Origin of the sequence: Brevundimonas sp., from assembly GCF_041648115.1 — a bacterium.
Lineage (GTDB): Bacteria > Pseudomonadota > Alphaproteobacteria > Caulobacterales > Caulobacteraceae > Brevundimonas.
Genome location: NZ_JBAZPR010000014.1, coordinates 56,203 through 111,101 on the forward strand (window position 1 = coordinate 56,203; position 54,899 = coordinate 111,101).

Annotated in this window: 54 protein-coding genes and 1 pseudogene (1 of these 55 running past the window's edge); 29 read left to right on the forward strand and 26 right to left on the reverse strand. The window is 66.6% G+C overall.

Features of this window, described 5'->3' with window-relative positions; translation table 11 throughout:
• The 3 genes in view from WC597_RS13525 to WC597_RS13535 are tightly spaced (at most 9 nt apart) and all read left to right on the forward strand, a layout consistent with a single transcriptional unit that may run on beyond the window.
• Positions 1 to 323, forward strand: the final stretch of a protein-coding gene (locus tag WC597_RS13525) for a DUF4198 domain-containing protein (RefSeq protein WP_372694005.1). Its footprint begins 478 nt before the window's first position; only the last 323 of its 801 coding nucleotides appear in the window; its start codon lies beyond the left edge, outside the window; its stop codon occupies positions 321 to 323.
• Positions 324 to 332: 9 nt separating this feature from the next.
• Positions 333 to 1,442, forward strand: coding sequence for an FAD:protein FMN transferase (locus WC597_RS13530; RefSeq protein ID WP_372694007.1), 1,110 nt, complete (start codon positions 333 to 335; stop codon positions 1,440 to 1,442).
• Complete coding sequence (locus WC597_RS13535) at positions 1,439 to 2,803, forward strand: sulfite reductase subunit alpha (RefSeq protein WP_372694009.1); 1,365 nt, start codon at positions 1,439 to 1,441, stop codon at positions 2,801 to 2,803. The genes WC597_RS13530 and WC597_RS13535 overlap by 4 nt, the downstream gene beginning before the upstream one ends.
• Here the strand turns inward: WC597_RS13535 and WC597_RS13540 are convergent.
• Both WC597_RS13540 and murC read right to left on the reverse strand, forming a co-directional pair.
• A complete protein-coding gene (locus WC597_RS13540) occupies positions 2,800 to 3,255 on the reverse strand; it encodes a hypothetical protein (RefSeq protein WP_372694011.1) in 456 nt (151 codons plus the stop codon). The genes WC597_RS13535 and WC597_RS13540 overlap by 4 nt on opposite strands.
• Positions 3,256 to 3,264: 9 nt before the next feature.
• Positions 3,265 to 4,659 (reverse strand): UDP-N-acetylmuramate--L-alanine ligase, encoded by a 1,395-nt coding sequence (murC, locus tag WC597_RS13545; RefSeq protein WP_372694013.1) that lies wholly within the window; start codon positions 4,657 to 4,659, stop codon positions 3,265 to 3,267.
• 68 nt (positions 4,660 to 4,727) lie between these two features.
• On the opposite strand from murC, the gene WC597_RS13550 reads away from it, so the two are divergent.
• The 8 genes from WC597_RS13550 (at position 4,728) to WC597_RS13585 (ending at position 12,545) form a co-directional block, all read left to right on the forward strand.
• Positions 4,728 to 5,564, forward strand: a complete 837-nt coding sequence (locus WC597_RS13550; RefSeq protein ID WP_372694015.1) for an LD-carboxypeptidase — start codon at positions 4,728 to 4,730, stop codon at positions 5,562 to 5,564.
• A 265-nt stretch (positions 5,565 to 5,829) separates the two neighbouring features.
• Positions 5,830 to 7,689, forward strand: coding sequence for a DNA primase (gene dnaG / locus WC597_RS13555; RefSeq protein WP_372694017.1), 1,860 nt, complete (start codon positions 5,830 to 5,832; stop codon positions 7,687 to 7,689).
• A gap of 75 nt (positions 7,690 to 7,764) precedes the next feature.
• Positions 7,765 to 9,714 carry an RNA polymerase sigma factor RpoD gene (rpoD, locus tag WC597_RS13560; RefSeq protein ID WP_372694019.1) on the forward strand — a complete coding sequence of 650 codons (1,950 nt, stop codon included), beginning with the start codon at positions 7,765 to 7,767 and terminating at the stop codon, positions 9,712 to 9,714.
• Between the two features lie 66 nt (positions 9,715 to 9,780).
• Positions 9,781 to 10,467, forward strand: coding sequence for a hypothetical protein (locus WC597_RS13565; protein ID WP_372694021.1), 687 nt, complete (start codon positions 9,781 to 9,783; stop codon positions 10,465 to 10,467).
• Between the two features lie 11 nt (positions 10,468 to 10,478).
• The gene (locus WC597_RS13570; RefSeq protein WP_372694023.1) at positions 10,479 to 11,105 is read left to right on the forward strand and encodes a DUF488 family protein; all 627 of its coding nucleotides are present in this window, start codon (positions 10,479 to 10,481) and stop codon (positions 11,103 to 11,105) included.
• Positions 11,106 to 11,107: 2 nt separating this feature from the next.
• Positions 11,108 to 11,554, forward strand: coding sequence for a DUF488 family protein (locus WC597_RS13575; RefSeq protein ID WP_372694025.1), 447 nt, complete (start codon positions 11,108 to 11,110; stop codon positions 11,552 to 11,554).
• A gap of 11 nt (positions 11,555 to 11,565) precedes the next feature.
• On the forward strand, positions 11,566 to 11,745 hold the full coding sequence (locus tag WC597_RS13580; RefSeq protein WP_372694027.1) for a DUF2256 domain-containing protein: 180 nt from the start codon (positions 11,566 to 11,568) through the stop codon (positions 11,743 to 11,745).
• 56 nt (positions 11,746 to 11,801) lie between these two features.
• Positions 11,802 to 12,545, forward strand: coding sequence for an extensin family protein (locus WC597_RS13585; protein WP_372694029.1), 744 nt, complete (start codon positions 11,802 to 11,804; stop codon positions 12,543 to 12,545).
• Positions 12,546 to 12,549: 4 nt separating this feature from the next.
• Here WC597_RS13585 and WC597_RS13590 read toward each other — a convergent pair whose 3' ends face one another.
• The 7 genes from WC597_RS13590 to WC597_RS13620 all read right to left on the reverse strand — a co-directional run bounded on the left by WC597_RS13590 (position 12,550) and on the right by WC597_RS13620 (position 15,584).
• Entirely contained in the window at positions 12,550 to 12,927 is a 378-nt protein-coding gene (locus tag WC597_RS13590) for a hypothetical protein (RefSeq protein WP_372694031.1), read from the reverse strand.
• A gap of 62 nt (positions 12,928 to 12,989) precedes the next feature.
• Positions 12,990 to 13,220: a type II toxin-antitoxin system RelE/ParE family toxin gene (locus WC597_RS13595; RefSeq protein ID WP_372694108.1), complete on the reverse strand. Its 231-nt coding sequence runs from the start codon at positions 13,218 to 13,220 to the stop codon at positions 12,990 to 12,992.
• 152 nt (positions 13,221 to 13,372) lie between these two features.
• Positions 13,373 to 13,726: a DUF1428 domain-containing protein gene (locus WC597_RS13600; protein ID WP_372694033.1), complete on the reverse strand. Its 354-nt coding sequence runs from the start codon at positions 13,724 to 13,726 to the stop codon at positions 13,373 to 13,375.
• A 22-nt stretch (positions 13,727 to 13,748) separates the two neighbouring features.
• On the reverse strand, positions 13,749 to 14,231 hold the full coding sequence (locus WC597_RS13605; RefSeq protein WP_372694035.1) for a VOC family protein: 483 nt from the start codon (positions 14,229 to 14,231) through the stop codon (positions 13,749 to 13,751).
• On the reverse strand, positions 14,231 to 14,683 hold the full coding sequence (locus WC597_RS13610) for a VOC family protein (protein WP_372694037.1): 453 nt from the start codon (positions 14,681 to 14,683) through the stop codon (positions 14,231 to 14,233). Before WC597_RS13610 ends, WC597_RS13605 begins: the two co-directional genes overlap by 1 nt.
• The gene (locus tag WC597_RS13615; protein ID WP_372694039.1) at positions 14,680 to 15,141 is read right to left on the reverse strand and encodes an SRPBCC family protein; all 462 of its coding nucleotides are present in this window, start codon (positions 15,139 to 15,141) and stop codon (positions 14,680 to 14,682) included. Before WC597_RS13615 ends, WC597_RS13610 begins: the two co-directional genes overlap by 4 nt.
• Positions 15,141 to 15,584 carry a VOC family protein gene (locus WC597_RS13620; RefSeq protein ID WP_372694041.1) on the reverse strand — a complete coding sequence of 148 codons (444 nt, stop codon included), beginning with the start codon at positions 15,582 to 15,584 and terminating at the stop codon, positions 15,141 to 15,143. The genes WC597_RS13615 and WC597_RS13620 overlap by 1 nt, the downstream gene beginning before the upstream one ends.
• A gap of 168 nt (positions 15,585 to 15,752) precedes the next feature.
• Between WC597_RS13620 and WC597_RS13625 the strand changes: the two genes are divergently transcribed.
• Positions 15,753 to 16,133, forward strand: coding sequence for an alkyl sulfatase C-terminal domain-containing protein (locus WC597_RS13625; protein WP_372694043.1), 381 nt, complete (start codon positions 15,753 to 15,755; stop codon positions 16,131 to 16,133).
• 11 nt (positions 16,134 to 16,144) lie between these two features.
• Here the strand turns inward: WC597_RS13625 and WC597_RS13630 are convergent, their stop codons facing one another.
• Positions 16,145 to 16,354, reverse strand: a complete 210-nt coding sequence (locus tag WC597_RS13630; RefSeq protein WP_372694045.1) for a flagellar basal body rod C-terminal domain-containing protein — start codon at positions 16,352 to 16,354, stop codon at positions 16,145 to 16,147.
• A gap of 221 nt (positions 16,355 to 16,575) precedes the next feature.
• Here WC597_RS13630 and WC597_RS13635 point away from each other — a divergent pair, with 221 nt between their 5' ends.
• From WC597_RS13635 to WC597_RS13650, 4 genes are all read left to right on the forward strand, one after another.
• Positions 16,576 to 18,474, forward strand: coding sequence for a DEAD/DEAH box helicase (locus WC597_RS13635; protein WP_372694047.1), 1,899 nt, complete (start codon positions 16,576 to 16,578; stop codon positions 18,472 to 18,474).
• A gap of 187 nt (positions 18,475 to 18,661) precedes the next feature.
• The gene (locus tag WC597_RS13640) at positions 18,662 to 18,973 is read left to right on the forward strand and encodes an Mpo1-like protein (protein WP_372694049.1); all 312 of its coding nucleotides are present in this window, start codon (positions 18,662 to 18,664) and stop codon (positions 18,971 to 18,973) included.
• A gap of 43 nt (positions 18,974 to 19,016) precedes the next feature.
• Entirely contained in the window at positions 19,017 to 19,340 is a 324-nt protein-coding gene (locus WC597_RS13645) for an Mpo1-like protein (protein ID WP_372694051.1), read from the forward strand.
• Between the two features lie 80 nt (positions 19,341 to 19,420).
• Positions 19,421 to 20,314 (forward strand): hypothetical protein, encoded by an 894-nt coding sequence (locus WC597_RS13650; protein ID WP_372694053.1) that lies wholly within the window; start codon positions 19,421 to 19,423, stop codon positions 20,312 to 20,314.
• A gap of 73 nt (positions 20,315 to 20,387) precedes the next feature.
• Here the strand turns inward: WC597_RS13650 and WC597_RS13655 are convergent, their stop codons facing one another.
• Both WC597_RS13655 and dusA read right to left on the reverse strand, forming a co-directional pair.
• Positions 20,388 to 20,945: a 3D domain-containing protein gene (locus tag WC597_RS13655; RefSeq protein WP_372694055.1), complete on the reverse strand. Its 558-nt coding sequence runs from the start codon at positions 20,943 to 20,945 to the stop codon at positions 20,388 to 20,390.
• A gap of 230 nt (positions 20,946 to 21,175) precedes the next feature.
• On the reverse strand, positions 21,176 to 22,192 hold the full coding sequence (gene dusA / locus WC597_RS13660; protein WP_372694057.1) for a tRNA dihydrouridine(20/20a) synthase DusA: 1,017 nt from the start codon (positions 22,190 to 22,192) through the stop codon (positions 21,176 to 21,178).
• A gap of 739 nt (positions 22,193 to 22,931) precedes the next feature.
• Here dusA and WC597_RS13665 point away from each other — a divergent pair.
• Positions 22,932 to 23,180 (forward strand): hypothetical protein, encoded by a 249-nt coding sequence (locus WC597_RS13665; protein WP_372694059.1) that lies wholly within the window; start codon positions 22,932 to 22,934, stop codon positions 23,178 to 23,180.
• 193 nt (positions 23,181 to 23,373) lie between these two features.
• Here WC597_RS13665 and WC597_RS13670 read toward each other — a convergent pair whose 3' ends face one another.
• From WC597_RS13670 to WC597_RS13680, 3 genes and pseudogenes are all read right to left on the reverse strand, one after another.
• Positions 23,374 to 23,793 carry a hypothetical protein gene (locus WC597_RS13670; RefSeq protein WP_372694110.1) on the reverse strand — a complete coding sequence of 140 codons (420 nt, stop codon included), beginning with the start codon at positions 23,791 to 23,793 and terminating at the stop codon, positions 23,374 to 23,376.
• Positions 23,790 to 24,095: an iron chelate uptake ABC transporter family permease subunit gene (locus WC597_RS13675; RefSeq protein ID WP_372694061.1), complete on the reverse strand. Its 306-nt coding sequence runs from the start codon at positions 24,093 to 24,095 to the stop codon at positions 23,790 to 23,792. The genes WC597_RS13670 and WC597_RS13675 overlap by 4 nt, the downstream gene beginning before the upstream one ends.
• Before the next feature lie 25 nt (positions 24,096 to 24,120).
• Positions 24,121 to 24,312, reverse strand: a pseudogene (locus WC597_RS13680) (hypothetical protein); the annotation flags it as partial.
• 269 nt (positions 24,313 to 24,581) lie between these two features.
• Between WC597_RS13680 and WC597_RS13685 the strand changes: the two are divergent.
• The 7 genes from WC597_RS13685 (at position 24,582) to WC597_RS13715 (ending at position 32,325) form a co-directional block, all read left to right on the forward strand.
• Positions 24,582 to 25,559 carry a LacI family DNA-binding transcriptional regulator gene (locus tag WC597_RS13685; RefSeq protein ID WP_372694063.1) on the forward strand — a complete coding sequence of 326 codons (978 nt, stop codon included), beginning with the start codon at positions 24,582 to 24,584 and terminating at the stop codon, positions 25,557 to 25,559.
• Positions 25,560 to 25,622: 63 nt separating this feature from the next.
• Positions 25,623 to 26,765 (forward strand): fumarylacetoacetate hydrolase family protein, encoded by a 1,143-nt coding sequence (locus WC597_RS13690; protein WP_372694065.1) that lies wholly within the window; start codon positions 25,623 to 25,625, stop codon positions 26,763 to 26,765.
• Entirely contained in the window at positions 26,762 to 27,520 is a 759-nt protein-coding gene (locus WC597_RS13695) for an SDR family NAD(P)-dependent oxidoreductase (protein ID WP_372694067.1), read from the forward strand. Before WC597_RS13690 ends, WC597_RS13695 begins: the two co-directional genes overlap by 4 nt.
• Before the next feature lie 125 nt (positions 27,521 to 27,645).
• Positions 27,646 to 29,079, forward strand: a complete 1,434-nt coding sequence (locus tag WC597_RS13700; RefSeq protein WP_372694069.1) for a sugar porter family MFS transporter — start codon at positions 27,646 to 27,648, stop codon at positions 29,077 to 29,079.
• 82 nt (positions 29,080 to 29,161) lie between these two features.
• Positions 29,162 to 30,604 carry an aldehyde dehydrogenase family protein gene (locus WC597_RS13705; RefSeq protein ID WP_372694071.1) on the forward strand — a complete coding sequence of 481 codons (1,443 nt, stop codon included), beginning with the start codon at positions 29,162 to 29,164 and terminating at the stop codon, positions 30,602 to 30,604.
• 3 nt (positions 30,605 to 30,607) lie between these two features.
• Positions 30,608 to 31,462, forward strand: coding sequence for an SMP-30/gluconolactonase/LRE family protein (locus tag WC597_RS13710; RefSeq protein ID WP_372694073.1), 855 nt, complete (start codon positions 30,608 to 30,610; stop codon positions 31,460 to 31,462).
• A complete protein-coding gene (locus WC597_RS13715; RefSeq protein WP_372694075.1) occupies positions 31,459 to 32,325 on the forward strand; it encodes an aldose 1-epimerase in 867 nt (288 codons plus the stop codon). Before WC597_RS13710 ends, WC597_RS13715 begins: the two co-directional genes overlap by 4 nt.
• 4 nt (positions 32,326 to 32,329) lie before the next feature.
• Here the strand turns inward: WC597_RS13715 and pelA are convergent, their stop codons facing one another.
• Positions 32,330 to 33,400, reverse strand: a complete 1,071-nt coding sequence (pelA, locus tag WC597_RS13720; RefSeq protein ID WP_372694077.1) for a pectate lyase — start codon at positions 33,398 to 33,400, stop codon at positions 32,330 to 32,332.
• Between the two features lie 100 nt (positions 33,401 to 33,500).
• A complete protein-coding gene (locus WC597_RS13725; protein ID WP_372694079.1) occupies positions 33,501 to 36,908 on the reverse strand; it encodes a TonB-dependent receptor in 3,408 nt (1,135 codons plus the stop codon).
• A gap of 191 nt (positions 36,909 to 37,099) precedes the next feature.
• On the opposite strand from WC597_RS13725, the gene WC597_RS13730 reads away from it, so the two are divergent.
• Positions 37,100 to 38,344 (forward strand): family 43 glycosylhydrolase, encoded by a 1,245-nt coding sequence (locus tag WC597_RS13730; protein WP_372694081.1) that lies wholly within the window; start codon positions 37,100 to 37,102, stop codon positions 38,342 to 38,344.
• Positions 38,344 to 39,648, forward strand: coding sequence for a polysaccharide lyase family 1 protein (locus WC597_RS13735; RefSeq protein ID WP_372694083.1), 1,305 nt, complete (start codon positions 38,344 to 38,346; stop codon positions 39,646 to 39,648). Before WC597_RS13730 ends, WC597_RS13735 begins: the two co-directional genes overlap by 1 nt.
• Here the strand turns inward: WC597_RS13735 and rhaM are convergent.
• The 6 genes from rhaM to WC597_RS13765 all read right to left on the reverse strand — a co-directional run bounded on the left by rhaM (position 39,645) and on the right by WC597_RS13765 (position 47,130).
• Positions 39,645 to 39,971, reverse strand: a complete 327-nt coding sequence (gene rhaM / locus WC597_RS13740) for an L-rhamnose mutarotase (RefSeq protein WP_372694085.1) — start codon at positions 39,969 to 39,971, stop codon at positions 39,645 to 39,647. The genes WC597_RS13735 and rhaM overlap by 4 nt on opposite strands.
• Entirely contained in the window at positions 39,968 to 41,548 is a 1,581-nt protein-coding gene (locus WC597_RS13745; protein WP_372694087.1) for an MFS transporter, read from the reverse strand. The genes rhaM and WC597_RS13745 overlap by 4 nt, the downstream gene beginning before the upstream one ends.
• A gap of 66 nt (positions 41,549 to 41,614) precedes the next feature.
• Positions 41,615 to 42,721, reverse strand: coding sequence for a glycoside hydrolase family 105 protein (locus tag WC597_RS13750; RefSeq protein WP_372694089.1), 1,107 nt, complete (start codon positions 42,719 to 42,721; stop codon positions 41,615 to 41,617).
• Between the two features lie 60 nt (positions 42,722 to 42,781).
• Positions 42,782 to 44,410 (reverse strand): family 43 glycosylhydrolase, encoded by a 1,629-nt coding sequence (locus tag WC597_RS13755; RefSeq protein ID WP_372694091.1) that lies wholly within the window; start codon positions 44,408 to 44,410, stop codon positions 42,782 to 42,784.
• Positions 44,411 to 44,449: 39 nt separating this feature from the next.
• Positions 44,450 to 45,550, reverse strand: a complete 1,101-nt coding sequence (locus tag WC597_RS13760; protein ID WP_372694092.1) for a glycoside hydrolase family 43 protein — start codon at positions 45,548 to 45,550, stop codon at positions 44,450 to 44,452.
• Positions 45,547 to 47,130, reverse strand: coding sequence for a pectate lyase (locus tag WC597_RS13765; protein ID WP_372694094.1), 1,584 nt, complete (start codon positions 47,128 to 47,130; stop codon positions 45,547 to 45,549). The genes WC597_RS13760 and WC597_RS13765 overlap by 4 nt, the downstream gene beginning before the upstream one ends.
• Before the next feature lie 119 nt (positions 47,131 to 47,249).
• Here WC597_RS13765 and WC597_RS13770 point away from each other — a divergent pair, with 119 nt between their 5' ends.
• The 3 genes from WC597_RS13770 to WC597_RS13780 all read left to right on the forward strand — a co-directional run bounded on the left by WC597_RS13770 (position 47,250) and on the right by WC597_RS13780 (position 51,931).
• Complete coding sequence (locus WC597_RS13770; protein WP_372694096.1) at positions 47,250 to 50,234, forward strand: DUF6298 domain-containing protein; 2,985 nt, start codon at positions 47,250 to 47,252, stop codon at positions 50,232 to 50,234.
• Between the two features lie 15 nt (positions 50,235 to 50,249).
• Complete coding sequence (locus WC597_RS13775; RefSeq protein ID WP_372694098.1) at positions 50,250 to 51,119, forward strand: rhamnogalacturonan acetylesterase; 870 nt, start codon at positions 50,250 to 50,252, stop codon at positions 51,117 to 51,119.
• Between the two features lie 68 nt (positions 51,120 to 51,187).
• The gene (locus WC597_RS13780; protein ID WP_372694100.1) at positions 51,188 to 51,931 is read left to right on the forward strand and encodes a FadR/GntR family transcriptional regulator; all 744 of its coding nucleotides are present in this window, start codon (positions 51,188 to 51,190) and stop codon (positions 51,929 to 51,931) included.
• A gap of 10 nt (positions 51,932 to 51,941) precedes the next feature.
• On the opposite strand, the gene WC597_RS13785 is transcribed toward WC597_RS13780, so the two are convergent.
• From WC597_RS13785 to WC597_RS13795, 3 genes are all read right to left on the reverse strand, one after another.
• The gene (locus WC597_RS13785; RefSeq protein ID WP_372694102.1) at positions 51,942 to 52,823 is read right to left on the reverse strand and encodes a hypothetical protein; all 882 of its coding nucleotides are present in this window, start codon (positions 52,821 to 52,823) and stop codon (positions 51,942 to 51,944) included.
• Between the two features lie 87 nt (positions 52,824 to 52,910).
• Complete coding sequence (locus WC597_RS13790; RefSeq protein WP_372694104.1) at positions 52,911 to 54,077, reverse strand: glutathionylspermidine synthase family protein; 1,167 nt, start codon at positions 54,075 to 54,077, stop codon at positions 52,911 to 52,913.
• A 3-nt stretch (positions 54,078 to 54,080) separates the two neighbouring features.
• Positions 54,081 to 54,821, reverse strand: coding sequence for a PspA/IM30 family protein (locus WC597_RS13795; protein WP_372694106.1), 741 nt, complete (start codon positions 54,819 to 54,821; stop codon positions 54,081 to 54,083).
• Between the last annotated feature and the right edge of the window lie 78 nt (positions 54,822 to 54,899).

Genomic DNA, 54,899 nt, shown 5'->3' on the forward strand with positions numbered 1-54,899 from the left:
TCTTCAAGACGACCGGCGAAGGGCTTGAACTGGTTCCCGTGACCCACCCCAACGACCTGGTCGTCGGCGAGCCCGCCACCTTCAAGCTGCTGAACAACGGACAGCCGGCGTCGGGCCTGGAGGTCACCGTGGCGCGCGGCGCGATCCGCTATCGCGACAATCCCGAGGAATCGACCGTCACGACCGGCGCCGACGGCGCCTTCACCGTGACCTGGCCGGAAGCGGGCATGTACTGGCTGAACGCCTCGGTCCGCACCGAAGGTCATGGCGAAACGCTCGGTTCCAACGCCAGCTATGTGGCGGCGATGGAAGTCCTGCCCTAAGCGAAGGGCATGTCAGACACGCCTCCCTCGCGCGGTTCCCGCGCCGCCCCGCCCACGGTCAATCTCGGCGACGCCAGCCCGCTGGCCGACCGCGCCGACAACCGCGTGCTGGTGCCCGTTATCGAGGGGGCTCCCCCCCGTCCGCCCAGCGACCTGATCCGTTCGCTGGGCGGCCAGACCATGGGCACGACCTGGAGCGCGCGGGTCATCGCGCCGCCGGGCGTGGGCGAAGAGGCAGTCCGCACCGCCATCGAACAGGAGCTGGCGGCCGTCGTCGGTCTGTTCAGTCCGTGGGAGCCGTCCAGCGAGATCAGCCGGTTCAATAATGCGCCGGCCGGGTTCTGGGCGGTGTCGCCGCCGTTCTGGGATCTGCTGGATGCGGCGATGACCCTGGGCGACGAGACGAACGGGGCGGTCGATCCGACCTTGGGCGCCCTGGTCGATCTGTGGGGGTTCGGCCCGCCGGGACCACGCTCGGCCCTGCTGCCGGTGCCGTCGGACGACGAGATCGCGACGGCCATGACCGTCTCCGGCTGGCAGAAGCTGCGGCTGAATCCCGACGCGCGCGGCGTGATGCAGATGGGCGGGATGAAGCTGGACTTCTCGGGCATCGCCAAAGGCCACGCGGTGGACCGGGTGTCCGACCGGCTGATGGGGATGGGCGCGACCTCGCACCTGATCGAGGTCGGCGGCGAGCTGAAGGGGCGCGGCGTCAAGCCGGACGCACAGCCCTGGTGGGTCGAGATCGAACGGGTCGAGGGTTCACCTGCGCCCCACACCGTGGCGGCACTGTTCGACTTGGCCGTCGCCACCAGCGGCGATTATCGCCGGGCGTTCCGGCATGACGGCCGCCTGTATCCCCACACTATCGACGGTTCGACGGGCCGTCCTGTCAGCAACAATCTGAGTTCGGTCACCGTGCTGCACGCCTCGGCCATGATGGCGGACGCCTACGCCACGGCGCTGACGGTCATGGGGCCGTTCGAGGGGCCGGAGTATGCCGAGGCGCTGGGGCTGATCGCCCACTTCGTCGAACGCACCGAGCGCGGGCCGGTCGAGCGGATGACGCCGGCCTTCGCCGCCATGATGGACGACCCTGACGCGGATCAGCCGGGGTGACAGCCGATCCGCAGCGCTGGTTGTGGGCGGTCGGGGCGTTGGTGCTTTGGCTGGCCCTGATCGCCGTCGTCGTCTGGCGCGAACGCCGGGCTAGGGCGGCGGCGCGTGCGCGGTCCGATGCCTTGGCGGACGCAGGCGAGGGCCAGGCGGTGCTGATCGCCTTCGCCAGCCAGACGGGGTTCGCCGAGGAACTGGCCTGGATGACGGCGCGCGCCTTGAGCGACGGCGGCGTGGGCGCACGGGTGCTGTCCTTCGCCGATCTGGACGTCCAAACCCTGGAGGCCACGGAGCGGGCGCTGCTGATTGTCTCCACGACGGGCGAAGGCGATCCGCCCGACAGCGCCGCCCGGCTCGTGCGCAAGGCCATGGGCGAAGCAGTGGACCTTGCCGGTCTTCGCTTCGGCCTGCTGGCGCTGGGCGACCGCAGCTATGATCAGTTCTGCGGCTTCGGCCATGCGGTGGATGGCTGGCTGAGGCGTTCGGGCGCCGAACCCCTGTTCGACACGGTCGAGGTCGATAATGGCGAGGCCGGCGCCATCCGCCACTGGCAGCACCAGCTGAACCAGATTACCGGCAGCGTGACCGCCCCCGACTGGACCCCGCCGGCCTACGACCCCTGGCGGCTGGTCGAACGGACCCTGGTCAACCCCGGCAGCCCGGGCGGCGAAGCGTATCATCTGGCGTTCGAGGCCGTGGGCGCGTCGCTCGACTGGTCGGCCGGCGACATCGCCGAGGTTGGCCTGCCCGAGCGGGATGGCGTCACGCCGGGCTCGCGAGAATATTCCATCGCTTCCCTGCCGTCGGACGGTCGGGTCGAGTTCCTGATCCGCCTGATGCGCCATCCCGACGGTACACCGGGGCTGGCCTCGGGCTGGCTGACGCAGGACCTGGCGCCCGGCGGCGAGATCGGGATGCGGCTGCGCACGAACCGCAGCTTCCACGGCCCGGCGGACGAGACGCCGATGATCCTGATCGGCAACGGCACGGGCATCGCCGGGCTGAGGGCGCACCTGAAGGCGCGGACGGCGGCGGGCGGCGCCTGGTTGCTGTTCGGCGAACGGACGCAGGCGCACGACGCCTTCTTCGATACGGAGCTTCAGGCTTGGTTGGCTTCGGGCGTGCTGCGACGGCTGGACCGATGCTTCTCCCGCGATGCAAGCGACGGGCGCTATGTGCAGGATCTGGTCGCGTCGGCGTCTGACGAACTGCGCGATTGGGTCGATCGCGGAGCGGCGATCTATATCTGCGGCAGCCTGGAAGGGATGTCGCAGGGCGTGCATGCGGCGCTGGAAAATGCGCTGGGTGCGGACACTGTGCTGACGATGCTGGAAGACGGCCGCTATCGGCGCGACGTTTATTAGGCTTCGGCCGATTGGTTTCGATGGCTAGGTCGTGCTGCCGTCAGTGCAGCGATGCTGGCGAAGCTGAGGAAGAACGTGATCGCATATTCTGCATAGGTCGGTGCGATGTAGATGCGCCAGGCTTCGCTGCCGAACGCAGGCCATTGGTCTACGGATGCATGAATGAGGCTGTTATCGACAATGAGCCAGACGGCTGGAACGACGAACAGCATCGTCGCCAGGAGAACGGTGGCAGTCGCCGAAAGGCGTCGTCCAAACAGCCATGCCCCGACGACGACCAGCGTTCCGATGATCCAAGCCATAAGCATTTCCGGACGACCATAGATTGGCAACAGCCAAAATGATCGGATGAGCGGCAGGCTCGGCCATACTGCAAGCAGCGCTACATAAAGGATGGCTGCGCAGGCCATTCCGCAAACGCCGGTCAAGAATGTGGCGCGCTTTAACTTCAAGCGATCAACCTAACCCAACCGCCCCAGCAGCTCCACCGCGAATGTGGACAGGGTGTCGTCCCGCGCCCCCATGACGATGATCCGGTCGCCGGGTTTTGCGATCTCCACGATCCGGTCGCCGCAGTCGGCGCGCGTCGCAAGCGCCTCGGCCTGACGCCCAGCGGCGCGGACGCCGGAGGCGATGTCCTCAGACCCCACGCTGCGGTCCGTCGTGCCGCCGTAATAGACCGGCTCGGGCATCAGCAGGACGTCGTCCGGCCGCATCAGACCGGCGAAACCTTCGATGAACTCCGACTTCATCAGCTTCAGCGGGCCGAAACCGTGCGGCTGGAACAGGATCAGCAGGCGCCCGTCGAAGGCGTGCAGGGTCTTCAGCGTGGCGGCGATCTTGTCCGGGTTGTGGGCGAAGTCGTCGATGACGGTGATGTCGTTCACGGTCCCGACCACCTCCATGCGGCGACGGATGCCGGCGAAGGTCTCCAGCGCCTTGACCGCCTCGGCCGTCGGCACGCCCAGGGCCCTGGTCGCACCCAGCGCCGCCAGCGCATTGGCGACGTTATGGGCGCCGGGACCGTTCAGCACCACGTCGTGCTCGCTCCAGCCCTCGATCAGGCGGAACTTCATGCCCGTGGGCAGGGGTGTCAGGTCGTGGCCGGACAGGTCGGCCTTTTCCTCGCCCAGGCCGAAGGTGATCGCCTTGCCGGCCGGCAGCGTCTGGGCCAAAGCCGCCGTCTCGGGATTGTCGAGGTTCAGCACGGCCGTCGTCGCCCGCGCCGTGAAGCCGCCGAACAGGTCGCGCAGCTCCTCCATCGATTTGTGGTCCAGCGAGATGTTGGACACCACGGCGACGGTCGGATCGTAGCCGGCGATGGAGCCGTCGCTCTCGTCGACCTCTGACACGAACAGGTTGGGTCCGCCGATCAGGGCGCTGGCGAACGGATGGTCGGCGTCGGCGAAGTTCTTCATCACCGCCCCGTTCATTACGGTGGGGGCGCGGCCCGTTTGATGCAGGATCCAGGCGATCATGCCGGTGATGGTGGACTTGCCGCTGGTGCCCGCCACGCCGACGGAGGTCGGGGCGGCGTTGAAGATTTCACTGAGCAGTTGGGGTCGGGTCTTGATCGCTGCTCCGACGCGTTTGGCGGCGCCGATGTCGGGCACGGTGTCCTCAATGGCGCCGGTGGCGATCACGGTCTGGTCGGCGCGAGTGACGCCCGAACCGTCCTGGGGGTGCAGGGTGACGCCGTGGGCGCGCAGCCAGTCGAACTTCTCGGGCGTGCGGCCCTGGTCCAGCGCGCGGTCCGAGCCTTCGATCGCGGCGCCGCGCGCCTGGACGATCATGGCCAGGGGCAGCATGCCCGACCCGCCGATGCCGCAGAAGAAATAGGAGGCGTCTTGGTTCATGCCCCCTTAGAACAGGGGATCGGGCCGGTCCGCCAGTGGGGATCGCAAAAACGACGAAGAAGGCGGGCGTGACCACCAATAGCTTCAAGATCGGCGTCGTCTGCGCCAGTTCGCGGTTTTCGAAAGAGCGCGCCGAGGCCGTCGACGCCTGGATGGCGCAGAACCATCCCGACCGTGACGTGGCGGTGGTGTTTCACCCCGCCTGCTTCTTGAAGCACGGCCATTTCGCCGGCGACGACCGGGCGCGCGCCGACGCCTTCGTCGAGTTCGCCAACGACCCGCGCATCGACGCCATCTGGTTCGCGCGCGGCGGCTATGGCTCATGCCGCATCGCCGATGCCGTGATCCCGCGCCTGGACGCCGTGGCGCGCAAGAAGCGCTACATGGGCTATTCCGATGCGGGCAGCCTGCTGGCCGGGATGTACAAGGCGGGGTTCGAACATCTGGCGCACGGGCCGATGGCCTCGGATTCGGTGCGCGATGATGCGACGGCGCGCGGGGCCTTATCCTGGCTGACCACCGGGCGGACCGACTGGATCGAGCCGTCGCTGGCGAGCGATCCGCGACCGGCCGTGGCCTTCAATCTCACCATCCTGAACGAGCTGACCGGCACGGCGCTGGAGCCGGATCTGTCCGGTCACGTCCTGATGCTGGAGGAGGTTTCCGAGGCCGCCTACCGGATCGACCGGATGATGTTTCATTTGACGAACCAGGCGAGCATTCGCCGTGTGGCCGGGATTCGCCTGGGGCGTGTTTCGGATGTCACGCCAAACGATCCCGATTTTGGACAGACTCCCGAGGAGATCGTTCGATACTGGTGCCTGAGGTCGGGCATACCCTTCCTCGGAAACGCCGATATCGGGCACGACGGCGCCAACAAGGTCGTACCCTTCGGTCGCCCCTGAGGCGAACGACGCGCGGCGCAAAAGACACAGTCTCGCCACGATCCGTCGATGGAAACCGGTAGCCCCCTCGACAGAACGCCGGTCCTCACTTCAGATGCCGGTCCGCGAGGCGTTAGGACTTCGTTAGCCAAGGCGTTGGGGGACGCTAAGGTTTACGCCTTCTGCGATGCGGCGGTTCGTTCGGATATCGGGGGATGCCCGGACGAGCCGCCTGATCGCCCTTCCATCCATCGACGTAGAGGCCGCTTGGCCTTAAGGATCGCGGGTGCGTTTCGACGAAAGATTCATCGATGAACTGAAGGCCCGCCTTCGGCCGTCCGACGTGATCGGGCGGACGGTGAAGCTGAAGCGCCAAGGCCGCGAATATGTCGGCCTGTCGCCCTTCTCCAAGGAGAAATCGCCGTCGTTCTTCGTCAACGACGACAAGGGATTCTTCCACGACTTCTCGTCCGGCAAACACGGCGACATCATATCCTTTTTGCAGGAGACCGAGCGGCTCAGCTTCGTCGAGGCGGTGCAGCGGCTGGCCGGCGAGGCGGGCATGCAACTGCCAGCCGAAGACCCCAAGGAGGCCGAGCGCGAGCAGAAGCGGGCGGGCCTGTCGGACTGGATGGACCTGGCCCAGAAATGGTTCGCCGCCAATCTGCGCCGCACGCCGGGCAAGGCGGCGCGCGAATATCTGGAAAAACGCGGTCTGCCCGAGGATCAGTGGGAGCGGTTCGGCCTGGGTTATGCACCCAACGACCGCGAGGGGCTGAAACAGGCGCTGATCCAGCGGGGCGCCAAGCCGGCAGAACTGGTCGAGGCCGGGATGCTGATCTCGCCGGAAAGCGGCGGCCAGCCTTATGATCGGTTCCGCGACCGGCTGATGTTCCCCATCCTGGATGCGCGGGGCCGGATCGTCAGCTTCGGCGGCCGGGCCATGAACCCAGACGACCGCGCCAAATATCTGAACGGCCCGGAAAGCCCGCTCTTCCATAAGGGTGCGACCCTCTACGGCCTGCCTGAGGCGCGGCGGATCCTGGGGGCGGAAAGCAAGAATGACCAGGCCATCGTCGTGGTCGAAGGCTATATGGACGTCATCGCCTGCCAGCGCGCGGGCCTGCCGGCCGTGGCGCCGATGGGCACGGCCCTGACCGAGGAGCAGATGGAACGGCTGTGGCGCGTGTCGTCCGAGCCGGTGCTGTGTTTCGATGGAGATGCGGCGGGCCTGCGCGCCGCCTATCGCGCCATCGAACGGTCGTTGCCGCTGCTGAAGGCCGGGCGCTCGTTCCGGTTCTCGCTGCTGGGCGCCGGGCAGGACCCCGACGATATCCTGCGTGAAAAGGGGGTGCCGGCGCTGCGCCAGGCCTTGGCCGACACCCATGGGTTTGCCGAGGTGCTGTTCCGTCGCGAACAGGATCTGGAGCCGCTGGACACGCCGGAACGCAAGGCCGGCTTCAAGGCGCGGCTGAGGAACACCGCCTCGGCGATCCAGGACAAGGATCTGGCCGAGCAATACCGCCGCGACCTGTTCGACCGTTTCGACGCCCTGTTCCCGCGCAGTTCCCAACGCGCCCCCTGGACGCCAGGGCAGGGGAGACGTGGTTTCGGCCCCCCGCCCAAACTGGGCCAGACGGCGGAAGGGGCGCAGGCCATGCAGTCGCTGTTTCGCGCCATTGAGCCTGTGCCGGCCGCCCTGGCCCACGGCGCCATCGACGACCCCGAACGAATGGACGACCATCTGGAGGAAATCGCGGCTCACGGTTTCGGCGACAAGGGACTGGATGGACTGGCGCAGGAGTTGGTTCGCCTGCGTCTGTCGGGACATAGCCTTGACTCTGCCGCCCTGCGACGCCATCTGGCGCAATCGGGTCATGATGCCTTAGTGCGCGAGGTCGAGAAGGCGGCGGCAAAGTCCGGCGCGCCTTTCCTGGCCGCAAATGCGCCCCTCGCCGAGGCAAGGGTCCGATGGTCGCAGGCGTTCGACGCTTCAACTCGCGTAGCCGCGTTGGAGGACGCCTTGGCCCATGCACGTGATGTGCCTGGGCAGGATGAGGCGTTTCGCCGGCTTAAGGCCGAGCGGGATGTGCTTCGCCGTGCGATCAAAGCCGGAACGATTTGGGAAGACAGCGCGGGCACGTAACCTTACGGCCCGCCAGGCATTGTATTTTTCGTCGGGGCGGATTGATCACCCCCTCCGGCTGGAGACAGACTGACTATGAACGCACAGACCGAGACGCAGGAAACCGAGGCTTCGACCGATGGGCCCCTGCTCGATCTGACCGACGCCGGCGTCAAGAAGTTCATCAAACAGGCCAAGGCCCGTGGCTATGTGACGATGGAGGAGCTGAACAAGGTTCTGCCGTCGGAAGAAGTCACGCCTGACGCCATTGAAGACACCCTGGCCATGCTCTCCGAGATGGGCGTCAACGTCGTCGAGGCCGAGGAGGACGCGCAGGAGCAGCAGTCCACCGACGTCGCCGCCGCCGCCGGCACCGCCGTCGCCGAAGCGCCCGCCAAGGCCGCCTATGACCGCACTGACGACCCCGTGCGGATGTACCTGCGCGAAATGGGTTCGGTCGAACTGCTGAGCCGCGAGGGCGAGATCGCCATCGCCAAGCGGATCGAGGCCGGCCGCGACGCCATGATCTCGGGTCTGTGCGAAAGCGCCCTGACCTTCGAGGCCATCATGGTGTGGCGCGACGAGCTGGAGAACAACCGCATCCTGCTGCGCGAGGTCATCGACCTCGACGCCACCTATGGCGTGCTGAACCCGTCGTCCCTGCCGGGCGCCGTTCAGCCCGAGGCTGAGGCGGAAGAAGAAACCGAAGAAAAACCGGCGGCCGAAGCCAAGCCCGAATCCGACGACGACGATGATGACGATGACTTCGACGACGGCGGCGGCATGTCGATCTCGGCGCTGGAAGCCGAGCTCCGCGATGGGGTGATGGATGTCCTGAACCTGATCGCCGCCGACTTCGGCGCGTTCCGGGGGCTTCAGGACAAGCTGGTCCAGACCCGCCTGAAGGGCGAGGTGCTGAGCGCCAAGGACGAGAAGGCCTATCGTGCCCTGACGCTGTCCATTTCGGACCGTCTGAAGACGATGAAGCTGAACAACAACCGTATCGAGGCCCTGGTCGAGCAGCTTTACGCGATCAACAAGCGCCTGATCGGTCTGGAAGGTCGCCTGCTGCGTCTCGCCGACAGCTACGGCATCTCGCGGCCCGAGTTCCTGAAGGCCTATTTCGGCGCCGAACTGGACCCGACCTGGACCGACCGGATCAAGGAACAGGGTGTGCGCTGGACCAAGTTCAGCGACAATGAAGCGGCGCAGATCGCGACCATCCGCGGCGACGTCGCCGCCGTGGCGCTGGAAGCCGGCCTGCCGATCGACGACTACCGCCGTATCGTCCAGACGGTGCAGAAGGGCGAACGCGAAGCCCGCCAGGCCAAGAAGGAAATGGTCGAGGCCAACCTGCGCCTCGTGATCTCCATCGCCAAGAAATACACCAACCGCGGCCTGCAGTTCCTGGACCTGATCCAGGAAGGCAACATCGGCCTGATGAAGGCGGTCGACAAGTTCGAGTACCGCCGCGGCTACAAGTTCTCGACCTACGCCACCTGGTGGATCCGTCAGGCGATCACGCGCTCCATCGCGGACCAGGCGCGCACCATCCGCATCCCGGTGCATATGATCGAGACGATCAACAAGATCGTCCGCACCAGCCGCCAGATGCTGCACGAGATCGGCCGCGAGCCGACCCCGGAAGAACTGGCCGAAAAGCTGGCCATGCCGCTGGAGAAGGTGCGCAAGGTCCTGAAGATCGCCAAGGAGCCGATCTCGCTGGAAACCCCCATCGGGGACGAGGAAGACAGCCACCTGGGCGACTTCATCGAGGACAAGAACGCCGTCCTGCCCATCGACGCCGCCATCCAGTCGAACCTGCGCGAGACCACCACCCGCGTGCTGGCGTCGCTGACGCCGCGCGAGGAGCGGGTCCTGCGGATGCGTTTCGGCATCGGCATGAACACCGACCACACGCTGGAAGAAGTCGGCCAGCAGTTCAGCGTCACCCGCGAACGGATCCGTCAGATCGAGGCCAAGGCGCTTCGCAAGCTGAAGCACCCCAGCCGGTCTCGCAAACTCCGGTCCTTCCTGGACAGCTAGGTATCAATCTCTGATTGATAAGAATCGTCTAATGATTGTATCTCGCTTTCCAACTTGGAGAGCGGGATGCCTGGCTACACCAAGACCATTCTTTGTCTGGCGAACTCATACAAGACCAGCGGGCGCTGCCTTGCAGGAGTAGAGGTCTGCCAAGACGGCACATTGCAATGGATCAGACCTGTCAGTGCGAGAGAGCACGGGGAAATTTCCGAGCAGGAACGGATGTATGCCGATGGGACTGATCCCCGTGTTGGCGACATACTGGAAATTCCGCTGCTGCGAACGTCGCGGCACCCTTTCCAGTCCGAAAATCACCTGATCGACCCTCATCGGCATTGGGTGTTCAGTCGGAGGGCTGTGGAGCGCGACATCCAGAGATGCCAAGATGATAGCGGTCGCCCGCTTTGGAGAAATGGAAGTTCCAGCACCTACGGCAAGAATGATCGTGTGCGCGAAAACCTCGCCATGCCGAACGAGGGCTCTCTGCGGTTAATCAAGGTCGATCAACTGGAAGTCAGGCTAGAGCTGGAAACCAATCGCTACGGATCAAAGCGAAAGCTAAGAGGAGCGTTCGTTCACGCCGGGGTTCAGTACGTCCTCGGCATCACTGACCCTCAACTACACAGGCGATACTTCTTCGGTCCCGACGGTCGCTATAAGATCGGACCCGCCTACCTTTGCATCAGTCTCGGTGATCCTTGGGATGGTTTCGCTTACAAGCTGATCGCGACTGTCATCCTGCCGCAAAATTGATAGAGTGGGGTGTGACGATTGGTTCCGATACCGCGCCTGTGATCCTGAGCATCGGTCATTCAACCCTGGCCTATGACCAGTTCCTTGCGCGCCTGACGCAGGCTGGCGCCACCGCGGTCGCCGACGTTCGGACAACCCCGTTTTCGCGGCATTTTCCTCAGTTCAATCGAGACGTTCTCAAAACGGCGCTGACAAATGACGGCATCGCGTATGTCTTTCTTGGCGATGAGTTGGGGGGGCGTCCCAGCGAGGCCGAATCCTACACAGACGGGGTCGCGGACTATGAGAAAATGGCCCGGTCGCCTTCGTTTCAGAGAGGGCTGGACCGCCTGAAACAGGGTGCGCGGACCCATCGGATCGCGATGATGTGTTCCGAGCGCAACCCTTTGGACTGTCATCGTTGCCTGTTGGTCGGCCGGGCGCTGAAACAGGCCGGCGTCGCGGTCGAACATATCGTCGATGAAGGCGAACGACCGACCCAAGACGATATCGAGGCGCGGTTGATGGCGATGGCCAACAAGTTCAACACCGACATGTTCGCCGGGGAGGCGCAGTTGCTGAGCGATGCCTATCGCGACCGCGCCAGGCGGGTCGCCTACGCCGAGCAACACCCTGATCCTGCGCTGGCTGCGAGCTGAGCATGTCTAAGATGACCGTCGCCACCATCGGCTTCACCAAGACCAATGCCGAAGGGTTCTTCGAGCGGTTGCTCAAGTCCGGCGTGACCAAGGTCGTCGATGTTCGCCTGCACAACACCTCACAACTGGCAGGCTTCGCCAAGGCCGACGACCTGGCTTATTTCCTCAAGAAGCTGGGCGGCATTCAATATGCGCACCAACCGCTGCTGGCGCCCACGGACGGGATGCTGAAAGCTTTCAAAAAAGAGAAGGGCGATTGGGCCGTCTATGAAACCCGCTTTCTGGATCTGATGAAGGAGCGGAAGATCGAGGCCCGCCTCAAGCCGCAGATGTTCGAGGGCGCCTGCCTGCTGTGTTCGGAGCCCACGCCGCACCAATGCCATCGCCGTCTGGTGATCGATTATCTGAACGACCGCTGGAGCGACGCTCTGTCGGCGAACCACCTCTAAAACGCGGCGAGATGGGCCGAAAGCACGTTAACCTGGGCAAAGCCCCCACTAAGGCCGACCTGCCACAAAAGGTCTGCACCGCCTGCGGCCTGCCGTTCGCGTGGCGCAAGAAGTGGGCGCGGGACTGGGATCAAGTGCGGTTCTGCTCGGATCGATGCCGGGCGAAGGGCGCGTCCGAAGATCGGCGATAGGCGGCTCTCCGCCTCGTGACCGCGGGCTTTGAGGGAATCACAATAGCGTCCCGGCGATGTCAGCCGTATCCCGCGTCTCCTCCATACTGATCGCCTTCAGCGTCCTGCTGATCCTGAGCGGTTGCGTGCGGCGGCCGCCCGAGCCGTTGCGGCCGTCGTCACCCTATCCGTCGCGCACCGAGGCGCCCCTGGTCGGGGGGCTGGTGGACCGGGCCATCGATGGGGGGACGCAAGGCGCGGTGGTGCGCGAGGGGCGGGACCTGGGGCGGTGTTTAGCCGAGCTGAACGCCGCGCGCGTGCGGTTCAGCCCCGTGCCGGATCGCCAGAACACCGCGACCTGCGGCCTGAGCCAGGGCGGGGTGCTGGGGGCCGATCTGGGAACGGTGGCGCGGTTGGCGCCGGGCGATGTGGAGATGACGTGCCAGACGGCGCTGGCCCTGAGCATCTGGCGCAGGCAATCGCTGGAGCCGGCGGCGCGCGAGATCCTGGGCTCGGACGTGGTCCAGATCGACCACATGGGCGCCTACGCCTGTCGCAACGTGAACAACGGGGTTGGGTCGAACCGGATCAGCGCCCATTCCCAGGCGGCGGCGCTGGACTTCGCCGGGGTGCGGCTGAGGGACGGGCGGCGCATCACGGTGACCAGGGACTGGAGCGGCGACACGGCCGAGGCGCGCTTCCTGCGCCGCATCCGCGACGACGCCTGCCGCATCTTCGGCACGACGCTGAGCCCCGACTACAACGCCGTCCACCACGACCACCTGCACCTGGAGGCGACGGACACGCGGTTCTGCCGCTAGGAGATCAGTCCTTGCCGTCGCGGCCGTCAGGCTCCTTGGCTACGCCTTTGAAGGCGCCGTCGCTGGACTTGCGCTCCATGAAACGGCCGGAGCCTTCGTCGCGTTTCTGCCAGTCGCCGTTCTCGTGCTGGAACTGCGTTCGGCCTTTGACCGCACCGATGCGGTAGTCGTTTCCGGTGTTCTTTCCCATTGTCGCCTCCTTGCGAACAGAAGAAGAACGTCGCACGATTCGCGCCCCTCGCATACGGTCACGTGCGCGAGCGACAACCTCGACGGCCTCGGAATAGGCTTGGGCGCCGAAACTACGAGCATCCAAAAGATAGGCGGCGATACCCTCTTCGGAGGTCAGATAGTCGGCGGGATCAAAGGGCCGGGTGTCCAAGTCAAAAGTCCTTCGCGAAAGACTTGGCGCGGATGATATCCCGCGCTTGGGAACTCTTGTCGCTACCACACAATAACACGACGACCGTGCTTCCACGAATACACCCGATATCCGGGTCCGTGATTGATACGCAGTTCGGAAACGCCTTCTCCTACAGGTTTGACGTCGCCGATCTGCGCCGCCGCCAAGCGGCTGATGCGTTGCAAGATTATGGCGCGGCCGATTTCATCACGAAGGCTGAGAATCCATTTTCGAAATGGCTGGCGTTTCCTCGATTTGCCATGCCATGAAATCTCAGCCCTCGATGTGTGAGCGACATGCGAGGCTGCTGAACCTCACTCAAGTACAGTCGGTGGTCTCTGCATCACGCGGTTCGGTAAGGGCGGCAATCCCTGGTAGTTACTAATATTTCTCCTAGGTATGTTTCAAGTCCTAACCTTGAAGGTCAGGTCTTGCCGTCGAAGATGACGTCGAAACCGCCCCACATCATGCGCTTGCCGTCGAACGGCATGTCCATGTCAGCGAAGCCGGGGTCGTCCTGCATCTTGCCGAAACAGGCGTCGGCGGTGGCGCGGTCGGGCCAGGTCACCCAGGAGAAGACCACGACCTCGCCATCCTCCAGCTTCACCGCCATGGGGAAACTGGTCAGCTTGCCGTCGGGCACGTCCTCGCCCCAGGTGTCGACCTGGGAAAGGGCGCCGTATTTCTGGAACAGCGGCCAGGCGGCCTCGGCGGACTTGACGTAGCGCGCCTTGTCCTCGGATTTCACGGGGGTCAGGAAGCCGGTCACATAGGTCATCGGTCGTCTCCTTGGTTTGGGTTCAGAGGTCGGCGACGGCGCGGTCCAGCGCCGCGATGTCGATCTTTATCATGCTCATCATCGCCGTCATGGCGGCGGCCGCGCGGGCGGGATTTGCGTCGGTGGTCAGCTCCATCAGGCGGCGCGGCGTGATCTGCCACGACAGGCCCCAGCGGTCCTTCAGCCAGCCGCAGGCGTTCTCGCTGCCGCCGTCGGCGATCAGGGCGTCCCACAGCCGGTCCGTCTCGGCCTGATCCTCGGTCATGACCATGAAGGAGACGGCCTCGGTGAAGCGGAAGTTCGGGCCGCCGTTCAGGGCTACATAGTCATGGCCGGCCAGGACGAACTGGACCGTAAGGACCGACCCGGCCGGACCGGATGGCGTATCGACGGGCGAGCGATTGACGGCGGTCACGCGGCTGTCGGGCAGGAGGGAGACATAGAAGGCGGTCGCCGCCTCGGCGTCGCCGTCGAACCACAGGCAGGGAACGATCTTGTCGGCCATCACGGGTGCGCCTGGGGTGGGAAGGTGTTGATCATCCAGTCCTTGCCGAACCGGTCGCGCACCATGCCGAAGCCGGGTGACCAGGAGGTGGCGGCGAAGGGCAGTTGGATCAGGCCGTTCTCGCTGAGCCGGTCGAAGATATGGCGTGCACGATCCGCCTTGTCGAAATGCAGGGCGACGGAGGTTCGAGCGGGCGGTGTCCGCATTTCTTCGGCCTTGTGCTCGCCGGTGTCGGCGCAGACGCCGGGCGGGCTGTCGGAGCCCATGATCGCCTGGTCGCCGACCTGCATCCAGGCGTGGGCGATCTTGTCCTTCCACTCGGGGCCGACCGGCGCATCGGGCATGTCGGCGAAGGTGATCAGGTTCAGTTGGTCGGCGCCCAGCACCTCGGCATAGAAGCCGAAGGCCTCGCGCGCCTGATCGTGGAACATCAGGTTGGGGGTGATCTTCACTGGGTGTCTCCCTCTGCAAGGGCGGCGAGCTGATCGGCGACAGCGCCCCAGCCCTGTTCGAAGCCCATGGCCTTGTGTTTCTCGGCGGTCTTCTCGTCCCAGTGGCGGGCGATGGAGGTGTAACGCGTGCCGCCGGCCTCGGGTTCGAAGGTGTCGATTCGGACGAAGTCCAAGTCGCCGGACTGGGGAACCCAGCCCTCGGTGAAGGCGCCGGTCGAGACCAGCTTGCGGCCCGGCACGACCTCCAGGAAGACGCCGGAATGGGGATGCCGCTCGCCCTCGGGAGAGGCCAGTTCGATATTGGCCCGTCCACCGACGCGCAGGTCCCAATCGACGACCGGGGTGGTCCAGGGGCGAGGGCAGAACCATTCGCCGGTGCGCTGGGTGTAGATCTTCCAGACGGTTTCAGGCGAGGCCTGGATCAGGCGGCTGATGCTGAGTTCGCGGGGGTCGGCCATCACGCTGCCGTGGCGTCAGCGGCGAAGGCCTCGGGGCCGGCGGCGACGGCGGCCGGGTCCATCCACATCGGTTCCCAGACATGGCCGTCGGGGTCGGCATAGCCGCGACCGTACATGAAGCCGTGATCCTGGATCGGATTGGGGTCCATCAGGCCGCCGGTGGCGCCCGCCCTCTGCACCACGTCATCCACGGCTGCGCGGCTGTCGCACGAGAAGCACAGCGACATCTGGGCAGAGACGTGGGCGTCGGGGATCTGGCGGTCGGTGAAGGTGCGCCATTTGTCGTGGGTCAGCAGCATGACGTGAATGACGTCCGACACGACCATGCAGGCGGCCGTGTCGTCGCTGAACATGGGGTTCCGGGTCGCGCCGACGGCTTCATAGAAGGCGATGGACTTGGGCAGGTCGGTAACGGGCAGGTTGATGAAAATCAGCTGGGGCATGGCGTTTCCTCTTCCTTGTTTGTTTGCGAAACGTGACTCCGATGATTATGATAGCGGCTGGAGGGGCTGGAGGCGTCGGGCATCCTGCGGCGCAGGAAGCTTCCGCCGCCCGCCTCGGTCCAGGTCTATGAGCTGACGGACTGGGGCTACGAGATCAAGCCGGTCTTCATGGTGTTGGGCGGTTGGGCGGCGCGCTCGCCGCTGCACGACCCGACCCTGCCGCTCAGCGCGGTGTCGATCATGCAGTCGTTCGAGACGATGTTCGATCCGGCCCTGGCCAGCGATGCGACGATGACCCTGGGCTTCGTCTTCGGCGACGAGCCCTTCGTCGTTCGCATCGAAAACGGGATCATCACGACGCGCCGCGACACGACCGAAGCCGCCGAGATCGTGCTGACGACCCAGCCGCCGCTGGTCGCCGCCTGCGTCTATGGCAAGGTTCCGCCGGCTGCGTTCGAGGCGGACGGGATGATGACGATCATCGGCGACAGGGCCGTTTTCGAGCGGTTCGTGGGCTTCTTCAACCTGCCGGAGAAGGCTGCAGTCTGAAGGTCCAAGCCTCAGGCCAGGATGTCCAGCAGGGTTCCGGTCATTTCGTCGGCGGTGCGGACCACGGCGGCGTTGGCGCTGAAGGCGGTCTTGGCCTGGACGCGTTCGACGGTTTCCTCGGCGAGGTTGTCCAGCGGCGCGGCGGCCGTGCGGCGCGCGCTGCTTTCGAAGCGGTTCTGGGCGGTCGTCATTCCGGCGGCGGCGATGGAAAGGGCCTGCATGGCGTTATGCTTCCGATTGCGCTTTGGGCGAGGTTCGTTCGGTCGCCACAGTGCGTCTTTCAGGTCAACGCGGCCTGAAGGAACAGGGTGAACGGCGATTCTTCGCCCCGCTTGCGCCCTTATTCGTGTATAGAGCGCCATCATTCGCCCGGCCTGAGGTCTGACCTCGGCCGGGCGCGGTCGTTTCAACGACCGCCCTTGTCCGTTTGCCCAGGTTTCCTATGCCCTTTCCCGCCGTCCATCCCGCGCTCGACCGCGCCCTGATCAACAAGGGCTATGCCGAACCCACCCCGGTTCAGGCCGCGGTCCTGGAAGCCGAATATGCGGGACGCGACCTGCTGGTCTCGGCCCAGACGGGTTCGGGCAAGACCGTCGCCTTTGGTCTGGCCGCCGCGCCGACCCTGTTGGGCGACAAGCCGATCTTCGCCCCCGGCGGCGCGCCGCTGTGCCTGGCCATCGCCCCCACGCGGGAACTGGCCATGCAGGTCGCAGCCGAGCTGGAATGGCTGTACGCCGACTCCGGCGCCAAGATCGCCACCTGCGTCGGCGGCATGGATGCGCGTCGTGAAGCGCGCGCCCTCAGCTTCGGCGTCCACATCGTCGTCGGCACGCCCGGCCGCCTGAAGGATCACATCGACCGGGGCAACCTGGACCTGTCCGAGCTGAAGGTCGCCGTCCTGGACGAGGCCGACGAGATGCTGGACATGGGCTTCCGCGAGGATCTGGAGCACATCCTGGACCAGGCGCCGGCCGAACGCCGCACCCTGCTGTTCTCGGCGACCATCGCGCGCGAGATCGCGACCTTGGCCAAACGCTATCAGAAGGACGCGGTGCGCATCGACGCGACGGACAAGACGCGCCAGCACGCCGACATCGAATACCGCGCCTATCGCATCGCGCCGAACGAGATCGAGCACGCGGTGGTCAACACCCTGCGCTGGTTCGAGGCGCCGCGCGCCATGGTCTTCTGCTCGACGCGCGACAGCGTGCGTCACCTCCAGTCGTCGCTGCTGGAGCGCGGCTTCTCGACCGTCAGCCTGTCGGGCGAGATGGGCCAGCGCGAGCGGACCGACGCGCTTCAGTCGCTGCGTGACGGCCGCGCCCGCGTCTGCGTCGCCACCGATGTCGCCGCGCGCGGTCTGGACCTGCCGGACCTGGGTCTGGTCATCCACGCCGAACTGCCGATGAACCGCGCCGGCCTGCTGCACCGTTCGGGCCGGACGGGCCGGGCGGGCAAGAAGGGCGTGTCCGTGATGCTGGTCCCGCACTCGCGCCGTCGCAAGGCCGAGCGTCTGATGGACGAGGCCGGCGTCGACGCCGTCTGGACCGGCGCGCCGACCTTCGACGAAATCCGCAAGGCCGACGAAGGCCGCCTGCTGTCGCCCGAGTTCTTCGAGGCCGAGGTCTCCGACGAGGACATGATCGTCGCCAAGCGGATGATCGCCGAGCGCACGCCCGACGAGATCGCCGCCGCCCTGGTGCGCCTGCTGCGCAAGGAACAGCCGGCGCCGGAAGAACTGTCCGATCCCGGTTCGGATCGCGGTCCCGCCAAGCGCGAACGCACCGTGCGCAACGACGACGGCACCGCGGCCCAACCCTGGCCGGGCGACCGCCTGGGCTCTGACGACGTGGTCTGGTTCCGCCTGGATGTCGGCCGCAACAAGAATGCCGACCCGAAATGGCTGATCCCGTTGATCTGCCGCATCGGCGGCATCACCAAGCCCCAGATCGGCGCCATCCGCACCTTCCCCGACGAGACCCGGTTCGAGGTCGCCAAGACCCACGAGAAGGCCTTCCGCGAAGCCGTCGCCGCGTCCAGGGACGAGGTGAAGATCACGCCGTCGGAAGCTCCGACGCCGGGCTCGATGAAGGCCGGCCGCTTCGCCGGCAAGCCCAACCGCGACGAGGGCGACCGCCCCTTCAAGAAGACCCCCTACAAGCGCGCCGACGGCGGCGCGGGCGACGCCCGCCCGGCCTTCAAGAAGCCCTGGGCGCCCAAGGCGGACGGCGGCGGAAACCCGCGTTCGAACGCGGCTGCCGACAAGCCGTTTGCCAAGAAGGCCTTCCAGGGCAAGCCGAACTTCAAGAAGGACGGCTTCAAGGGCAAGCCGAAGGGCTGACCGGAAAACCCCCGCTCATCCCCGCGAAAGCGGGGACCCAGTTCTTTTGCGGGGGAAGGTGTCCGGGATAGGCGCCGCCTCGTAGCGTTTGCGTCGAAGCGCCCAAAACACTGGGTTCCCGTTTTCGCGGGGATGAGCGGATGGGTGTGCCCTTGCCACCCACGCCGTGCTGGCGCACCCTTCATCCATGAGCATGCCAGAGCAGGGATACGCCTCGTTCGAGGCCTTCTATCCCTTCTATATCAGTCAGCATCAAAACCGGGTCTCGCGACGCATCCATATGATCGGGACGGGTCTGATGATCCTGGCGGTTCCGATCAGCCTGCTGACCCTGAACCCATGGTGGCTCGTCATCTTTCCGGCAGTCGCCGCGAGCGCCTGGATCGGGCATTTCGTGTTCGAGAAGAACCGTCCGTTAGGCCTGCGCCATTTCGTCTGGAGCCTGATGGGGGATTTTCGTCTGTTCTTCGAGACCGTGACCGGGCGGCGCCCTTTCTGATCCCGGACTTGCCTCCGGCGCCGTGCTGGCGCACCCTTCGGCCATGAGCACGCCGTCCGCACCCGAGGGACGATACGCCTCGTTCGAGGCCTTCTATCCCTATTACATCCACGAGCATTCGAACCGGACGTGCCGGCGTATCCACGTCGTGGGCACCGGTCTGGTGATCCTGGCGTTCGGAGTCTTCCTCGTGACGTGGAACCCCTGGTGGCTGCTGGCCATGCCACTGCTCGGATACGGCTTTGCCTGGGTGGGGCATTTCTTCTTCGAGAAGAACCGGCCCGCGACGTTCCAATATCCGCTGTGGAGCCTGATGGGCGACTTCCGCCTGTTCTTCGAGACGGTGTCGGGCAAGCGTCGCTTCTGATCCGCATTTCAAGCTGCGCGGTTTTTTGAAACCGACTAGTCTGCCTCTGCGGCGCCTCGCCGCTGCTAGAGGGAGCGTTCATGAAATCCATCGCCATCGTCGCCGCCGCCTCGGTCCTGTTCGCACCGGGCGTCGGCCTGGCGCAGAAGGGCGAAGCTAGGCCCGACTTCAACCTGGATCCCAACTACGGCACGGTCGACCTTTCGGTCGGGTTCGAGCCCGATCCCTACACCAAGGCCATACGCGCCGGCGGTTCGATCCCGGCCTCTCGCGCCAAATCCGGTTGCGAGGGCAATGTCAGCGCCGCGCCCGATTTTCAGGTCACTTATGAGGCGGGCGCGCTGGACCTGACGTTCAAGGCCGTGGCGTCGGAGGATACGACGCTGCTGGTCAACACGCCGGGCGGCGACTGGTATTGCGACGACGACAGCGGCGGCGATCTGGACCCCGAGGTCACGATCGACGGTCCCCAAAGCGGCCGTTACGATATCTGGGTCGGAACCTATGGCGACAGCATGGTCGATTCGACCTTATCGGTCACAGAGCGCGTCGGTATGGATGGCGACGATTCGGGCAGCGGCCCGGACATCAGCCTGGAGCCCAACTACGGCACGGCCAATCTGCGCGGAGGCTTCACGCCCGATCCCTGGATCAAGTCGATCCTGGCCGGCGGTTCATCGCCGGCCTCGGCTGCCAAGTCGGGCTGCGAAGGCTCGGTCAGCGCGGCGCCGGACATTCAAATCTTCTTCGAGCCGGGGGATTCCGATTTGACGTTCCGCGTGCGGGCGGAGGAGGACACCACCCTGCTGATCAATACGCCGAACGGCCGCTTCTATTGCGACGACGACAGCGGCGGCGACCTGGATCCCAAGGTTACGATCACCAATCCGCAGAGCGGCCGCTACGACATCTGGGTCGGCACCTACAACGACTCGATGGTGCAATCGACGCTGGAAGTGTCCGAGTTGGACTGATCGCAGCTAGACGCAGACACGGAAACGCCGGCTGACCTTCGCGGTCAGCCGGCGTTTTCATTTCCGCATGGACTTAGTTGGAGGCGGTGGTCCAGGCCGGGGGGCAGCCGTCGAAATCGCCGGCGTCGACGATGGTCAGGGTGCGCATGTTCAGACGCTGCGCCTGATTCATCGAGCCACGGCCGTTGCCGGTATAGAGATCGACCTTCTGGCCCTTGATGGCGCCGCCGGTGTCCGACGCATACCAGTAGCCGTCGTGGATCGTGCCGTCGGCCATACGCAGGCCGACCGTCTCGCGGATGAACAGCTTGGTGCGGCGCGGGATCACGCGGGGATCGACCGCGACGGTGCGCATGGCGATCGGACGGCAACCCAGGGAATCGTTGCCCGTCGCGCCGCCGCCGCCTGCGTGATAGAGGCGCGCCGATGCGCGCCAGTCCGGGTCCGAGGCCATCAGCTCGGTCTGTTCGGCGTTCAGCGCGGTTTCGATTTCGGCGGAACCGACGGTGGCGGCAGGGGTTTCAACCCTGACTTCATCCGCCGCTACGACATCATTGTAGGGGACAGGCCCGCTCGTCACAGACGATACGGCGGCCCAAAGCATGGCGATAGCAGCGGAAGCGCCGATCATGAGTTTCGCTCAGGAGACACCGGCTCCCAACGCCGCCGGCGCTCCCCTTGTCGCGTTAACTTGTGGCGAGAAAGCGGCCAAATCGTCCAGCGCGCTGTGCGTTACGATTTGTTTCTAAGTTAACGCGTTGTTTGTTATGATCTATCCATCCCCAGCTTGCGCGCTTGTGCGGCAAGCTAGTGGCTGCGTCAGACGAAAGACTTGATGTTCGCGCTGGCCTTTAGACTGATTTACGCCGCCTCGTCGCGACGCGCCTCGGCCTCGCGCACCGCCTCGACGGCGCGGTCAAGCACCTCCAGCCCGGCGCCGGGCTGGATCGCCTCGACCGTCAGAGTGCGGCGGAACGCCCGTGCGCCGGGGCGGCCGTGCATCAGGCCCAGCATGTGCCGCGCCATGGCGGGCAGGGCGACGCCCTCGGCCAGCCGCGCGGCCATATAGGGGCGATAGCGGTCCAGAGCGGCGAAGGCGTCGGTGTCGGCGACCGGCTCGCCATACAGACGACGGTCCGCCTGACCCAGGATGGCCGGTTCATGATAGGCGGCGCGGCCCAGCATGACCCCATCCAGCTTGACCCCGTCGGTGTCGTCCAGATGGGCCTCGGCCTCGTCCATCGAGGCGATGCCGCCGTTGATCGAGATGTTCAGATGGGGCCGCTCGCGCTTGAGCCTGCGCACCAGGGTGTAATCCAGCGGCGGCACGTCGCGGTTCTCCTTGGGCGACAGACCCTTCAGCCAGGCCTTGCGCGCATGGACGACGAAGACCTCGATCCCGACGGCGGCGCAGGCGTCCACCGTGGCGAACAGGCTGATCGCCGGATCCTGATCGTCCACGCCAATGCGGCATTTGACGGTGGCGGGCACGGTCACGGCCTCGGCGATCGCCGCCATACAGTCCGCCACCAGCTCCGGCTCGCGCATCAGACAGGCCCCGAACCTGCCCGACTGGACCCGGTCCGACGGACAGCCGACGTTCAGATTGATCTCGTCATAGCCGAACGCCTGACCGATCCTGGCGGCCTCTGCCAACTGCGACGGATCCGACCCGCCCAGCTGCAGCGCCACCGGATGCTCCAGCGCATCGAACCCCAACAGCCGCTCGCGATCCCCATGCAACACCGCCGGCGCCGTCACCATCTCGGTATAGAGCAGGGCCCGCGTCGTCAGCGCACGGTGAAACGCCCGGCAATGCCGGTCGGTCCAGTCCATCATGGGGGCCACGGACAGCCTACGCGCTTGATTTAACGACATTTTTCCTGTAAGTTCAGAGGGTTGTCGGACGGTGTTCGCCGACGCTTTTACGCGCTTTTTTGACGGTTTTCGCCCTTTTACGACAGCTCACTGCACCCTTTTTGCACCCAAAACATGGCTTCGATCCGCAAGCAAAGGTCTGGTCGGTGGCGCGCCCAAGTACGGCGTAAGGGACACGTTGCGAGCGAGACCTTCCTACGGTTCGACGATGCCAAGGCATGGGCGGTAGAGGCAGAACGTCAAATCGACCAACGCAAGCAGCGACTTTCGCCGGACTGAAGGCAAAGGCCGATAAGCCGCGATTTCTAGCCGCTTATTAGGCAGCCGGACGATTGTTGCGAGGGTCGGACTGGCGCGCGTTCAGCGTGGCAAGAAGAACGCTGAACAGACGCTTGCGCGCCTTCTTGCATCCGAGAAGCATCATACGGTTCTGAGGCCGTAGCCAGTTCGTACATCGCCTGACCAGCAGCGCCGCTTCCGTCATGGGTCGCTCATTCGGCAGCGCGCCGCCTTGTCGGTACGCAACTATTTGCTCCGGCAATTAGGTCGCCCAACGCGATAGGGCTACGTGGCAAGCTGGAAGGCGATCCTCCCAATAAGACCGGTTCGTTCTGCGCTGCGATTATACACTCTGAACTGCGCGCCCTGGGCTTCGGCCAGGGTGTGAACGATCGCCAGGCCGAGGCCGGAGCCGGATGCTCTGGGTGGGGTCATCAACATCATCACCAAGAAGGTGCCTTTGCGCTGGGGCGGATCGGTCGGCGCCGACTATGTGTCCCAGGAGAACGGCGACAGCGCCGACTGGTATCAGGGGCAGTTCTATCTGGCCGGACCGGTCGTGGCCGAGAAACCGGGGCTGCAGTTCTGGGGGCGCACCAATGCCGTCTATGTGACAAACAAGGCGCGGGGCCTGCCGCGCAGCGCCCCGGCCGTGACGCAAGTCCCCGTCGATCCAGCAGGCGACACCGTCACCCTGATCCGGCCCTGATCTAATTGTCGCTTCACTAATCTGACGTGGTTCGCGCCGACGCCTCGAAAATGCGTCGGCGTCCTGCGTTTCAGAGGACGTCGTGGATCATCACCTGAATTTGGCCGCGCGCAGGGTTCGACGCGCGCGCGGACCTGCCACATCTCGGCCAGGACGGCGGGGGTGACCGCTTCGGTCGGCGTACCCTCGATCTTCACCTAACTGTCGGCCAGGACCACGATCCGGTCCGAGGCGCGGGCGGCGGCCTGCAGGGCTTGCAGGACCATGACCACCACGGCCTGGCGTTCACGAGCATAGGCGCGCGCCAGGCTGAACACCTCCAACTGGTGTCGAAGGTCCAGCGCGCTGGTCGGCTCATCCAGCAACGCACGCGGGGTTCGCGCACCATGGCCTGGGCCAGACCTGCGATCTGGCGCTGGCCGCCCGAAAGACGGTCCAGACGCATCAGGGCCAGATTGATCGCCCCGACCCGCTCAAGTGCGGCGAGGGTGCGCACCTCCGCATGGGCCGATCCGGCGGCGGAAGGCGAGGCCTCCAGGGGTTGCAGCGCCAGGTCGGACAGGATGGTCCGGTCGCCGTAGCGGGCGGTCAGATGGTGGACGGTCAGGCTCATCGCCGCGCTCCGCTGCGGAAGATCAGGAACAGGAAGGCGGGCACGCCGATGACGGCGGTCACCACCCCGACCGGCAGCAGGGCGCCGGGGACGAGGATTTTGGACGCGGCCGAGGCCAGGGACATCAGCAGGGCGCTGCTCAACACGCTGGCGGGAAGATAGAGCCGGTGATCCTCGCCGACGAGCAGCCGCGCGATGTGCGGCCCGACCAGCCGACGAAGCCGATGACCCCGACGAAAGCCACGGCGGCGGCGGACAGCAGCCTGCGCGCAACAGAGAGAAGAAGCGCAACCGCCCCACATCGACCCCGGCGCTCAGCGCCCGGTCCTCGCCCAGCCGAAGGGCCGTCAAGGCGCGAGCGGCCATCCACGAGAAGGGCATGGTCACGGCCACGATGGCCGCCAGCACCGCGACGGAACCTATGGAGACTTGGGTGAGAAAAGGCGGAAGCAGCGCAATCCACAGGCTTGCGAATGGCTCCGACCATGGGTCGGCGACATTCGCCCTGATACTCCACATTCTCCGCCATGCGAGCCACACGGCTGAGATCCGACGGACCTGTTTCGCGATACGCTGTCTGAAAGCGATTGCGATTGGGGCGGACTGCCGATGTGATCGCCGACGATGTCCATGGCCGTGACCAGTTCGTGCTCGAAGGTCAGCAGAAAGTTTCAACTATAGATCGCGGCGGCCAACCACACCGTTCTGCGCAGAGGTGGACGCGCCCGGTCTGGCGTGCTGCTGTTGCGCTTGTGACTTTCCAGACGAATCCGCATCGCAACCACACCATGGGCGACATCGCGCGCCTGGCCGGCGTTTCGCCGATGACGGTGTCGCGCGTGGTCAATGGGGATGCGCGGGTGCGCGAGGCGACGCGCGAGAAGGTCCAGGCGATCATTCGCGAGACCGGCTACGTGCCCGACCCCGCCGCGCGAATTCTGGCGCGGGCCGGCGGCGGGCGGATCGGCCTGCTGTATGCCAACCCGTCCAGCGCCTATCTGGCCGAACTGCTGTCCGGCGCCCTGGACGGAGCGCGATCCGTGGGACTGCTGTTGCTGATCGAGCCGTCGCGGCCGGGCGCGCCGGACGAAGAACGCGAGGCGGTTCAGCGGCTGGCGGCCGGCGGGGCGCAGGGGGTGATCGTGCCGCCGCCTCTGGGCGAATCGGCCGCGACCCTGGACGCCATCGCCAGGAGCGGCATGAAGGCCGTGGTCCTGGCCGCACCTGTGGATCGCGACGGCCTGATCTCCCTGCGGGTGGACGATGAAGGTGCGGCACACGAGATGACGCACCATCTGCTGGACCTGGGCCATCGCCTGATCGGCTTCGTCGAGGGGCATCAGGATCAGAGCGCCAGCGCGGATCGCCGCACGGGCGCCCAGGCCGCCGTCGATGCGGTCGAGGGCGCGGCGCTGCTGGTCGAGGCGGGCGACTTCACCTACCGATCCGGCTTCGAGGCCGGGCGGCGGCTGCTGGCCCGACCCCAGCGTCCGACCGCCGTCTTCGCCAGCAACGACGACATGGCCGCCGGCGTGCTGGCGGCCGTGCATGCCGCCGGCCTGTCCACGCCGGGCGACATTTCCGTCGCCGGTTTCGACGACACCTATCTGGCCGCCAGCGTCTGGCCGACCCTGACCACCATCCGCCAGCCGGTCGCCGAAATGGCCCGCGCCGCCGCCGTCATTCTGGGACGGGGCGGGGAGGCGGACGGTCCGGTCCCCCACCAATTCATCGCCCGCGAAAGCACCGCCGCACCGCGCGATTGACATCCGCGTCCCGCTAAAAGATGTTAGCGCTACCACGTCGAAGAACGTGGAGAGGAGACGACTGTGGATCTAGTTTCATGCCTGCCGGCGGACTGGCGCGACGCGCGCCTGCTTGGACGTGTGATGACCACGGCCGGACCGTCGCCGGTGCTGGCGCGCGGCGGACGGCTTTATGATCTTTCCAGCCATGTCGCGACGACGGCTCAGGCGGTCGCGCTGGACGATATGGATACGGCGGGCGTGGACATGGGGCCGCTGGATGAGGTGACGGTCGCTTCGGCCTGGTCGGCGCAGGGCATGCAGTTGCTGTCGCCGCTGGACCTGCAATGCATCAAGGCCTCGGGCGTGACCTTTGCGGTCTCGGCCCTGGAGCGGGTGATCGAGGAGCGCGCACGCGGCGACGCCGACGCGGCCAACGCCGTTCGCCAATCCATCCTCGACCGGATCGGCGGCGACCTGAAGGACCTGCGTCCCGGCTCGGATCAGGCGGAGGCCGTCAAGGCCCAGCTGATCGCCGAGGGTCTGTGGTCCCAGTATCTCGAAGTCGCCATCGGCCCCTATGCCGAGATCTTCACCAAGGCGCCGGTACTGGCTTCGGTCGGCTGGGGCGCCGAGGTCGGGGTGCGGGCGGACTCGGCCTGGAACAACCCCGAGCCTGAGGTGGTCGTCGTCTGCGATCCGTCCGGCCGCCCGGTCGGCGCCAGCCTGGGCAACGACGTCAACTTGCGCGACATCGAGGGCCGATCGGCCCTGCTGCTGGGCAAGGCCAAGGACAACAACGCCTCGGCCTCGGTCGGCCCCTTCATCCGCCTGTTCGACGACGGCTTCGGCATGGATGACGTGCGCGCCGCGACCGTCCGGCTGGAGGTCGAGGGGACGGACGGCTTCGTCATGACGGGTGAAAGCTCGATGAGCCTGATCAGCCGCGATCCGGAGGAGCTGGTGCGCCAGACCCTGAGCGCCCATCAGTATCCCGACGGTTTCGCCCTCTATCTCGGCACCATGTTCGCGCCGATCGACGACCGCGATGCGCCGGGCAAGGGCTTCACCCACAAGATCGGCGACCGGGTCCGCGTTTCGTCCGAAAAGCTGGGTGTGCTGGAAAACATCGTCGCGACCTGCGACCAGGCCCCGCCGTGGCGGTTCGGGGTGCTGGAGCTGATGCGCAATCTGGCCGGTCGCGGCCTGCTGGGAGCCACCGCATGAGCGGCGCAATCTATCCGTCGCTGAAAGGCCGTCTGGTCGTCGTCACCGGCGGCGGTTCGGGCATCGGCGCGGGCTTCACCGAGGCTTTTGCGCGCCAGGGCGCCCGCGTCGTCTTTTTCGACATCGCCGAGGCGGATTCCAGGGCGCTGGAGGCGTCGCTGTCCGAGCTGTCGCCGGCCCCGACCTTTCGCCCCTGCGACCTGACCGACATCGCCGCCCTGCAAGGGCGTCTGGGAGAGGTCGTCGCCGAACACGGTCCCATCGATGTCCTGATCAACAACGCCGCCAACGACGACCGTCATACGCTGGCCGAGGTCACGCCCGAATACTGGGACAACCGGATCAACGTGAACCTGCGCCACCTCTATTTCGCGGCCCAGTCGGTCGCGGCGGGCATGCGTGAGCAGGGCCGGGGGGTCATCATCAATCTCGGCTCGATCAGCTGGCACCTCGGTCTGCCCGACCTGTCGCTGTACGAGACCGCCAAGGCGGGTATCGAGGGCATGACGCGGGCCCTGGCGCGCGAGCTGGGCGGCGACGGCGTGCGCGTCGTCTGCATCGTGCCCGGCAACGTCCAGACCCCGCGTCAGATGAAATGGTACACGCCCGAGGGCGAGGCCGAGATCGTGGCGGCTCAATGTCTGCCCGGCCGGCTACAGCCCGACGACGTCGCGGCGCTGGGCCTGTTCCTCGCGTCCGACGACGCGCGGCTGATCACGGGCCATGAGTATTTCGTGGACGCCGGCTGGCGCTAGAGCCTGATCCGCTTGAGTTGAAGCGCTTCGCGCTTCGACGTAGCGGTGAATCAGGCTCCAGCATCAAGGTAGGGTTTTCTGGATTTCACGCCCGCGTCAGACGGGCCTTGGGAGGTTACATCGAGATGGCAGGACCGACGGGGGGCTCAGGCCCCGACATCGCGGGCGACGACCGCGTCAACATGGCGTTCATCGCCCTGATCGTGGCGGTCGCCACCATCGGCGGCTTCATGTTCGGCTATGATTCCGGCGTCATCAACGGCACCCAGGACGGGCTGGAGGCGGCCTTCAACCTGTCGGCGCTGGGCACCGGCTTCAACGTCGGCGCCATCCTGCTGGGCTGCGCCGTCGGCGCCTTCATCGCGGGTCGTCTGGCGGACGCCATCGGCCGCCGCACGGTGATGCAGATCGCCGCCGTCCTGTTCATCATCTCCGCCTTCTGGGCAGGGGCTGCCGATACCTCGGCCCACTTCATCATCGCCCGCTTCATCGGCGGTCTGGGCGTCGGCGCGGCCTCGGTCCTGTCGCCGGCCTATATCTCCGAGGTGACCCCGGCCTCGATCCGCGGCCGACTGTCGTCGGTGCAGCAGATCATGATCATCACCGGCCTGACCGGCGCCTTCGTGGCCAACTACGTGCTGGCGCGCACCGCGGGCGGATCGACCGCCGACTTCTGGCTGGGCTTCCCCGCATGGCGCTGGATGTTCTGGCTGCAGGTCATCCCCGCCGCCATCTATCTGCTGGCGCTGCTGGTCATCCCGGAAAGCCCGCGCTTCCTGGTCGCCAAGAAGAAGGACGCCCAGGCGCAGGCCGTGCTGTCCAAACTGTTCGGACCCGCCGCCGGCGCGCGCAAGGTCGGCGAAATCCGCGCCTCGCTGAGCGCCGATCACAAGCCGAAATTCTCGGACCTGCTCGACCCCGCGACTAAGAAGGTGCGCCCCATCGTCTGGGCCGGTCTGATCCTGGCCGTGTTCCAGCAACTGGTCGGCATCAACATCGTCTTCTACTACGGCGCGGTGCTGTGGCAGTCGGTCGGCTTCTCCGAGAACGACGCGCTTCAAATCAACATCCTGTCCGGCGTCCTGTCGATCGCGGCCTGTCTGGCGGCCATCTCGGTTATCGACAAGATCGGTCGCAAGCCCCTGCTGCTGATCGGTTCGGCGGGCATGTTCGTGACCTTGGGCACGGTCGCCTGGTGCTTCTCGCGCGCCGCCCTGATCGACGGGTCGCTGCATCTGGACGACAACACCGGCCTGATCGCCCTGATCGCCGCCAACGCCTATGTGGTCTTCTTCAACTTCAGCTGGGGCCCGGTCATGTGGGTCATGCTGGGCGAGATGTTCCCCAACCAGATGCGGGGTTCGGCCCTGGCCGTCGCCGGCTTCGCCCAGTGGATCGCGAACTTCGCCATCTCGGTCAGCTTCCCGTGGATGGCGGCGACGCTGGGCCTGGTGATCACCTACGGCTTCTATGCGATTAGCGCATTGATATCGTTTTTCCTTGTGCAAGCCTGGGTCAAGGAGACACGTGGGCGCGAACTGGAAGACATGACCGGCTGATCCCGGTCTGACGCCTGAAACCCTCTCCCCGAAACGGGCGGCGCTCCCCCGCCGCCCGTCAGCCTTATGAAAAGGACTTCCCATGACCGACACGCTTGAACTTTCGCACTGGATTGGCGGCGAGAAGGTCGCGGGTGCGTTTGCGGGCGAGAGCCTGAACCCGTCGGACACGCGCGACGTCGTGGCCCGCACGCCCAAAGGCGGGGCCGCCGAGGTGGATCAGGCCGTTCAGGCGGCCCGCGCCGCCTTCCCCGGCTGGTCCGACGCCTCGCCGGAAGTCCGCTTCGACGTGCTGGACAAGGCCGGCAGCCTGATCATGGAGCGTGCCGCCGTCATCGGCCGCCTGCTGGCGCGCGAGGAGGGCAAGACCCTGCCCGAGGGCATCGGCGAGACCATGCGCGCCGCCCGCATCCTGAAATATTTCGCCGGCGAGGCCCTGCGCGTCCACGGCCAGAACCTGGCCTCGACCCGTCCGGGCGTCGAGATCCAGACCTATCGCCAGGCGGTGGGCGTCTTCGGCCTGATCACCCCGTGGAACTTCCCCATCGCCATTCCGGCGTGGAAGATCGCCCCGGCCATCGCCTTCGGCAACACGGTCGTCATCAAGCCCGCCGGCCCGACCCCGGCCACGGCCGAGGCCCTGATCGCCGTCCTGCATGAGGCCGGCCTGCCCAAGGGCGTGGTCAATATGGTCATCGGCGACGGCGACGTGGGCCGCGCCATCGTCGCCCACCCCGGCATCGACGGCATCAGCTTCACCGGCTCGCAAGCCGTTGGCGCAGGCGTCGCCGAGGGCGCGGTCAAGCGCCAGGCGCGGGTCCAGCTGGAGATGGGCGGCAAGAACCCGCTGATCGTTCTGGACGACGCCGACCTGGACCGGGCGGTCAACATCGCCCTGGACGGCAGCTTCTTCGCCACCGGCCAGCGCTGCACCGCCTCCAGCCGTCTGATCGTTCAGGACGGCATCCACGACCGCTTCGTCGCTGCTCTGGCCGAAAAGGTCGCCGCCCTGCGCGTCGGCAATGCGCTGGATTCCAACACCCAGATGGGCCCGGCGGTGACCGAGGCCCAGCGCGAGGTTTCCTACAAATACATCGACATCGCCCGCGAAGCCGGCGGCCGGATCGTCACCGGCGGCGAGCGCCTGACCTTCGACGCCCCCGGCTGGTACGTCCAGCCGACCCTGATCGCCGACACCGCCGCCGACGCCCGCATCAACAACGAAGAGGTCTTCGGCCCCGTCGCCTCGACCATCCGCGTCGCCAGCTATGAAGAGGCGTTGGCCGTCGCCAACGGCGTCGAGTTCGGCCTGTCGGCCGGCATCGTCACCCATTCGCTGAAACACGCCCGCGACTTCCAGAGGAACGCCAGGGCCGGCATGACGATGGTCAACCTGGCCACCGCCGGCGTCGATTACCACGTCCCCTTCGGCGGCTCGAAGAAGTCCTCCTACGGCTCGCGCGAACAGGGTTTTGCGGCGGTGGAGTTCTATACCCAGATCAAGACCAGCTATTCGGCGGGGTAAGCCATGAGCGAAGTCGAACTGGTCTGGGACATCCAGGCGGAGCTGGGCGAAGGCCCCGTCTGGGACGCCGCGCGTGGCGCGGTGTGGTTCGTCGACATCAAGGGTCGAAAGCTGCATCGCTACACCCCCGCGACCGACGATAAACGGTCGTGGGACACGCCGGACCAGACCGGCTTCGCTCTGCCCGCCGAGGATGGTTCGCTGATCTGCGGCGTGCGGGGCGGCCTGTATCGCTTCGACCCGGAGGAGGGCGATTTCTCCCGCTTTCAGCCGGTCGAGGAAGACCGGCCGCAGAACCGGTTGAACGACGGCTTCGTCGCGCCTGACGGCTCGCTGTGGTTCGGTTCGATGGACGACAGCGAGGAAGTCGAGACCGGCGCCCTCTATCGCTGGTTCCGGGGCGAGCTGACGCGGCACGACGACGGCTATGGCGTCACCAACGGCCCCTGCCTCAGCCCCGACGGCCGCACCCTCTATCATCACGACACGCTGAAGAAGACCGTCCTGGCCTTCGACCACGACGATGGCGTGATCTCCAACCGCCGCGTCTTCGCCGTGACCGAGGACGGCTATGCCGACGGCCCCAGCATGGATGCGGCGGGCGTGCTGCACGTCGGCCTGTTCAACGGCTGGGGCGTGGCCCGTTACGCCCCGGACGGCACGCGGATCGGCAAGATCGACATGCCGGTCCAGACCGTGACCAAGGCGGCCTTCGGCGGTCCCGACCTGCGCGACCTCTATATGACCACGGCCTGGCTGGCCAACGCCGACAAGCGGGCGGACCAGCCAACATTGGGCGGCCTTTATCGCGTGCGCGTCGAGACGCCGGGCCTGCCGCAGAACCGGATCCGCCTGTGATCTCGCTGACGGCCGGCGACTGGCGCGCGACCCTGGCGCCGGAGCTGGGCGGGGCTGTGCTCGGCCTGGATTGGCAGGGTCAGCCGGTGTTTCGTCCCACGCCGGACGGCGCCACCGACATTCTGGAGACGGCCTGTTTCCCGTTGGTCCCCTACGCCAACCGCATAGCCGACGGCCGCTTCGTCTTCGAGGGGCGTTCGGTCCAGTTGCCGACGCTGGAACGGTTCGCCCCCCACGCCCTGCACGGCGACGGCTGGCTGCTGCCCTGGACCGTCGAGAACCAGACGGCGAACCGGGTCGAGATGACGCTGGACTGGCCCGGCGACGAAACCGGCTGGCCCTGGCCGTGGCGCGCGCGGCAGATCGTCGAACTGACGGACCGGGGGCTTCAGATCACCCTGTCCCTGACCAACACCGGCGATGCGGTCATGCCCGCCGGCCTGGGCCTGCATCCCTATTTCCACCGATACGCCGACAGCCGACTGACCCTGTCGGCCGAGGGCGTCTGGATCACCGACGCCCGCGAAATCCCCGAACGGCTGGCGGCGCCCGCCGAGATCACCGACTGGTCGAACGGTCTGGCCCTGGCCGACGCCCCCTTCGTCGATCACGCATACGCCGGCTGGACGGGCGAAGCCGTGCTGGACGGCGGCGGTCGCCGGGTGACTCTGAGCGCCGATGCGCCCGCGCGCTGGACCCAGGTCTATGCGCCGGTGGGCGCCGACTTCTTCTGCGTCGAACCCGTCACCCACCGCCCGGACGCCCACAATGCGCCGCAGGGCGAGGACCACGGCCTGATCCGCCTGGCGCCGGGCGAGACCCGATCGCTCGCCATGACGATCGGCGCCGCGACGGCTCTCTGATCGCTCAGCCTGCCGCGACCGTCCGCTTCCAGGCCGGATAATCCTTATCCAGCAGTTGCTCGGCCCATTCCCCGACGTAGCGATAGCCGTTGCGGCGCTCGTATTCGATCTCCATCAGGTCGTGACGGACGATGGAATCGCGGCCGATGTAGATGGGCCGACCCGTTTCCAGATCGTAGAATCGCGCCCAGATGCGCGCGCCGGGCTTGGGCGCCAGGACGCGGTCGCGGCGACCCTCGGCATCCGTGACGAAGACCTCGGTCGTGTCGCGCAGCGCCGCGCTCTCCAGCCAGGCGACCGCGCCGTCCACGGCGGCGATCACCTCGGGGCTGGGGTCCGGCAGGCTCATCAGGAAACGGACGATGCCGACGCTTTCCTGGCCGGACAGGGACGCCGGCTCGAATCGACGCGCCGGGGCCGGGGCCAGGGTCTGTGCGTCATGCTGGGCGCACCAGCCGGTCAGGACGCCGTTCTTGCGGACCTGGGTGCGCAGGAGGGTGTCCACGCCCCGCGCCACGGCCTGACGCGCGCGTTCACGTCGTCCGTCATCGACGAAGCCATAGGGCGCGGTTCCGTCACCCACGTCCCGCAACAGCTCCAGCACATGGACCATGGCGTCGTCGTTGAAGGTGATCTGGTCGTGATAGCCGCCGCGCAGCGGGAAAAACTGCGGCCAGCCGCCATTCGGCTGCTGGGCCGCGAGCAGATAGTCCAGGCCCCGGTCGAAGGCGGCGCGGCTGCTCGTGTCGCCCGTCATGATCGTCCTGGCCAGGAAGGCCAGCGGCAGGGTCGTGCCGCCGTTGTCGATCGTATTGGCCAGGCCAGGGTCGGCGTCGGCGCGCGGCGCCGCGAACAGGTCGGTGTTCTTGGGCCAGCCGCCCTCGGACGACTGGTGCAAGATGACCGTCGCGGCCAGACGCCGAGCCTCGTCGGTAGCGTACCAGTCGGCGGGATGACGCACGACGGCTGTGTTCCAGACTGCGGCTGCGGCGGTTTGAGGGGCCGCCCAGCTCGGGCCGGCGCCCAACACCGTCGTGGAAAGGGCGAGGCCCAGGATCAGAGCGACCTTTTTCATCGAGAGCCTTTCCGGTTCGGGCAAAAAAGAAGGGGCGCCGATGTTTCGCGGCGCCCCGAGGGACAGCATCCTGGGAGAGATTAGCTGTCGAACGTCATGGTCAGAACACGAAGCGTGCGCCGACGAAATACTGACGGCCTGTGGCGCCGTAGTTGGCGATGACCGGGTCCGCCTGATAGGCCCAGCGGGTGTCCGTCTGGTTTGTCAGGTTCAGCGCCTCGGCGGTGAAGGTAACGTGATCCGTCAGCTTGTAGGTGAAGGAAGCGTCCACGTTCAGCGTCTCTTGCGAGCCGATGAAGTCGTTGATCAGCGGCGAGTCGCATTGGCCCGGGTCACAGCCGCCCGAGGCCAGCGGATAAGTGGTCTGATACCCGGCGCGATAGGCGCTGGAGACGCGGGCGCTCCACTTCTCGACCTCATAGAAGATCGTGGCGTTGAACGACTTCGGCGAGGCGCCCAGGAAGGGGGCGGTGCCGGTCAGGTTGCGCGCCGGATCCAGGATGTATTCCAGCTCTGAATCGATCTGGGTGTAGTTCGCCTGGATGCCGAAGCCGTCGAACGGTGCGGGCAGGAAGGTGAAGTTCTGCTGATAGGCGATCTCGAACCCGTTCAGCGTTCCCCCCGGCGCGTCGTTGTATTGACGGACCTGGAAAGGCTGATCCTGATCGATGTAGGCGCGGCGGCTGTCGGAGGCGACGTCCACCAGGCCGTCGAAAGCGGCGCGCAGATTGGCGACCTGCTCGGTATTGAAGATCTCGCTAAGCTTGCCCTCACGCAGAACCACCTGAGGGAAGCTGTCGATCTGCTTGTGGAACAGGGCGACCGAGAAGATGGCGTCACGCGCGAAATACCATTCGACATTGAAGTCCAGGTTCGAGGCGCGGAACGGCTTCAGCTTGGTGTTTCCCAGGGTGATCTGGGCGTTGTTGCCGTCGAACTGGGCTGGATCGACGCCGATGCCCACGGGCACGGTGAAGGCGGTCACGCCGGGTTGCAACGCCATCATTTGCGGACGAGCCATGACCTTGGCCGCTGCGAAGCGTAGGACAAGCTTGTCGTTCAGCTCCCACACAAGGTTCATCGACGGCAGGGTGTCGTTGTAGTTGTTATCGTTCTGGACCGGACGCCCGCTGGGCGAGCGACCTCGCGCGTCGATGCTGGTCTCCGAACGACGCAGGCCGGCGTTGCCGCGAATCTCGCCCAGGAACATGGGCACGCGGAAGTCCAGCTGGCCATAATAGGACAGGCTTTCCTCATCCACCGAGAAGGTGTTGACTCCGCCGTTGCGCAGGTCCGACAGGCGCCAGTCCCCCCAGGCGTTGATGCAGTTGCAGTCGAAGCCGAAGCGGTTCTTGAACGCGTCCAGATTGGGCACGAAGAAGGATGTCGGCGTGCCGTCGGGCACGTTCAGGCCGTCACCCCAACTGACCAGTTGACCCATCTGGCCCACGGTCGTGGCGGTGGTCAGGCCGGTGTTGACGCCCTCAAGCAGCGAGGGGTTCATGGTATCGCCGATCAGACGCTCGAAACGGGTATAGTAGAAGTCGAACTTGCGCTTGCCGATGCCGAACTTCAGCGTGAAGTCGTCGTTCAGATCCCACTCGAAGTCGGCCTTGGCGGTCTGATAGCCGTTCTCGGTGATGGTCTTGTAGTTACGCAGGGCCGAGTAGCCCTTCACGAAGTCCCAACTGTTGGGGTTCGCGACATCGAAGCCGAAGTTCATGCTGGGCATATCGCCGCCGTTGCGGTCGTCATAGACGAAGTAGTCGTTGCCCGCGACGCCCTGGCCCGAGTCCAGGCGGATGAAGTCGACCAGCAAGCCAGTGTTTTCGTTTGTAGATTCCGAGTCTCCGACCAGCAACGACATGCGAAAGCGGTCGCTGAATTCGTGCTCGATGTTGATCGAATTCTGACGGAATTTGGTAGTGTAGCCGCCCTGGTCGACCGCCGAACGGAAATCGACGTTGCCCAGCACCAGATAGTTGGCGTTCGCGCCCGTCTCGCTCAGCCCGGCGTCGAGCAGGCGAACCGACGGCCGGCCGATGAAGGCGCCACGCATGGCCAGATTCTGCGGGTGGGCGACGTAACCCACGGATCCAGGCTGATTATAGTAGTCGTAGACGTCCAGATTGTTCGGGTTGAAGCTGCCCGTTCCCGCCGCCAGGTTCTGGTTGGTCGCGCCTGGCGCGGTCCTGAAGATCGGATTGCTGCCATAAAGCGACTGGCCGCAGTCGATCGCGTCGCGGAATTCCGTGGCGGCCTGAGTGGCGCAGTTGGCGTAGGCGGCGCGACGGTTGGCGTAGGAGTTGTTGATCGCGCTGGTCGTGGGGAAGGTCTGGTAGCTGAAGGCCGTGGTGGTGCGGTTGCCGTTGGTATTGTTGCGGTTCAGGCCCACCGGACCGATCTGATAGTTGGTGGAGACCTGGGTCATCTCCGAATAGAGATTGTCGAAGTTGATCGTGGTCCGGTCCGTCGGACGCCATTGTCCCGACAGGGTGACGCCCAGACGTTCCTGCTCGACTTCGCGGCGATTCAGCGTAGCCAGGGCCGGAATTCGCACCAGTGAGCCGCGCGTGGATCCGCCGTTGATCAGGTTGTAGGCGGTCGGGTTCGATCCGATCAGATAGCGCAGCGCCTCCGGGTTCGTGACGCGCGGCAGGGCGGTCGCGGGGTTGGTCCCGATCGGCAAGGCGAAGCCCTGATGGTCGCCCGCCGTGCCTGTGCCGACGTTGTTGAAGGTCGCACCGCGATAGGTGTAGTCCGACGATCCGACGCCGCGCGAATAGCTGTCGATCGACTGTTTACGCTCGTTGTAGGCGACCGAACCCAACAGGCCGAACTCGCCGATCTTGCTGTCCCAGCGGTCGGAGGCCAGCAGGGCGACACGCGGATTGTGGGTGCCGCCGTTCTCGTAATAGGCGTCCTGCAGGGTCAGGGCCAGGCGGCGTTCCTTGAAGTCGAACGGACGGCCCGAGATCAGGTCGACGGTGGCGCCCAGCGACCCTTCGTCGGTCTTGGCGTCGGCTGACTTCTGAACCTTCAGCGAGTTGAACAGCTCGGAGGCGAAGGTGTTGAACTGGAAGCCCCGGTCGCGACGCAGGGCGCCGTCGGCGTTGCTGGACCCCGAGGTGGACAGGGTCTCCAGGCCGTTCAGGCGAACGCGGGTGAAGTCGCCGCCCAGGCCGCGCACCGAAATCGAGTTGCCCTCGCCGTTCTCGCGGTCGATCGACACGCCGGGGATACGCTGCAGCGATTCCGCCAGGTTGGCGTCGGGGAAGTCGGCGATGTCTTCGGCGTTGATGACGTCGACGATGGTGTTGGAGCGGCGCTTTTCGCTCAGCGCGCTGGCCAGCGAGGCGCGGATGCCGGTGACGACGATCTCGCCGACCTCTGTGGCCTCGGGGTCGGCCTCCTGCGCCTGGACGGGGGCGGCGAACAGCATGGCCCCCATCAAAAGGGCGGCCGGCGACGAAGCCGCGCGCAAATATCCCGTGTGTTGGTTCCGCATTCTTCCCTCCGTTGCAGTCGCGCTCCTAGCCTCTTGGCGGGCTGGATGCCGACTTCCCCTAATCCCGGTGCGCCGGGTCACAATCAAAAAGTAGTATGATACGATTTGGACATCAAGCAGAAATGTCACCGGTGTCATGACGCGCGCAGACGCGGCTTGCAACCTAAAATAACGACGTTTGGAGGAACGCGATGATCTTGGGCAGACGAGGGTTTCTGGCCGGTGCGGCCGGGGTGGCGAGCATCGGCGCGGCGCGCGGCGCCTGGGCCGATCAACCGCTGGACGATTCAGGGCGCATCATCCCGACGCCCGAGCACAATCCCTATCCCTATTCCGGCGTCAGCGGGCCGGGCCTGCCGGTTCAGCCGGAAGACGCACGCGGCGGCTGGATGTCGGGCCTGCCGGGCGTGCGCTACAGCGGCCGACGACCGATGCCCTATCCGGTCCTGCCCTGGGGCGAGGCGGCGACGGGGGCCGCGGTGGACAAGGGACTGCTGCCGCCGATCCATCCGTTGATCCAGGTGCAACTGCGCGACACCCAGATCTGCATCGGCGGCGACGGGGCCTATTACATGACCGGCTCTACCGGCGGAAACATCTGGGCCTTCAACGACGGGGTCGAGCTGTGGCGGTCAGAGAACCTGACCGACTGGACCTATCTGGGCCTGGTCTGGAGCCTGGATCGCGAGGGCGGCTGGGCCAAGGCCTGGCGGTCGCGGCGCGGCGTGCCCTTCCGCGCCATTTGGGCGCCGGAAATCCACTATGTCGCGGGAAACTACTTCATCTGCTTCAGCGTCAGTCGCGCGGGGCTGGGCGTCCTGCGCAGCACCAGCGGGAAGCCGGAGGGACCGTATGAATACGCCTTCTCGCCCGACGCCCACCTGCGTCGCGGTATCGACGCCACCCTGTTCCAGGACGACGACGGCGCCGTCTATCTGACCTATGGCTCGGGCGACGAGATGGTGCGGCTGAAGGACGATCTGTCCGGCTATGCAGGCGAGTGGCGCAAGACCGAGTTCGTCGAGACCGAGTGCCTGGTCGCGCGCGACCGCGACCGCTGCCTGCGCGGCGAGAACATCCTGGGCTACGAAGGCGCGACCCTCTTCAAGAAGGACGGCCTCTATTATCTTGGGGCGGTGGGCAATGTTGAGGGGCGCTATTCCTTCGTCTTCGCCGTGTCGGAAAACATCCACGGCCCCTATCGGATGCGGCACGAGGCGGCGCCCTGCGCCGGCGGCGGCAACGTCTTCAAGGACAGGGAAGGGCGCTGGTGGTCCACCTTCTTCGGCAATGACGAACAGAGCCATTTTCGCGAGAAACCCGGCCTGATCCGGGTCGAGTTCGACGACGCCGGGCGGATCGTCACCGCCAAGGACCAGCCCTTTGCCCGCCCCCTGCCGCCCCTGCCGACGCCCAGGCCGGAGATGATGTCGTGATGGATCGCCGAACCCTGCTGCTGACCGGCGCCGCCCTGGTCGCTCTGCCGACCTCCAGTCTCGCCAGGGAAGCACAGCCGGCCTTTCCTGGCGCCATGGGCTGGGCAGCCGCAACACTCGGCGGGCGTGGCGGTCGCATCGTCCGCGTCACGACCCTGGCCGGCGACGGGCCGGGATCCCTGCGCGAGGCGCTTGGAGCCGAGGGGCCGCGCATCGTCGTGTTCGAGGTCGGCGGCGTGATCGATCTGAACGGTCATGACATCCGGGTGCAGACCCCCTTCCTGACGATCGCCGGCCAGACGGCGCCCGAACCGGGGATCACCCTGATCCGGGGCGGAATCGGCATCCGCACCCATGACGTGATCGTGCGCCATATCCGCGTGCGGCCCGGCGCGAACGGCGCGGCGCCCCGCAGCGGCTGGGAGGTGGACGGCCTGACCACCTCGGGCGGCTGGAACGTGATCGTGGATCAGTGCTCGTTTTCGTGGGCTACGGACGAGAATCTGTCGGCCTCGGGCCCGCGCTTCAATGGCGGCGACACGGTCGAACAGTGGCGTCAGAACACGTCGCGCCGCATCACCTTCAGCCGCAACATCGTCGCCGAAGGCCTGTCCCACTCCAGCCACGCCAAGGGCGAGCATTCCAAGGGCACGCTGATCCACGACAATGCGACGGAGGTGCTGATCGTCGGCAATCTGTACGCCCACGACTACGAGCGGAACCAGCTGTTCAAGGGCGGCGCCCATGCGGTGACGGCCAACAACCTGATCTACGACCCCGGCAATCGCTGCATGCACTATGCGCTGAACGCTTCGGAATGGGTCGGCCATCCGTGGGAGGCAGGCCGGCTGTCTATCGTCGGCAACGTGGCGCGCGGCGGCCCCTCGACCCGCGCCGACCTGCCGTTCCTGATCGTGGAGGGGCAGGGCGATCTGGACCTCTACGCCATCGACAATCCCGCCCGCCACGCTGACGGCCGGCCGATGCAGGAGATCGGGATCATCTCCGACCGCGACCCGAAGATCACCCGGCTGGAACGGTCGCCGCACTGGCCCGAGGGCTTTCGCGCCCGACCGTCGGGCGAGGTCGAGGCCTGGGTCTTCGCCGAGGCCGGGGCGCGGCCCTGGGCGCGCGACGCCATCGACCGGCGCATCCTGCAGCAGGTCCGCGACGGAACCGGCCGGATCATCGACGACGAAAAGGAAGTCGGCGGCTACCCGACCCTGACGCCGACGCAGCGCGCCTTCGTCGAGGCGGACTGGGACCTGGCGACGATGACGCGGCGGGACGGCAGGCCCAGCTAGGCCAAGGTGAACATGGGCTGGAGATCGACCTGGACCGGCGACTGGTCCGGGTTGGTTTGCATGATGTCGCCCATCATCGCCCACCAGCGCTGCATGATCTCGGTGTCGGGCAGGGCGGCCAGCCCATGGTCGCGGCGCCGCGTCATGACCGCGAACAGGGCCAGGCTCTCGGGGTCCAGGAAGATGCGGTAGTCCAGCACCCCGCGCGTCTTCAACTCGTTCGCCAGTTCGGGCCAGATGGCGTCGTGGCGGCGGCGGTATTCGTCGGCCTGACCGGGATGCAGCCGCATCCGAAAGGCCACGGTTTCGATGGCGTCGCTCATGGCTGTTTCCGTTCGGCGGTCAGTCGGTTTCGGCCCCATAGATTGTCATAGGGCCAGCCGGTCAGGTCCTGCACCACGGCGCCGGCCTCGGGGCTGGAGGGTGTGGTTTCGCCGGCGCGCAGCCGCTCGATCTCGGTCATCAGCACGGCGTGGTTCGCACCGTTCAGGCGGAACCGCCACGAGGCGATCAGTCCGATCAGCATCACCAGGATCGGCCCTGCGACCACGACGCCGACGATCACGTTCACCGTCCCCTGGCTCTGGACCGGCGCGTCGGCGACATAGCCGCCCGCGCCGATGATCCAGCCCGTGGCGATGATGGCCAGCGACTGGGCCACCTTGCGCACCAGGGTCATCACACCGGCGAAGACGCCTTCGCGCCGCTGTCCCGTCACCGCCTCGTCCACGTCGGGCAGGTAGTTGTAGACCGACCAGGGCACGAAGTTCAGCGTGCCGCGTCCCAACCCGGCCAGCACGATGGGAACCAGCAGCCACAGGGCCGTGGCGGGACTGAAGAGCGCCGATCCGGGGTTCAGCACGGCGAACAGATCGCGCCCCGACAGCTCGGGCCGGATCAGATAAAGGGCCAAAAACAGCAACAACGCCGCGCCGAAGAAGCTGATGGCGACCCGGTAAGCCACGGCCGGGCCGATACGGATGACCAGTTGGATGGCGATCATCACCGAGACCAGCTGGGCCACATACATCACGGTCATCATCTGCGAGATCATGACGGTCGCCCCCATCATCACCGTGGCGACGAAGATGGGGAAGGCGGTGTTGAACACGTCCTGCGAGATATAGCCGCCCAGATAGATCGACAGATGCTGGCGAAACGCGCGGATCCGCAGTGTCGAGAACAGGTCGCGGAACATCCTCACCGGCAGCAGCAGGGCGGCGCGCGCATCGAACGGCGGGGCGACGATGGCCTTCTCCTCGTCGGTATAGGGCCGTTCCCAGCTGAAACAGACGACCAGGATCACCACCAGGCTGAACAACAGGCCGAAGATGACGCCCATGATCAGGAAGGTCTGGGCCGAATCCCGGCCGCCGAACGCATCGATGATCAGGATCGGCAGATAGGAGGCCAGGATGGCCGAGGCCTGGCCCGTCAGGATGCGTGCGCCCGCGAACCGCGCCTTTTCCCGATAGTCCCTGGTCATCTCGGCGGCCAAGGTTTCCCAGGGGATCAGGAACATCGTGTAGAGCAGCTCGAACACGATGAAGACGGCGAGGTAGTAGAAGAAGGTCTGGCCCGTCACGAAGATCAGGGCGAAACACGGCAGCAGGGGAATGACGATCAGCAGGAAGATCTTGCGTCGTCCGATGCGCCGCCCGATCCAGGTATGGCGCAGATTGTCCGAGACATAGCCGATCAGCGGACAGGTGATCGCCTCCAGCAGGCGCGGCAGGCCCAGGATCAGCCCCGCCTCCACCGGCGTCAGGTCGCAGAAGGTGGTGAAGAAGTAAAACAGCCAGCCGGTGACGACGGCCTGTGCGCCGGCGCCCAGCATGTCGCCCGAGCCCCAGCCCCAATAGTTCCACCAGCGCGGCGTGCGCGCCTGCGATCGCACCATCGATTTTCCACCCGCGCCTGTTCTTGATCGGTGGATCGAGGCGGCGCCGGCCTCGCCCGCCTGAGATCAGATGAAGCCGCGTCGGAACTCCGCCAGCGCCAGGATGGCCAGCGACTGGCCATAGGGCATGGAGGTCAGCGGAATGTCGCGATAGCCCTGCAGGTCGTCGAAGACCGGGGTGCCGAACGACACCTGCTGCAGTTCGCCGTCGTCGGAGATATTGGCCAGCACCCCCTGGATCGCCTTCAGTGCCATCGGCGCATGTTCGGCGCCGATATAGCGTTTGCGCACCGCCTTCAGGACGCCGTAGGCGAAGCCGGCGGTCGCCGACGCCTCCAGATAGCTGGTCTGATCCGGGATCAGGGTGCGCCACAGGCCGCTGTCGTCCTGATGCGCCGCCAGGGCCTTCACCTGGGCCTCCAGCGTCTCGATCAGGAAGCGACGCACGCTGTCCTCGGGCGGCAGGTCCAGCAGTTCGATGAACTCCGGGATGGCGATGGTGACCCAGCAGTTCCCGCGTGCCCACAGGGCGTCGGCGAAGTTGTGCCGGCCCAGGAAGGTCCAGCCGTGGAACCACAGGCCGGTCTTGCGGTCGAACAGGTATTTGATGTGGACCAGGAACTGCTTCTTGGCTTCCTCGACGTAGTGCGGCCGGCCCAGCACCAGGCCGATCTTGGCCAGGGGCAGGACGCTCATCATCAGGGTGTCGTCCCACAGTTCCTGCGGGTTCTCGTCGTTGAAGACGATGTGCTGAAACCCGTCCTCCTCGGTGCGGGGCAGACCGTCCATCAGCCATTCGGCCCAGGCGTCCAGATAGGGCAAGTATGTCTGGTCGCCGGTCTGTTCGTACAGATGCGCCAGGGTCAGGAAGGGCGAGACTGTGTTGATGTTCTTGGTCGGCGTCCCGGCCGCGAACCGGTCTCGGAACCAGTCCAGCATGATGTCCAGCACCGCCTGGTCGCCGGTCTGCTGATACAGGCCATACAGCCCGTACAGGCCGATGCCATGGGTCCATTCCCAGTCGTTCCAGCCCTTGGTGTCGATCACCCGACCGTCGTCGAGCCTCAGCAGGAACTCGCCGCTCTCGTCCGTGATGTTCACCAGATTGTCGATCAGGCGACGCAGGGTGTCGTCGATCTGGGCGCGCGTCAGGCCGTGCAGGGTATTGGGCATTCTAAACTCGGGAAACAGGGCAGGGGGCCGGGCGCGTCGGAACGCGCCCGGCGTCTTTGATCAGAGGGCCTTGAACTTGAAGTTCTTGAACCGGACCTCGCCTTCGCCGGCGGCGTAGATGCCGGGGCGCAGCATCATGAAGCCGCCCCGGACGTTCTGGTTATAGCCCGAGACCTCCATGCCCCGGTCGAACCGCTGCCAGGTAACGCCGTCGCCCGATGTGTCGAAATAGACATTCTGGTAGGCGTTGGTCAGGCGGATGAACATGCGTCGTCCATGCGGATTGGCCGGACGCCCGCGCTCGATCCCGTACTGGTGGGTGACGTAGCGGGTCGCGTCGAAACCGAGGCCCGCATACAGGGCGCGGTCGTAGAACAGGATCAGGCCCGCCACCGCGCCCGGATCGATCTCGACCTCGCATTCGATCTGATAGGCCTGTTCACCCTGGACGAAGGTCAGGGGCGAGCAATCGATCGGCGCCTTGCCCTTGGCCTTCATGTGCAGGACGCCGTTCTCGCGACGCAGGCGATCCTTCTCGTTCGGCTGCGGGTCGTAGAAGCTCCACTGGATGCCGAACTTGTCGGTCGAGAAGTCGTCCGACAGGGCCATGCCGTGCGGCACGGCCTCGCCGCCCTGGGGCTTGGCGATGGGCTGGGACAGGTCGCCGCCCTTGGCGCGGAACCAGCCGTCGTCGGTCCATTCGATGGGGTCCAGCAGGGTCTGGCGGCCCAGGCTCCAATAGGCGTTCTCATAGCCGTGATAGACCATCCACCAGTCGCCGTCGGTCGGCCCCTCGACCAGGGTGGCGTGGCCGCGCGACCACCATTTCTCGGCGCCCGAGGCGGTGCGGACGATGGGGTTGTGGGGACAGTCTTCCCACGGGCCGTTGATCGACTTCGACCGGGCGGCGATGACCATATGACCGGTGGGCGGGCCGGCCGTGCCGCCGATGGCGGTGATCATGTAGAAATACTCGCCGTGCTTCAGCAGCTTCGGCCCTTCCTGGGCGAAGCCCTCGACGATCCAGTCGTCGGGATAGCGCCAGGCCTTGTAGACGCCTTCCTCCAGCGGGCCGTCGGTGGCCAGGCCGTCGTCGGTCAGCTTCACCCGGTCGCCGCCGTTCAGGAACAGATAGCGTTTGCCGTCCTCGCCGACGATATGGCCGGGGTCGATGTTGGCCGGAATCTTCAGATCGATGGGCTCGCTCCACGGCCCTTCGATCTTGTCCGCCCAGATGACGTAGTTGGAGCGGTATTCCGGGAAGCGGGCCGGGATGTAGCAGTAGAACCTGCCCTCGTGCTTGATCAGCTCCGGCGCCCAGACCGAGCCGATGTTGGTGGTCAGGGCCGCGATCACCGGCTGCCAGTTCACCAGGTCGCGCGAGTGCCAGATGTGGATGCCCGGCACCGACTCGAACGACGAGAAGGTCATGTAGTAGTCGTCGCCGTCTTTCAGGATCGACGGATCGGGGTGGTCGCCCGACATGATGGGGTTGAGGAAGGTTCCGTTCCCCAGATCGGCCATCCGCTGGCCCTCGATGCCGCGACGCCATTTCATGGACGCCCATTCGCGACCCAGGGGAGCGGCCTCTTCGTTGGTCTGGGCGAAGGCGGCGCGGACGGGCAGGGCCGCAGCGGCGACGCCTCCCAAGAGGCCGGTCAGGGCGGCGCGTCGGTCGATGAATCTCATGAGCGTTTCCTTTGTCGTCTTCTTTTTATCGCGGGCCGATCAGGGCTCGCGGATGAAGGGGTCCAGCGTGCGGATCGCGCCGTCCGCCTCGTGCGTCAGATCCAGCACCTTGGCGCTGCGCAGGTTGTTGCGGTTCGACAGTTGGGTGTCGTGGAAGAACAGCCGCCAGCGACCGTCCACCTCGACGATGGAATGGTGGGTGGTCCAGCCCTGAACTGGCGACAGGATCGTGCCGCGATAGGTGAAGGGACCATAGGGCGTCGTCGCCGTGCCATAGGCCAGCAGGTGCGTGTCGCCGGTCGACCAACTGAGATAATAGAGGCCGTCGTGCTTGTGCATCCACGCCGCCTCGAAGAAGCGGCGGTCCAGGTCGCCGCCCAGCAGGGGCTTGCCGTCCGTATCCACGATCACGGCGTCGCGCATCGGCTCGGCAAGGCTCAGCCTGTCGTCGCTCAGACGGGCGACCTTGGGCGTCAGGGCCGGCTGGTCCGGGCGGCCCAGGTCGGTGTCGCCGCCGGCCGGGTCGTAGGTTCCCGTGGCCCAGCGCTGCAACTGTCCGCCATGAATGCCGCCGACGAACAGATAGGCCGCGCCGTCGTCGTCGACGAAGACGCTGGGGTCGATGCTGAAGGCGCCGGGGATCGGTTGCGGCTGAGGACGGAACGGTCCCTCGGGCCGTTCGCCGACAGCCACGCCGATGCGGAAGACGCCCTCGCGGTCCTTGGCCGGGAAGTAGAGGTAATAACGGCCGTCCTTTTCGGCCGCGTCGGGCGCCCAGAGCTGGCGAGACGCCCAGGGCACATCCTCTAGGGTCAGGGCAACCGGATGCTGCGTCACCGGCCCGCCGATTCGGTCCATCGACAGGACGACATAGTCTCGCATCGCATAGCCCTTGCCCGGCTGATCGTCGGCAGGCGGGGCCTCGATGTCGTGCGAGCCATAGACATAGACCCGGCCGTCGAAGACGTGGGCCGACGGATCGGCGAAGAAGATGTCGGTAGTCAGGGGTTGGGCGCGATAGGCCAGACCTTGCGGAGAGCGTTCGGGAACCGACTGCTGCGTCTGGGTGTGGGTCTGGGCCAGGACGGAGCCGGCTAGGGCGAGGCTGATTGCCGTGGCGGTCATAAGGCGTGTGATCATCGCTGGGCTCCAGCGACGGCGGCGATCAGGCGGCTCATGGCGTTGATGTAGGTTCCGGTGGAGATGCCCATCGGCCCGCTGGCCTCGGTGAACGGCGAGGTGTCCCAGTCGTCGCCGACCTGGCCGCGATCCACGAAGCCGGGCGGCGGCTCGGCCGGGCCGGGACCGCGATAGGGATGGCTGGTGGTCTTCAACTCGACCGGCCAATAGCCCTCGGCGTTCAGTCCCGAGACTAGAGCCGCGACCGAGGCCGGTCCGGCGGCGTTCAGGTCCGAACCCGCCTGCGGACGGGTGATGACATAGTCCGGCATCAGCGACGGCCCGCGCCCCAGCAGCGGCGAGTTCTGCGTCGCTTGCTCAGGCGACAGGGCCGAGACCTGGGCCACACGCCGACGCAGGGCGGCCACGTCGATGTGCTTCTCACCCCGCGCGCCGGTCATGTCGAAGTCGGCGTAGTATTCGCCGTTCTGGGCGTTGGAGCCGCGTCGATGCACGGCGATGAAGCGGTTGGTCCCCGGCTCGACGAAGCGGAAGAAGTTACGGCCGTCGTTGTGGGCCTCGACCGGCGCCTCCATCCGCTCCAGCCAGTCCAGCGCCTGCGGCAAGCGAGCCAGGAAGCTGCGGTCGCCGGTCAGCCGATAGAAGTCCAGCATCTTGTCGATGGACGCGGCGGTCGTATGCGGCGAGACGGCGGCGGGCTCATAGGTCCGTCCCCAGGCGGGCTTGAAGTCGGGGGTGTATTGCAGCGCCCAGCCCGGCGTCGGGTCCGGCTGTTGCAGGTCGCGGTAGCAGGCCATGGCGCGCTGGATCGGCTCGCGCACCCGCTCGTCCTTCAGCTGCTGCAAGACCAGCAGCAGGAAGTCGATGTTCTCGTCCGCCACCTCGTCGTTCAGGGTGATCAGGCCGGTGTAGTCGGGCTTGCCGTGGTTCTCGAATGCGCCCGCCCGGGGCCAGCGCTGGGGCCATCCGCCCGACGGCAACTGGCTGGTCAGGACGAAGTCGATGGCCTTGTCCACGGCGGGCCGGAACCGCGCCTCGCCCTTGGCCAGATGCAGCCGCAACAGGAAGCGGGCGCACTCGACCGTGGCGTGGTCGTCGAAGGTGGCGTTGCCGTAGTAGTGCTGAAACTCCTCCAGCCGCCAGCCATTGGCGCCGATGGTGTCGTACCAGCGGCGGATCGAATCTTCGCCCGCCGTGTCGATGACATAGTTCCAGCCGCCGGCCGGATGCTGACCCTGGATCAGGGCATCGGCCGCCTGGGTCGCGGCCGTGTAATAAAGATCGTCGCCGGTCGCCCGCCAGGCGTCCAGAAAGATCTGTCCCATCTCCGGCGTGCCCGGCGCCTGGGTCCAGATCATGGTCGGATAGGCCTCCATCTCGCCCCAGCGGCGCGACAGGTCGGGCAGGTAGGACCAGACATAGCCGCCGTTCACCGCCACTTTTTCCGTCATGAAGCGGGTGGCGCGGGCCATGGTCGCCAGCACCTGGGCGCGCGTCGGCTCGGCCGCGCGCCAGCCGGCCAGAGGCGCAGCCAGAGCGGCGCCGGCCGCAGTCGCCAGACAGGTGCGTCGGCTCAGCATCGAAGACCCCTTCGTTTCCTGGATGTCCGACGCTCTGACGGCGACTGGCGGAATGACACCGCTGGACATGTCTGGAAATATAATAATACTTTTCGGCAAATGGCTAGGGAGGAAAGGCCATGAAGTGGCGAGTGGGCGGCTTGGCCGCAGCGGCCTTGGTCGCGCTGTCGAGCATGGCCGGCGCGCAAGGCGCCGATCCGCGCGACGTATGGCGTATCCCACCCATCGATTTTTCCCATGCGGGCTATCGCGGCGGCGGCGTCGCCCCGGCCGTCCATCCCGCGACCCTGATCGTCACGCCTGTCGAGGGCGACGACGGCGCGCGAATCCAGGCGGCCATCGATCTGATCGCGGCCCGACCGGCTGACCGGCGCGGCCATCGCGGCGTGGTCCAACTGACGCCCGGATCCTATGAGGTCGAGGGCCAGGTGCGCATCGCGGCCGACGGCGTGGTGCTGCGCGGCGCGGCCGGTGGCGGCACGACCGTCGTGGCGACCGGCGTGGATCGTCGCGCCCTGATCGCCGTCGTGGGACAGGGAACTGCCGCGCCGTCCGGCGATCCCGTGTCGGTGGCCGGCGCCGTGCCGGTGGGGGCCATGCGCCTGCCGCTGGTCTCGACCGCAGGCCTCGCGGTCGGCGACCGGATCACGATCCGGCGGCCTAGCACGGACGCCTGGATCGCCGCCCTGGGCATGGACGATTTCGTCGGCTGGCGGCCCGAGGGGCGGCTGAACTGGAAGCCGGGCACGCGCGACATAGTCTGGGACCGCACGGTGACGGCGGTGGAACCGGGCGCCGTGGTCATCGACGCCCCCCTGACCACGGCGCTGGACCCGGCGATGGGCGGCGGTCTGGTCACACGCGGCCCGTCCACGCCGCGCATCCGCGAGGTGGGGATCGAAGGTCTGACCCTGGTCTCCGCCCATGATCCCGAACGGCCTATGGATGAGGATCACAGCTGGTACGCCGTCGCCTTCGACGGGGTCGACGACGGCTGGATTCGCAATCTGTCGGCGCGCGGCTTCGTCGGCTCGGTGGTCGATCTGGGCGAGACGACGCGGCGCATCACGGTCCAGGATGTCTCGGCTTCCGACCCCGTGTCCGAGATCGGCGGCTGGCGCCGACGGGTCTTCTATACGGCCGGTCAGCAGAGCCTGTTCGTCCGCTGCGACAGCCGCGACGGCATCCACGACTTCGGCCTGGGCCATGCGGCGGCCGGCCCCAACGTCTTCCTCGACTGCACCGCCACGGACGCCAGGGGCGACAGCGGCGCTCTGGAAAGCTGGGCCTCGGGCGCCCTGTTCGACGGGGTCAAGGTGCGCGGCGGCGCCCTGACCCTGACCCACCGGGGACGCGAGGCTCAGGGCGCCGGTTGGGCCGCCGCCAATTCCTTGCTGTGGAATTGTGAGGCGACAGTGGTCGAGGTGCGCAATCCGCCCGAGGCGCCCAACGCCGCCGTCGGCTGTCGCGGCGAACGGATCGGCGACGGGGTGCTGGAAGACCCACGCGTCCAGCCCGGCCGCGACTTCCACAGAGCCCAACCGCAGGAACCAGCGAGCCTGTATCGTTATCAACTGGAGGCGCGGCTGGGCGCTTCGGCCCTGCGCGCGCTCGACCCCGTCGTCCTGCCCGCGTCCGCGCGTGGAACGCCCAGCCTGACCGATGCCCAGGTCGCCGCCTGGCGCGACGCCCATCGTGCGTCCGACGACCGCCATCCCCTGACCCTGGCCGACGGCCGGTTCCAGATCGACGACCGCCCGGCCTATGTGCGCAAGATCGGCTTCGCCTTCTTCCAGGCCCAGATGCCCACGGCCGCCGCCGCCGCCTCAGGCCCCTTCCTGACCCGGTTCGCGCCGGGCAAGATCGGACCGGGCCTGACCGACGATCTGGACGCCCTGGTCTCGGGCCTGAACACCGGCGACGTGGTCCAGCACAACTACGGCCTCTGGTACGACCGCCGCCGCGTCGATCACGACTTCTACGGCTCGCCGGATCAGAAGGACGGCGAGGTCTGGGCGCCCTTCATCGAACTGCCCTGGGCCCGCAGTGGCACGGGACGCGCCTGGGACGGCCTCAGCAAATACGACCTGACCCGCTTCAATCCCTGGTTCTTCGACCGGCTGGACGGGTTCGCCGAACGGGCCGAGCGGCGCGGCGTCGTCCTGCATCACCGCATGTATCTGCAGCACTGGCTGCTGGAGAGCCGCGCCCATTACGTCGATTTCCCGTGGCGGCCGATGAACACGATCCAGACGACGGGCATGCCGATGGAGGTTCCGGCGGCCGAGGTCTTCTGGGACGTCTCCGACCCCGTGCGGCGCGACCTGCATCGGCTCTATATTCGCCATACTCTCGACGCGCTGAAGGATCGGTCAAACGTCATCTTCGGCCTCGACCCGGAATACACCGGCCCGGCGTCCTTCGTCCGCTTCTGGCTGGAAACCATCGCCGAATGGGAGGCCGAGACCGGCCGCTCGGTCTGGGTCGTGCTTGAGGCGCCCAAGGCGGTGACGGACGCGGTGCTGGACGATCCGGCCCTGTCGCGCGTCATCAATGGGGTCGAGTTCCACCATTGGACCTATCGCCCGGACGGGACGCTGTTCGCGGTCCAAGGCGGCATCGACAAGGCGCCGCGCGAACAGGTGGACGCCATCGCCCGACCGCAGGATCTGGCCAACGGCGCGGACCCCGCCCAGGTGCGCCGCGACCTGTGGAAATCCACGTCCGCCATGCGTTACCGCGCCTATCGCGAATACCGCGACCGCCGCGCCGACCTGGCGCTGCTGGACGGTGACGACGCCTATCCCGAGCTGAGCCGGGCGGTCGAGGCGGCCTTCCCGGCGGCGGCGCGAGCAGGGATGCGACCCTCCGACCGCGTCATCGCCGGACCGTCCTCCTGGGGCGGCGCCGACGCCGATGGGCGGTTGCTGGTCTATGCGATCGAAGGCCCCGCGACGCTGCGCCGACTGGCCCGACCGATGACCGTTCGCTGGGCCAGCGGCCAAGGCGTCGCCTGCCTGCCCGCCGGTGCGACCCGCCTGGAGAGCACGGACCAGACCCTCTGGGCCGCCTTGCTCGAACCGACCAACGTCTGTGCGAACTGAACCGAAGGAAATCCCATGACGCTCGCCGCCATCCTCTCGTCCGTCGCGCTGCTCGCCGCCCCCCAGGCTGCACCCGCGCCGCCGCCTGGGGGCACGCCCATCACGCCGATCCAGGCGTCCAAGATCATTCTGGTCGGCGACTCGACCACGGCGGTGATCGGCGGCTGGGGCCCCAGCTTCTGCGCCGACCACGTGACCTCCTTCGTCGCCTGCGTGAACCTGGCGCGGGGCGGGCGCAGTTCGGGCAGCTATTTCGCCGAAGGCTCCTGGGATCTGGCGCTGGCGGAGATGTCTACACCCGGCTTCGTCCAGACCTATGTGCTGATCCAGTTCGGCCACAACGATCAACCGGGCAAGCCGGGCCGCTCCACCGATCTTGCGACCCAGTTTCCCGCCAATCTGAAACGCTATGTCGAGGAGACCCGCGCACGTGGCGCCATCCCCGTCCTGCTGACGCCGCTGACACGGCGTCAGTTCGTCGACGGCCGGCTACAGAACGACCTGGTCCCCTGGGCCGATGCGGTGCGCAAGGTCGCCGGGGAGACGGGCGCGCCCTTGGTCGATCTGAACACGTCCAGCGCCGCCGCCGTCCAGGCCCTGGGGCCGATGATGTCGGCTCGCTTCGCCCAGTCGCCGCCGTCGCCCGAGGTCGCGGCCGCCCTGCTGACCGGCACGACCATCCCCGGCTCGACCGGCGTGACGCCGGCGCCGGCCACGCCTGCGGCCCAGGCCCAGAATAACGCCGCCGTCGAGCCGCTGGGCCAGGCGCGCGTGTCGTTCGACTACACGCACCTGGGGCAAGAAGGGGCGGACTTCTTCGCCGCCCTGGTGACGCGCGATCTGATCCTGGCCGTGCCCGCCTTGCGTCGGGTGCTGGTGCCCTGAGGCGTGCGGCATATAATCATATTATTTGGTTTGCTGACTTTTGAGCCGGCCTGGCTTACGACCGCAGGATGAGCGCCAGCAACGATGCCCCGGTCGGTCCCCTCAGATCGACGCAGGTTCTGTCCACGCACGAGCAGATCGTGCGCGCCCTGGCGCAGGACATCCTGACCGGCCGCCTGGCGCCGGGCGAGAAACTGCCGCTGGAGGCCGATCTGCTCGACCGTTTTGGCGTGTCGCGCACAGCCTTGCGCGAAGGTCTGAAGACGCTGGCGGCCAAGGGGTTTCTCAGCGTCAAGACGCGTGTCGGCACCCGCGTGACCGACCCCGTCCACTGGAACTATTTCGACCGCGAAGTCCTGACCTGGCAGGTCTCGGGCGGCATGGACGCGGACTTCAGGCGTCAGTTGGCCGAGGTGCGTCGCGCCCTTGAACCGGCCGCCGCCGCCTTGGCCGCCCAGCGCCGGACGACGGAAGATCTGGTCGCCATGCGCCACGCGGTGCAAAAGATGCAGGTCAAGGCTCTGTCCGAGCACGACTTCGCTTTGGCCGACCTGGCCCTGCACGTCGCCATCGGCGCGGCGTCGCAGAATCCGATGATGCGCTCGCTGGCCAGCGTCATCGAGACGGCCCTGCTGGAGGTCTTCACCCTCAGCCCGCCGACACGCGATCTGCGGCTTCAGGCCGACACGGCCGCCGCCCACGAACGCATCGTCGATCTGATCGAACGACAAGATGGCCCCGGCGCCGCCGAGGCCATGCTGTTCGTGATCGACGCCGGCTACGAGCGGGTGGAAGCCGAGCGTCGGGGATAATGGCCCGGCCTCAGCGGCGTGCGCGGGCTTCCAGTTCGCCGATGCGGCGGCTGAGGTAGGCGGTGTCGTCGGCCGACGGGCTGGTGCGGGTGTAGGCGGCGTCGAGACGGGCGAGATCGCCGGCTTCGACGCGGATGTCTGCGGCCTCGGCGCGGGTGACGGCGCCCGAGCGTTCGGATGCGGTCAGGGTGGTTTCCAGGTTCGTCAGTCGAACGCGCGCCGTCAGGTTGGCGGCAGGCGGCGTCGTGCCGGTCGGGCCGTCGCCGACACGCAGGTCCAGAGCATCCAGGCGCGCGTCCAGATCGGCGCGTTCTGTGGCGTTGATCGTCCCGTCGGCGTTGTAGCGGGTCTCGATCTGGATCAGGGCCTGATAGTCGGTTTTCAGGCGCGTGGCCTCGGTCCGCGTCAGACGGCGAGCGGTCACGGCGGCGTCCACGCGGGCGTTGAAAGCGGCGCGGCCCTGGGCGGCCGTGTCGGTCTCTTCATAACCCGAAGCGCCAGACTGCAACGTCTGGGTCAGTGCCGTGTAGCGGGCGTTCAGGTCCGCGCGTTCCTGGGTATTGATGCCGTCCGCGGCGTAACGGGTCTCCAGATCGACCAGGGCGGTATAGTCCGACCTCAACCGCGTCGCGGCCGAGCTGGACACCGAACCGGCGCGCAGGCTGGCGTCCACCTGGGTCGAGAACTGGCTCTGGCCGTCACGCAAGGGCCGGCCGCCGCGCAGCCAGGCCTGATCCATGGCCGAGAGGCCGAGCCGATCCCCGAACAGGGCTCCGACGACGGCGCCGAGGCGGTCCTGGGTCGTCGATGGGGCTTGCGTCTGGGCGCCGGCGGCGCCGGCGGCGAGGGTCAGGGCGGTCGTGGCGACCAGGGCGAGGCGGATGCTGGGCATGGATGCGGCTTTCGGGCGTCTGTGGGACCCCAAGAACGACCCGCGCCTTGCATTGGTTGCCGCCTTCGCCAACCGGTGTGACGCCGCCTAGCCCCGAATGAAGTGCGGCACGAAGCGCGAGGTGTTGCGGGTGATGCGGCCTACGTCCTCGCGCAGGCTGATCCCCGCAGGCTCTGTCCCGACCACCCACGACCCGACGATCACATGGTTGCCGTCGAAGTTCGGCGGATTGCACAGCGCCTGGCGGATGTAGCGCCCCTCGCCATAGCCGCCGTCCACGACCTCGGCCGCGCTCAGCCCCTGGTCGATCAGTTCGACATTGTCGCCTTCGCGCGAGAACAGCGGCTTACGCACATAGGACGAGCCCAGAGCGCTCTCGGCCGGATCGCCCTCGAAATAGCTCTCCAGCAGGTTTGGATGGCCCGCATGCCGCTCCCACAAAAGGGGCAGGATGGCCTTGTTGGACAGGATGCTCTTCCACGCCGGTTCCAGCACGGTGACGTCGGCGGTCGGCAGGGGGGCGGCGTATTCGTCGCGCAGCATCTGCTCCCACGGATACAGCTTGAACATCGCCTGGATGATCCAGTTGTCGTGGTCCACGAACCGGCCGTCGGCGTTCAGGCCGATCTGGTCGATGGCGACGAACTGCGGGTCCAGCCCGGCCTGGCGCGCCAGGTCTTCGAGAAAGCGCACCGTCTGGCGGTCCTCCACGAAATCGGCGTCGGAGGCGAAGTGCACGAAGCCGCCGTTCGGGAAGATGGCCCGGAACCGGTCGACCAGCTTCTCGTGCAGGCTGTTGAACTGATCCGCATCGGCGGGCAGGGCGCCGGCCTTGATCTGATCCTCCAGCCACAGCCACTGAAACACCGCCGTCTCATAGATGCTGGTCGGGGTGTCGGCGTTGTATTCATAGAGCTTGGCCGGCCCCGTGCCGTCATAGGCGAAGTCGAACCGGCCATACAGGGACGGGTCGCCCCGCTTCCAGCTGTCGGCCACATAATCCCGCATGGTCTCGGGAATATCGAGCTGCTCCATCAGCCGCTCGGACTGGACGGCCTCGTTCACCAGCTCCAGGCACAGGCCGTGCAGTTCCTCGGTCGGCGCCTCGATCCCGCCCTCGATCTCGGCCAATGAGAAGGCGTAGGCGGCCGTCTCGTCCCAATAGGGTTTGCCGTCGGTATGGCGCCAGGTGAAGCCGAGTTCCTCGGCCTTGGCGTCCCAGTCGGTGCGGGGATCGAAGCGCAGACGCTCCATGGATCAGGCCGGGTCTTTGTCTGGAGCCGACTGCCCGATGCGCGGCGTGACCACCGTCACCTCCGGCTGGCTCAGGCGGGCCAGGACGTCGTCGGCCGACGAATGGCCGGGCAGGATGCCGGCCTCGCGCAGCTTGGCGTCCAGGTCCGCGCCGGTGCGGCGGTCTTCCAGGGCCTGGTTGGCGTTCAGCTTTTCTTCCTGGATGGCCTGGCGCTGCTTGATGCGTTGCAGGCTGTCGGCGGCCGAGCCGATGCGCGACTGGGCGCCGGCCGAGTTCAGGGCGACCGAGGTCTGGGCGCGCTGGACGGAATCGTTGACCTTGACGATGTCGATCTCGCGACGAAGCGTCTCGATCTTCTGGTCGGTCGAGGCGATGGCGGTGCGCAGGCGCGTCTCGGCCGTCTTCATGTCCTCGATCAGCGGGCCGCGGCTGGTGATCTCGACCTCCAGCTCGGCGATGCGGCCGGCGACTTCGCGTGCCAGGTCGGTCTTGCCCTGGCTCATGGCCGAGCGGGCCGAGCTTTCGTATTTGGCGATCTGGTCGCGGAAGCTGACCATCTCGTTCTCGGCCATGCGGCGGCGCGCCACCAGGCCGGCAAGGTCGTCGCGCGCCTTGCCTTGAGCATTGTCGGCGTCGCGGATTTCCTGATCGAGGATCTTCAGCGCATTGGCGTCGACGACGCCCTGGGCGGCGTCATGGGCCGAACCCCGAAACAGGGCGGACAGTTTTCTGAGCATGGACATGGTCGGTCTTCCGGGATCAGGCGGCGTCGGCGCCGAAGGTTTCACGCAGTTCGGTGGCGTCGATCGCATTCTCGGCCA

Bases quoted from the DNA above. Each gene is read 5' to 3' on its own strand.
- WC597_RS13585 (WP_372694029.1), top strand. From the start codon at position 11,802: ATGTCAGCCGTATCCCGCGTCTCCTCCATACTGATCGCCTTCAGCGTC.
- WC597_RS13750 (WP_372694089.1), bottom strand. From the start codon at position 42,721: ATGCCCAATACCCTGCACGGCCTGACGCGCGCCCAGATCGACGACACC.
- WC597_RS13530 (WP_372694007.1), top strand. From the start codon at position 333: ATGTCAGACACGCCTCCCTCGCGCGGTTCCCGCGCCGCCCCGCCCACG.
- WC597_RS13670 (WP_372694110.1), bottom strand. From the start codon at position 23,793: ATGAGCCTGACCGTCCACCATCTGACCGCCCGCTACGGCGACCGGACC.
- WC597_RS13770 (WP_372694096.1), top strand. From the start codon at position 47,250: ATGAAGTGGCGAGTGGGCGGCTTGGCCGCAGCGGCCTTGGTCGCGCTG.
- WC597_RS13605 (WP_372694035.1), bottom strand. From the start codon at position 14,231: ATGGCCGACAAGATCGTTCCCTGCCTGTGGTTCGACGGCGACGCCGAG.
- WC597_RS13775 (WP_372694098.1), top strand. From the start codon at position 50,250: ATGACGCTCGCCGCCATCCTCTCGTCCGTCGCGCTGCTCGCCGCCCCC.
- WC597_RS13710 (WP_372694073.1), top strand. From the start codon at position 30,608: ATGAGCGAAGTCGAACTGGTCTGGGACATCCAGGCGGAGCTGGGCGAA.
- WC597_RS13650 (WP_372694053.1), top strand. From the start codon at position 19,421: ATGAAATCCATCGCCATCGTCGCCGCCGCCTCGGTCCTGTTCGCACCG.
- WC597_RS13745 (WP_372694087.1), bottom strand. From the start codon at position 41,548: ATGGTGCGATCGCAGGCGCGCACGCCGCGCTGGTGGAACTATTGGGGC.
- dusA (WP_372694057.1), bottom strand. From the start codon at position 22,192: ATGTCGTTAAATCAAGCGCGTAGGCTGTCCGTGGCCCCCATGATGGAC.
- WC597_RS13725 (WP_372694079.1), bottom strand. From the start codon at position 36,908: ATGCGGAACCAACACACGGGATATTTGCGCGCGGCTTCGTCGCCGGCC.
- WC597_RS13600 (WP_372694033.1), bottom strand. From the start codon at position 13,726: ATGACCTATGTGACCGGCTTCCTGACCCCCGTGAAATCCGAGGACAAG.
- WC597_RS13700 (WP_372694069.1), top strand. From the start codon at position 27,646: ATGGCAGGACCGACGGGGGGCTCAGGCCCCGACATCGCGGGCGACGAC.
- WC597_RS13785 (WP_372694102.1), bottom strand. From the start codon at position 52,823: ATGCCCAGCATCCGCCTCGCCCTGGTCGCCACGACCGCCCTGACCCTC.
- WC597_RS13565 (WP_372694021.1), top strand. From the start codon at position 9,781: ATGCCTGGCTACACCAAGACCATTCTTTGTCTGGCGAACTCATACAAG.
- WC597_RS13765 (WP_372694094.1), bottom strand. From the start codon at position 47,130: ATGCTGAGCCGACGCACCTGTCTGGCGACTGCGGCCGGCGCCGCTCTG.
- WC597_RS13730 (WP_372694081.1), top strand. From the start codon at position 37,100: ATGATCTTGGGCAGACGAGGGTTTCTGGCCGGTGCGGCCGGGGTGGCG.
- WC597_RS13580 (WP_372694027.1), top strand. From the start codon at position 11,566: ATGGGCCGAAAGCACGTTAACCTGGGCAAAGCCCCCACTAAGGCCGAC.
- WC597_RS13625 (WP_372694043.1), top strand. From the start codon at position 15,753: ATGGTGTTGGGCGGTTGGGCGGCGCGCTCGCCGCTGCACGACCCGACC.
- WC597_RS13640 (WP_372694049.1), top strand. From the start codon at position 18,662: ATGAGCATGCCAGAGCAGGGATACGCCTCGTTCGAGGCCTTCTATCCC.
- WC597_RS13655 (WP_372694055.1), bottom strand. From the start codon at position 20,945: ATGATCGGCGCTTCCGCTGCTATCGCCATGCTTTGGGCCGCCGTATCG.
- WC597_RS13755 (WP_372694091.1), bottom strand. From the start codon at position 44,410: ATGAGATTCATCGACCGACGCGCCGCCCTGACCGGCCTCTTGGGAGGC.
- WC597_RS13705 (WP_372694071.1), top strand. From the start codon at position 29,162: ATGACCGACACGCTTGAACTTTCGCACTGGATTGGCGGCGAGAAGGTC.
- WC597_RS13790 (WP_372694104.1), bottom strand. From the start codon at position 54,077: ATGGAGCGTCTGCGCTTCGATCCCCGCACCGACTGGGACGCCAAGGCC.
- pelA (WP_372694077.1), bottom strand. From the start codon at position 33,400: ATGAAAAAGGTCGCTCTGATCCTGGGCCTCGCCCTTTCCACGACGGTG.
- WC597_RS13795 (WP_372694106.1), bottom strand. From the start codon at position 54,821: ATGTCCATGCTCAGAAAACTGTCCGCCCTGTTTCGGGGTTCGGCCCAT.
- WC597_RS13735 (WP_372694083.1), top strand. From the start codon at position 38,344: ATGGATCGCCGAACCCTGCTGCTGACCGGCGCCGCCCTGGTCGCTCTG.
- WC597_RS13780 (WP_372694100.1), top strand. From the start codon at position 51,188: ATGAGCGCCAGCAACGATGCCCCGGTCGGTCCCCTCAGATCGACGCAG.
- WC597_RS13620 (WP_372694041.1), bottom strand. From the start codon at position 15,584: ATGCCCCAGCTGATTTTCATCAACCTGCCCGTTACCGACCTGCCCAAG.
- rhaM (WP_372694085.1), bottom strand. From the start codon at position 39,971: ATGAGCGACGCCATCGAAACCGTGGCCTTTCGGATGCGGCTGCATCCC.
- rpoD (WP_372694019.1), top strand. From the start codon at position 7,765: ATGAACGCACAGACCGAGACGCAGGAAACCGAGGCTTCGACCGATGGG.
- WC597_RS13675 (WP_372694061.1), bottom strand. From the start codon at position 24,095: ATGTGGGGCGGTTGCGCTTCTTCTCTCTGTTGCGCGCAGGCTGCTGTC.
- WC597_RS13760 (WP_372694092.1), bottom strand. From the start codon at position 45,550: ATGATCACACGCCTTATGACCGCCACGGCAATCAGCCTCGCCCTAGCC.
- WC597_RS13635 (WP_372694047.1), top strand. From the start codon at position 16,576: ATGCCCTTTCCCGCCGTCCATCCCGCGCTCGACCGCGCCCTGATCAAC.
- WC597_RS13695 (WP_372694067.1), top strand. From the start codon at position 26,762: ATGAGCGGCGCAATCTATCCGTCGCTGAAAGGCCGTCTGGTCGTCGTC.
- WC597_RS13685 (WP_372694063.1), top strand. From the start codon at position 24,582: ATGGGCGACATCGCGCGCCTGGCCGGCGTTTCGCCGATGACGGTGTCG.
- murC (WP_372694013.1), bottom strand. From the start codon at position 4,659: ATGAACCAAGACGCCTCCTATTTCTTCTGCGGCATCGGCGGGTCGGGC.
- WC597_RS13630 (WP_372694045.1), bottom strand. From the start codon at position 16,354: ATGCAGGCCCTTTCCATCGCCGCCGCCGGAATGACGACCGCCCAGAAC.
- WC597_RS13575 (WP_372694025.1), top strand. From the start codon at position 11,108: ATGTCTAAGATGACCGTCGCCACCATCGGCTTCACCAAGACCAATGCC.
- WC597_RS13645 (WP_372694051.1), top strand. From the start codon at position 19,017: ATGAGCACGCCGTCCGCACCCGAGGGACGATACGCCTCGTTCGAGGCC.
- WC597_RS13615 (WP_372694039.1), bottom strand. From the start codon at position 15,141: ATGGCCGACCCCCGCGAACTCAGCATCAGCCGCCTGATCCAGGCCTCG.